The 56174-nt window shown below is 65.8% G+C and carries 56 protein-coding genes, 1 tRNA gene and 1 riboswitch (2 of these 58 cut by a window edge); of the genes, 26 read left to right on the top strand and 31 right to left on the bottom strand.

Annotation, left to right across the window (positions count from 1 at the left end):
* Both H1S04_RS08600 and H1S04_RS08595 read right to left on the bottom strand, forming a co-directional pair.
* On the bottom strand, positions 1-4 hold the beginning of the coding sequence (locus H1S04_RS08600) for a phospholipase D-like domain-containing protein (RefSeq protein ID WP_181745077.1). The gene continues 1502 nt to the left of window position 1, outside the view; the window shows 4 of its 1506 coding nt (coding positions 1-4); it begins with the start codon at positions 2-4; the stop codon falls past the left edge of the window.
* A gap of 121 nt (positions 5-125) precedes the next feature.
* Positions 126-210 (bottom strand) — tRNA-Leu (locus H1S04_RS08595).
* 181 nt (positions 211-391) lie between these two features.
* Here H1S04_RS08595 and H1S04_RS08590 point away from each other — a divergent pair.
* From H1S04_RS08590 to H1S04_RS08555, 8 genes are all read left to right on the top strand, one after another.
* A complete protein-coding gene (locus H1S04_RS08590) occupies positions 392-1378 on the top strand; it encodes a complex I NDUFA9 subunit family protein (RefSeq protein ID WP_181745076.1) in 987 nt (328 codons plus the stop codon).
* 1 nt (position 1379) lies between these two features.
* Positions 1380-2180, top strand: coding sequence for an undecaprenyl-diphosphate phosphatase (locus tag H1S04_RS08585; protein WP_181745075.1), 801 nt, complete (start codon positions 1380-1382; stop codon positions 2178-2180).
* A 143-nt stretch (positions 2181-2323) separates the two neighbouring features.
* Positions 2324-3805 (top strand): NAD(P)-dependent oxidoreductase, encoded by a 1482-nt coding sequence (locus H1S04_RS08580; protein WP_181745074.1) that lies wholly within the window; start codon positions 2324-2326, stop codon positions 3803-3805.
* Positions 3802-4587 (top strand): hypothetical protein, encoded by a 786-nt coding sequence (locus H1S04_RS08575; RefSeq protein ID WP_255435485.1) that lies wholly within the window; start codon positions 3802-3804, stop codon positions 4585-4587. The genes H1S04_RS08580 and H1S04_RS08575 overlap by 4 nt, the downstream gene beginning before the upstream one ends.
* A complete protein-coding gene (locus H1S04_RS08570; protein ID WP_181745073.1) occupies positions 4577-5254 on the top strand; it encodes a DUF4328 domain-containing protein in 678 nt (225 codons plus the stop codon). Before H1S04_RS08575 ends, H1S04_RS08570 begins: the two co-directional genes overlap by 11 nt.
* Positions 5251-9795: a glutamate synthase large subunit gene (gene gltB / locus H1S04_RS08565; RefSeq protein ID WP_181745072.1), complete on the top strand. Its 4545-nt coding sequence runs from the start codon at positions 5251-5253 to the stop codon at positions 9793-9795. The genes H1S04_RS08570 and gltB overlap by 4 nt, the downstream gene beginning before the upstream one ends.
* Before the next feature lie 93 nt (positions 9796-9888).
* Entirely contained in the window at positions 9889-10239 is a 351-nt protein-coding gene (locus H1S04_RS08560; RefSeq protein ID WP_181745071.1) for a hypothetical protein, read from the top strand.
* A 260-nt stretch (positions 10240-10499) separates the two neighbouring features.
* A complete protein-coding gene (locus tag H1S04_RS08555) occupies positions 10500-10850 on the top strand; it encodes an MliC family protein (protein ID WP_181745070.1) in 351 nt (116 codons plus the stop codon).
* A gap of 39 nt (positions 10851-10889) precedes the next feature.
* Here H1S04_RS08555 and rlmH read toward each other — a convergent pair whose 3' ends face one another.
* The 3 genes from rlmH to H1S04_RS08540 form a co-directional block, all read right to left on the bottom strand.
* Positions 10890-11357, bottom strand: coding sequence for a 23S rRNA (pseudouridine(1915)-N(3))-methyltransferase RlmH (gene rlmH, locus H1S04_RS08550; protein ID WP_181745069.1), 468 nt, complete (start codon positions 11355-11357; stop codon positions 10890-10892).
* Positions 11358-11438: 81 nt separating this feature from the next.
* The gene (gene rsfS, locus H1S04_RS08545) at positions 11439-11822 is read right to left on the bottom strand and encodes a ribosome silencing factor (protein ID WP_181745068.1); all 384 of its coding nucleotides are present in this window, start codon (positions 11820-11822) and stop codon (positions 11439-11441) included.
* A 113-nt stretch (positions 11823-11935) separates the two neighbouring features.
* Positions 11936-13276 (bottom strand): mechanosensitive ion channel family protein, encoded by a 1341-nt coding sequence (locus H1S04_RS08540; RefSeq protein ID WP_181745067.1) that lies wholly within the window; start codon positions 13274-13276, stop codon positions 11936-11938.
* A gap of 100 nt (positions 13277-13376) precedes the next feature.
* Positions 13377-13466: riboswitch (glycine riboswitch) on the top strand.
* A 113-nt stretch (positions 13467-13579) separates the two neighbouring features.
* Between H1S04_RS08540 and gcvT the strand changes: the two genes are divergently transcribed.
* The 3 genes from gcvT to gcvP all read left to right on the top strand — a co-directional run bounded on the left by gcvT (position 13580) and on the right by gcvP (position 18009).
* Positions 13580-14701 (top strand): glycine cleavage system aminomethyltransferase GcvT, encoded by a 1122-nt coding sequence (gcvT, locus tag H1S04_RS08535; protein ID WP_181745066.1) that lies wholly within the window; start codon positions 13580-13582, stop codon positions 14699-14701.
* Positions 14702-14713: 12 nt separating this feature from the next.
* Positions 14714-15073, top strand: a complete 360-nt coding sequence (gcvH, locus tag H1S04_RS08530) for a glycine cleavage system protein GcvH (protein ID WP_181745065.1) — start codon at positions 14714-14716, stop codon at positions 15071-15073.
* 98 nt (positions 15074-15171) lie between these two features.
* The gene (gcvP, locus tag H1S04_RS08525; RefSeq protein WP_181745064.1) at positions 15172-18009 is read left to right on the top strand and encodes an aminomethyl-transferring glycine dehydrogenase; all 2838 of its coding nucleotides are present in this window, start codon (positions 15172-15174) and stop codon (positions 18007-18009) included.
* Between the two features lie 34 nt (positions 18010-18043).
* On the opposite strand, the gene H1S04_RS08520 is transcribed toward gcvP, so the two are convergent.
* Positions 18044-18517, bottom strand: a complete 474-nt coding sequence (locus tag H1S04_RS08520; RefSeq protein WP_181745063.1) for a hypothetical protein — start codon at positions 18515-18517, stop codon at positions 18044-18046.
* 4 nt (positions 18518-18521) lie between these two features.
* The gene (mog, locus tag H1S04_RS08515) at positions 18522-19067 is read right to left on the bottom strand and encodes a molybdopterin adenylyltransferase (protein ID WP_181745062.1); all 546 of its coding nucleotides are present in this window, start codon (positions 19065-19067) and stop codon (positions 18522-18524) included.
* A gap of 238 nt (positions 19068-19305) precedes the next feature.
* Here mog and H1S04_RS08510 point away from each other — a divergent pair, with 238 nt between their 5' ends.
* Both H1S04_RS08510 and H1S04_RS08505 read left to right on the top strand, forming a co-directional pair.
* Positions 19306-19515 carry a DUF2945 domain-containing protein gene (locus H1S04_RS08510; protein ID WP_181745061.1) on the top strand — a complete coding sequence of 70 codons (210 nt, stop codon included), beginning with the start codon at positions 19306-19308 and terminating at the stop codon, positions 19513-19515.
* A gap of 3 nt (positions 19516-19518) precedes the next feature.
* Positions 19519-20076 (top strand): DUF488 family protein, encoded by a 558-nt coding sequence (locus tag H1S04_RS08505; protein WP_181745060.1) that lies wholly within the window; start codon positions 19519-19521, stop codon positions 20074-20076.
* Positions 20077-20114: 38 nt separating this feature from the next.
* Here H1S04_RS08505 and H1S04_RS08500 read toward each other — a convergent pair whose 3' ends face one another.
* Entirely contained in the window at positions 20115-21338 is a 1224-nt protein-coding gene (locus tag H1S04_RS08500; RefSeq protein WP_181745059.1) for an argininosuccinate synthase, read from the bottom strand.
* Positions 21339-21465: 127 nt separating this feature from the next.
* Here H1S04_RS08500 and H1S04_RS08495 point away from each other — a divergent pair, with 127 nt between their 5' ends.
* Positions 21466-21801, top strand: a complete 336-nt coding sequence (locus H1S04_RS08495) for an Hpt domain-containing protein (protein ID WP_181745058.1) — start codon at positions 21466-21468, stop codon at positions 21799-21801.
* Between the two features lie 41 nt (positions 21802-21842).
* On the opposite strand, the gene ilvA is transcribed toward H1S04_RS08495, so the two are convergent.
* The 5 genes from ilvA to H1S04_RS08470 all read right to left on the bottom strand — a co-directional run bounded on the left by ilvA (position 21843) and on the right by H1S04_RS08470 (position 27208).
* Positions 21843-23093: a threonine ammonia-lyase IlvA gene (gene ilvA / locus H1S04_RS08490; protein ID WP_181745057.1), complete on the bottom strand. Its 1251-nt coding sequence runs from the start codon at positions 23091-23093 to the stop codon at positions 21843-21845.
* Between the two features lie 211 nt (positions 23094-23304).
* The gene (locus H1S04_RS08485) at positions 23305-24486 is read right to left on the bottom strand and encodes an acetyl-CoA C-acyltransferase family protein (protein ID WP_181745056.1); all 1182 of its coding nucleotides are present in this window, start codon (positions 24484-24486) and stop codon (positions 23305-23307) included.
* Between the two features lie 60 nt (positions 24487-24546).
* Positions 24547-25350, bottom strand: a complete 804-nt coding sequence (locus H1S04_RS08480) for a crotonase/enoyl-CoA hydratase family protein (protein ID WP_181745055.1) — start codon at positions 25348-25350, stop codon at positions 24547-24549.
* 5 nt (positions 25351-25355) lie between these two features.
* Positions 25356-26282: an AEC family transporter gene (locus H1S04_RS08475; protein WP_181745054.1), complete on the bottom strand. Its 927-nt coding sequence runs from the start codon at positions 26280-26282 to the stop codon at positions 25356-25358.
* The gene (locus tag H1S04_RS08470) at positions 26282-27208 is read right to left on the bottom strand and encodes a rhodanese-related sulfurtransferase (RefSeq protein ID WP_181745053.1); all 927 of its coding nucleotides are present in this window, start codon (positions 27206-27208) and stop codon (positions 26282-26284) included. The genes H1S04_RS08475 and H1S04_RS08470 overlap by 1 nt, the downstream gene beginning before the upstream one ends.
* Before the next feature lie 96 nt (positions 27209-27304).
* Here H1S04_RS08470 and pncA point away from each other — a divergent pair, with 96 nt between their 5' ends.
* Positions 27305-27901: a bifunctional nicotinamidase/pyrazinamidase gene (pncA, locus tag H1S04_RS08465; protein WP_181745052.1), complete on the top strand. Its 597-nt coding sequence runs from the start codon at positions 27305-27307 to the stop codon at positions 27899-27901.
* Complete coding sequence (gene pncB, locus H1S04_RS08460) at positions 27898-29214, top strand: nicotinate phosphoribosyltransferase (protein WP_181745051.1); 1317 nt, start codon at positions 27898-27900, stop codon at positions 29212-29214. Before pncA ends, pncB begins: the two co-directional genes overlap by 4 nt.
* Here pncB and H1S04_RS08455 read toward each other — a convergent pair.
* From H1S04_RS08455 to fliF, 10 genes are all read right to left on the bottom strand, one after another.
* Complete coding sequence (locus H1S04_RS08455; RefSeq protein ID WP_181745050.1) at positions 29187-29639, bottom strand: DUF2267 domain-containing protein; 453 nt, start codon at positions 29637-29639, stop codon at positions 29187-29189. The two genes, pncB and H1S04_RS08455, sit on opposite strands and share 28 nt — an antisense overlap.
* A 27-nt stretch (positions 29640-29666) precedes the next feature.
* Positions 29667-30893: a class I SAM-dependent RNA methyltransferase gene (locus H1S04_RS08450; RefSeq protein WP_181745049.1), complete on the bottom strand. Its 1227-nt coding sequence runs from the start codon at positions 30891-30893 to the stop codon at positions 29667-29669.
* On the bottom strand, positions 30890-32746 hold the full coding sequence (locus H1S04_RS08445) for an ABC transporter ATP-binding protein (protein WP_181745048.1): 1857 nt from the start codon (positions 32744-32746) through the stop codon (positions 30890-30892). Before H1S04_RS08445 ends, H1S04_RS08450 begins: the two co-directional genes overlap by 4 nt.
* A complete protein-coding gene (locus tag H1S04_RS08440; RefSeq protein WP_181745047.1) occupies positions 32743-33903 on the bottom strand; it encodes a CCA tRNA nucleotidyltransferase in 1161 nt (386 codons plus the stop codon). Before H1S04_RS08440 ends, H1S04_RS08445 begins: the two co-directional genes overlap by 4 nt.
* Positions 33900-34478: a CoA pyrophosphatase gene (locus H1S04_RS08435; RefSeq protein WP_181745450.1), complete on the bottom strand. Its 579-nt coding sequence runs from the start codon at positions 34476-34478 to the stop codon at positions 33900-33902. The genes H1S04_RS08440 and H1S04_RS08435 overlap by 4 nt, the downstream gene beginning before the upstream one ends.
* 89 nt (positions 34479-34567) lie before the next feature.
* Positions 34568-35593, bottom strand: a complete 1026-nt coding sequence (locus H1S04_RS08430) for an Hsp33 family molecular chaperone HslO (protein WP_181745046.1) — start codon at positions 35591-35593, stop codon at positions 34568-34570.
* A gap of 166 nt (positions 35594-35759) precedes the next feature.
* A complete protein-coding gene (locus H1S04_RS08425) occupies positions 35760-36416 on the bottom strand; it encodes a flagellar type III secretion system pore protein FliP (RefSeq protein ID WP_255435549.1) in 657 nt (218 codons plus the stop codon).
* Between the two features lie 164 nt (positions 36417-36580).
* Positions 36581-36838, bottom strand: coding sequence for a FliM/FliN family flagellar motor switch protein (locus H1S04_RS08420; RefSeq protein WP_181745045.1), 258 nt, complete (start codon positions 36836-36838; stop codon positions 36581-36583).
* Between the two features lie 3 nt (positions 36839-36841).
* Positions 36842-37387 (bottom strand): hypothetical protein, encoded by a 546-nt coding sequence (locus tag H1S04_RS08415; protein ID WP_181745044.1) that lies wholly within the window; start codon positions 37385-37387, stop codon positions 36842-36844.
* Positions 37384-38982 (bottom strand): flagellar basal-body MS-ring/collar protein FliF, encoded by a 1599-nt coding sequence (gene fliF, locus H1S04_RS08410; RefSeq protein ID WP_181745043.1) that lies wholly within the window; start codon positions 38980-38982, stop codon positions 37384-37386. The genes H1S04_RS08415 and fliF overlap by 4 nt, the downstream gene beginning before the upstream one ends.
* A gap of 110 nt (positions 38983-39092) precedes the next feature.
* On the opposite strand from fliF, the gene H1S04_RS08405 reads away from it, so the two are divergent.
* The 10 genes from H1S04_RS08405 (at position 39093) to H1S04_RS08360 (ending at position 47090) form a co-directional block, all read left to right on the top strand.
* Positions 39093-39569, top strand: a complete 477-nt coding sequence (locus H1S04_RS08405) for a flagellar basal body-associated FliL family protein (RefSeq protein ID WP_181745042.1) — start codon at positions 39093-39095, stop codon at positions 39567-39569.
* Complete coding sequence (locus H1S04_RS08400; RefSeq protein WP_181745041.1) at positions 39566-39910, top strand: hypothetical protein; 345 nt, start codon at positions 39566-39568, stop codon at positions 39908-39910. The genes H1S04_RS08405 and H1S04_RS08400 overlap by 4 nt, the downstream gene beginning before the upstream one ends.
* Positions 39903-40433 carry a MotE family protein gene (locus H1S04_RS08395; protein ID WP_181745040.1) on the top strand — a complete coding sequence of 177 codons (531 nt, stop codon included), beginning with the start codon at positions 39903-39905 and terminating at the stop codon, positions 40431-40433. Before H1S04_RS08400 ends, H1S04_RS08395 begins: the two co-directional genes overlap by 8 nt.
* A 9-nt stretch (positions 40434-40442) precedes the next feature.
* Positions 40443-41309 carry a flagellar motor stator protein MotA gene (motA, locus tag H1S04_RS08390; RefSeq protein WP_181745039.1) on the top strand — a complete coding sequence of 289 codons (867 nt, stop codon included), beginning with the start codon at positions 40443-40445 and terminating at the stop codon, positions 41307-41309.
* Entirely contained in the window at positions 41309-41614 is a 306-nt protein-coding gene (locus H1S04_RS08385) for a hypothetical protein (RefSeq protein WP_181745038.1), read from the top strand. The genes motA and H1S04_RS08385 overlap by 1 nt, the downstream gene beginning before the upstream one ends.
* Entirely contained in the window at positions 41604-43691 is a 2088-nt protein-coding gene (locus H1S04_RS08380; RefSeq protein ID WP_255435484.1) for an FHIPEP family type III secretion protein, read from the top strand. The genes H1S04_RS08385 and H1S04_RS08380 overlap by 11 nt, the downstream gene beginning before the upstream one ends.
* Complete coding sequence (locus tag H1S04_RS08375; protein WP_255435483.1) at positions 43688-44452, top strand: flagellar biosynthetic protein FliR; 765 nt, start codon at positions 43688-43690, stop codon at positions 44450-44452. The genes H1S04_RS08380 and H1S04_RS08375 overlap by 4 nt, the downstream gene beginning before the upstream one ends.
* 15 nt (positions 44453-44467) lie before the next feature.
* The gene (locus H1S04_RS08370) at positions 44468-45556 is read left to right on the top strand and encodes a flagellar biosynthesis protein FlhB (RefSeq protein ID WP_181745037.1); all 1089 of its coding nucleotides are present in this window, start codon (positions 44468-44470) and stop codon (positions 45554-45556) included.
* Positions 45557-45666: 110 nt separating this feature from the next.
* On the top strand, positions 45667-46035 hold the full coding sequence (locus H1S04_RS08365) for a hypothetical protein (protein ID WP_181745036.1): 369 nt from the start codon (positions 45667-45669) through the stop codon (positions 46033-46035).
* Between the two features lie 89 nt (positions 46036-46124).
* Positions 46125-47090: an alpha/beta fold hydrolase gene (locus tag H1S04_RS08360; protein WP_220185109.1), complete on the top strand. Its 966-nt coding sequence runs from the start codon at positions 46125-46127 to the stop codon at positions 47088-47090.
* Between the two features lie 371 nt (positions 47091-47461).
* Here H1S04_RS08360 and H1S04_RS08355 read toward each other — a convergent pair whose 3' ends face one another.
* The 8 genes in view from H1S04_RS08355 to H1S04_RS08320 are tightly spaced (at most 44 nt apart) and all read right to left on the bottom strand, a layout consistent with a single transcriptional unit that may run on beyond the window.
* Positions 47462-48853, bottom strand: coding sequence for a hypothetical protein (locus H1S04_RS08355; protein ID WP_181745034.1), 1392 nt, complete (start codon positions 48851-48853; stop codon positions 47462-47464).
* Positions 48846-50525 carry a beta-1,6-N-acetylglucosaminyltransferase gene (locus H1S04_RS08350; protein ID WP_366521911.1) on the bottom strand — a complete coding sequence of 560 codons (1680 nt, stop codon included), beginning with the start codon at positions 50523-50525 and terminating at the stop codon, positions 48846-48848. The genes H1S04_RS08355 and H1S04_RS08350 overlap by 8 nt, the downstream gene beginning before the upstream one ends.
* A complete protein-coding gene (locus H1S04_RS08345) occupies positions 50522-51547 on the bottom strand; it encodes a glycosyltransferase family 2 protein (RefSeq protein WP_298947028.1) in 1026 nt (341 codons plus the stop codon). The genes H1S04_RS08350 and H1S04_RS08345 overlap by 4 nt, the downstream gene beginning before the upstream one ends.
* 13 nt (positions 51548-51560) lie before the next feature.
* Entirely contained in the window at positions 51561-52802 is a 1242-nt protein-coding gene (locus H1S04_RS08340) for a glycosyltransferase (RefSeq protein WP_181745033.1), read from the bottom strand.
* The gene (galE, locus tag H1S04_RS08335) at positions 52792-53793 is read right to left on the bottom strand and encodes a UDP-glucose 4-epimerase GalE (protein ID WP_181745032.1); all 1002 of its coding nucleotides are present in this window, start codon (positions 53791-53793) and stop codon (positions 52792-52794) included. The genes H1S04_RS08340 and galE overlap by 11 nt, the downstream gene beginning before the upstream one ends.
* Positions 53793-54686, bottom strand: a complete 894-nt coding sequence (locus H1S04_RS08330) for a UTP--glucose-1-phosphate uridylyltransferase (RefSeq protein ID WP_181745031.1) — start codon at positions 54684-54686, stop codon at positions 53793-53795. The genes galE and H1S04_RS08330 overlap by 1 nt, the downstream gene beginning before the upstream one ends.
* 44 nt (positions 54687-54730) lie before the next feature.
* Positions 54731-56011 (bottom strand): glycosyltransferase family 2 protein, encoded by a 1281-nt coding sequence (locus tag H1S04_RS08325; RefSeq protein ID WP_181745030.1) that lies wholly within the window; start codon positions 56009-56011, stop codon positions 54731-54733.
* Positions 56008-56174, bottom strand: partial view of a 3-deoxy-manno-octulosonate cytidylyltransferase gene (locus H1S04_RS08320; protein ID WP_181745029.1) — the end only. 634 nt of this gene lie beyond the right edge of the window; the window shows 167 of its 801 coding nt (coding positions 635-801); its start codon lies beyond the right edge, outside the window; the stop codon is at positions 56008-56010. Before H1S04_RS08320 ends, H1S04_RS08325 begins: the two co-directional genes overlap by 4 nt.

Raw genomic sequence — 56174 nt, 5'->3', positions numbered from 1 at the left:
TCATGATCCTTATCGCGCATTGGAGTTGTGATGCGGGAAAACCCGGCTGGTGCCGATTGGGTTCCGGTCGACGCGAACAGGTTGAAAATGCAAAAAACCCGCAGCGGCGAGCGCTGCGGGTTTTTTGGTGCCCAGGAGAGGACTCGAACCTCCACGCCTTGCGGCACACGGACCTGAACCGTGCGCGTCTACCAATTCCGCCACCTGGGCAGGTGCCGTGAGCGGGGTGATTAAGGGCAGTCGCCGGGGGTGTCAACGGCCATTTTTTGCAAAAAATCGCTTGGGGTGAAAAAACCAGCGACGCTGTCCGGTTCAGTTTCGGGCGCGGTGCTTGCCCGACCCGGCCGCGCGCGTTATCAGCGGAGGCAAAGCCGCGCAAAGGGGGCAGCTCATGTCGAAGATCGTCACGATTTATGGCGGATCCGGGTCGCTCGGGCGTCAGATCGCCCGCCGGATGGCCAAGGAAGGCTGGCGCGTCCGCGTTGCCGTGCGTCGTCCCAGCGAGGCGCTTTTCGTGCGCACCTATGGCGCCGTGGGCCAGGTCGAGCCGGTGCCCTGCAATATCCGCGACGAAGCCTCGGTCCGCGCCGCCATGGCCGATGCTGATGCGGTCATCAACTGCGTGGGCATCCTGGTGAACGAGGGCAAGAACCGCTTCCGCCCGGTTCAGGTCGAGGGCGCCGAGCGCGTCGCCCGTATCGCGGCGGAAAACGGCATCACCAATTTCGTCCATGTCTCGGCCATTGGCGCCGATCCCGATTCCGCCAGCCAATATGCCGCCACCAAGGGCGAGGGTGAGGCCGCCGTGCTGCGCCACCAGCCCGGTGCGGTGATCCTGCGGCCTTCGGTGATCTTCGGGCCGGATCACGGCGTTTACGGGCGGTTCGCCTCGCTGGCCGGGCTGGGGCCGGTCATGCTGATCGCCGGGGGCAAGACGAAGATGCAGCCGGTCTATGTCGAGGATGTGGCCAATGCCGCGGTGAAGGCCGTGCTGGGCAAGGCCGCACCGGGGATTTACGAACTGGGCGGCCCCGAAGTCCTGACCCTTCGTCAGATGGTCGCGCAGACGCTGGAGAAGACCCAGCGCCGCCGTGCCGTTGTCAACCTGCCGTTCTGGGCGGCGGGGCTGCTGGGGGGGGTGTTCGACATCGCCTCGGCGGTGACCGGCGGTCTGCTGACGAACCGGGTGCTGACCCGCGATCAGGTGCGGTCGCTGCGCAAGGACAATATCGTGGCCGATGGCGCGCGCGGGCTATCCGACCTGGACATCCAGCCGACGGCATCCGGGGCGGTGATCGGCGAATATCTGTGGCGCTTCCGGCCCGGCGGTCAATACGCCGACATGACCGCTTCGGCCAAGAACCTGCGCCCGAACTGACATGAACGATACCATCGTCGCCGGGCTTCTCGGACTGCTGGAAGGCCTGACCGAGTTCATCCCCGTTTCCTCGACGGGCCACATTCTTCTGGCCGGGCATTTTCTGGGCTTTGACAGCCCCGGCCGCGCCTTCGAGGTGCTGATTCAACTGGGCGCGATCATGGCGATCCTGGGCGTCTATGCCGGCCGGCTGGTGCAGATCTTCACCGCCGCCCCGCATGATCCGGTGGCGCGCCGCTTCATCCTTTCGGTGCTGCTGGCATTTCTGCCCGCCGTGGTGGTGGGCGTGCTGGCGCATGATTTCATCAAGACGGTGCTGTTCGAGACGCCGATGCTGATCGCCATCATGCTGATCGTGGGCGGCGTCATCCTGCTGTTCGTCGACCGCTATGCGCCGCCCCCGACCGTGACCGAGGTCGAGGACATTCCCCCCTCCACCGCCCTCAAGATCGGGGTGGTGCAGTGTCTGGCGATGGTTCCCGGCGTCTCGCGCTCGGGTGCCACGATCGTGGGTGCGATGCTGATGGGCGTCGGCAAGCGCGCGGCGGCCGAATTTTCCTTTTTCCTGTCGATGCCGACCATGGCCGGCGCCTTCGTCTACGATCTGCTGAAGAATCGTGATATTCTGGACGCGCAGGCGATGGGGAACATCGTCGTGGGCTTTGTCTGTGCCTTCATCGCGGCGGTGTTCGTGGTGAAATGGCTGCTCACCTACGTGTCGAAACATGGCTATGCGCTGTTTGCCTGGTGGCGAATCATCGTGGGCACCCTTGTTTTGCTGGCGCTTTCTGCAGGTATGTAACGCGTATTGACCTATTTTTCCCGGCCACGCGCCAAAAAATGCGACGCGTTGGGCGGAAAATGATAAATAGGTCAACTTTGCTGTCTTTTATTCGAAATTTCCCAGGTATAGTTGGGGATGCGGAATAAGGGGGGCGCAGCGATATGGCCACGCAGAAAATGCTGAAATTCGTCACGCTCGGGCGGCAGATGCCCGAAAAGCGCTCGGCCGAAGAGCGGAGTGAGGATTTCCACGAGATCTATCGCGAATTCGCTGATGCCAAAGCCAAGGAGCAGGCGAGCCGCTGCAGCCAGTGCGGCGTGCCCTATTGCCAGTCGCATTGCCCCCTGCACAACAACATCCCCGACTGGCTGCGCCTGACCGCCGAGGGCCGCACCCGCGAGGCCTATCTCGTCAGTCAGCAGACCAACACCTTCCCCGAGATCTGCGGCCGCATCTGCCCGCAGGACCGCCTGTGCGAAGGCAATTGCGTGATCGAGCAGTCGGGCCACGGCACCGTCACCATCGGCGCGATCGAAAAATACATCACCGACACCGCCTGGGAAGAAGGCTGGGTCGAACCGATCCGCCCGGCGGTCGAGCGCCCCGAATCCATCGGTATCATCGGCGCAGGTCCCGGCGGTCTGGCGGCCGCCGACCGGCTGCGCCGCATGGGATTTCAGGTCACGGTCTACGACCGCCACGACCGCTCGGGCGGCCTGATGATCTATGGCATCCCCGGCTTCAAGCTGGAAAAGGACGTGGTGCAGCGCCGCAACGCCCTGCTGGAGGATGGCGGCGTCGAGTTCGTGCTGAACTGCAATGTCGGCGAGGATCTCAGCTTCGATGCCATTCGCGGCAAGCATGACGCGGTGCTGATCGCCACCGGCGTTTACAAGACCCGCGATCTGGATATCGACAATCCAGACGCCCATGGCGTGATCCGGGCGCTGGATTACCTGACCGCCTCCAACCGCATCGATCTGGGCGATGACATTCCCGATTTCGCCGATGGCGAGCTGGACGCTCGCGGCAAGCGGGTGCTGGTGATCGGCGGCGGCGACACCGCCATGGACTGCGTGCGCACCGCGATCCGTCAGGGCGCGCGCAGCGTCAAATGCCTGTATCGCCGCGACCGTGCGAACATGCCGGGCAGCCAGCGCGAAGTGCAGAACGCCGAGGAGGAGGGCGTCGAATTTGTCTGGCTGTCGGCCCCGGCCCAGTTCATCGGTGCGGCACAGGGCGATGCTGGCCCGGTCACCGCGATCAATGCCGAGCGTCCCCATATCGCCCGCGTCCGCGTCCAGAAGATGCGGTTGGGCAAGCCCGATGTCTCGGGCCGTCAAAGCCCCGAACTGATCGAGGGCGCCGATTACGATGAACCGGCCGAAATGGTCATCAAGGCGCTGGGGTTCGAACCCGAGGAACTGCCGCGCCTGTGGGGTGTCGAGGGGTTGGAGACGACCCGCTGGGGCACCATCCGGGCCGATTTCCGCAGCCATCAGACCAGCCTGTCGGGCGTCTTTGCGGTCGGCGACATCGTGCGCGGGGCCTCGCTGGTGGTCTGGGCGATCCGGGACGGGCGCGAAGCCGCCGACAGCATCGCCGAATATCTGGGCGCAAGCGCCCAGGTGGCAGCGGAATGACCGCGCGGCGCGCACAGGGCGCCCGCGTCGGCGTGGCCCGTGCAGCAGCGCCGCACGGGAATTTCGCCATGCGCCTTGGCGGTGTGGTGCTGGTTGCCGCGACGGTGCTGACCGTCTCGCAGGGGCGGGCGGCCAACTTCGTGCCGCCTGCGGGCTGCGAATTGAAGATGACCGTCCAGAATCGCGGCTGCTCGGTCGGGCAGCACTATGTCTGCGCGGCGGATGCGCCGGGCGACCAGCATGTGGTCTATTTCGACAAGAACGGCCCCAGCTATCACTCCAAGATCGACGTCGAGACGCGCTGGCTGGAATCGGTCGATCTGACGACCGGGTTGACGGACCGGCTGCTGGACGAAGCGGCGGATCCGGCGTCCTTCTCGACGCTGCTGAAAACCGGGCGCGACGATTTCGACTTCTGGACCGAATCGAACAGCGGCGAACGCCTGCGTCATATCGGCGAGGACACGCTGACCGGTGAAAAGGTCGAGGTCGACGGCGTCCAGCTGGAGCTGACCCGCTTTCGGCTGAAGACCTTCGGCGCCGATGGCCAGCTGCTGATCGAAAGCAGCGGCCAGCAATTCATCAATCGCGATCATGGCCGCTTCTATGGCGGAGTCGAGCATTCCGAGGATTGGAGCGGCGAGACCATCGATGACGACGACAGCCCGGTCACCTTTGCATTTCCCGGCGAAGCCGGATTCGGCGCGACCGAACCGCTCTTCGATTGCGAGATGATGATGGCCGGCGCGCCGCTGGCCGAAAGATACGGCGATGGCGGTTGAGCGTTATTACGATCTGACCCGGCTGCGGCTGGTGCTGGGGCTGGCCCTGCTGGTCATGGTCGGGGCCGAACTGGCCTATGGCGTCAGCAGTTGGCAGTATCTCTCGCTGGCCGGCGAGATCGCTGACGGGCTTGACGCTGCTGCCCTCGATGCCCGCTGGAACGCCTATCAGGCGTTCGAGGCGCCGATGCTGCGGGTCTATCAGATCGCGCTCATTGCCTGTTATGTGCTGGGTGCCACCTGGACTTGGTGCGCGGCGTGGAACGCGGCGCGGCTGGTGCCCGATCCCGCCCGTGTCTCGGCCACGGGCGCGGTCGGTTGGTATCTCGTGCCGGTCGCCAACCTGTTCATGCCCTTTCGGGCGATGCGGCAGATCTATAACAGCTCGACCCGGCCGTCGCGCCCGCTGGGTGCCGCCGCGCCGGCTTTGCTGCGCTGGTGGTGGGCGCTGTGGCTGCTGGTTGCCGCACTGGTGCTGCTGGCGCTGTTCCTGCCGGCCGATCCCGACACCGACATGGTCACCAACATGGCGCTGGTGGACGTGCTCAACACGCCGCTGTCGATCCTTGGCATCTGGCTGTGGTGGCAGGTCGTCACCGTCATAACCAATCTGCAGAAGGCCACGCGGCCCGCTGCCCCGACGTTTTCTGAGGAGGTTGTCCCATGACTGATTTCAACCAAAACTGGCAAGCCAAAGAAGAAGCCCGCCGCAACTGGATGGCCGAAAACAGTCTGTATCGCGTCGAGGACGAACATTCCTCCTGCGGGGTGGGCTTCGTCGTCTCGCTGGAAGGCAAGCCCTCGCGCCGGGTGGTGCAGAACGGTATCGACGCGCTGAAGGCGATCTGGCATCGCGGCGCAGTCGATGCGGATGGCAAGACCGGCGACGGCGCGGGCATCCATGTTCAGATCCCGGTCCCCTTCTTCTATGACCAGATCCGCCGCACCGGCCACGAACCCGATCAGGACAAGCTGATCGCGGTCGGCCAGGTCTTCCTGCCGCGCACCGATTTCGGCGCGCAGGAACGCTGCCGGACCATCGTGGAATCCGAAGTGATCCGCATGGGGCATTACATCTATGGCTGGCGGCACGTGCCGGTGAACATCGCCGTGCTGGGCGAGAAGGCGAACGCCACCCGCCCCGAGATCGAACAGATCCTGATCCGCAATGAAAAGGGCCTGTCCCCGGTCGAGTTCGAGCGCGAGTTGTATATTATCCGCCGGCGGATCGAACGCGCCGCGTTGCAGGCGGGTGTTCAGGGCCTGTATTTCTGTTCGCTGTCCTGCCGGTCGATCATCTACAAGGGCATGATGCTGGCCGAACAGGTGGCCGAATTCTACCCGGACCTGAAGGACGAACGCTTCGAATCCGCCTTCGCCATCTATCACCAGCGCTATTCGACCAACACCTTCCCGCAATGGTGGCTGGCCCAGCCCTTCCGCATGCTGGCCCATAACGGCGAAATCAACACGCTGAAAGGCAACCTGAACTGGCTGCGCAGCCATGAAATCCGCATGGCCTCCAGCGCGTTCGGTGAGATGGCCGAGGACATCAAGCCGATCGTGCCCGGTGGCTCGTCGGATTCGGCGGCGCTGGATGCGGTGTTCGAGGTCATGGTGCGCTCGGGCCGCAACGCGCCGATGACCAAGACCATGCTGGTGCCGGAAAGCTGGTCCAAGGCCACCACCGACATGCCGAAGGCATGGGCCGACATGTATGCCTATTGCAACGCCGTGATGGAGCCGTGGGATGGCCCCGCCGCGCTGGCGATGACGGATGGCCGCTGGGTCTGCGGGGGGCTCGACCGCAACGGTCTGCGGCCGATGCGCTATGTGGTGACCGGCGATGGGCTGCTGATCGCGGGCTCCGAGGTCGGCATGGTGCCGGTGGACGAAGCCGCCGTGATCGAAAAGGGCGCGCTCGGCCCCGGCCAGATGATCTGCGTCGATATGGAGGAAGGCAAGCTTTACCACGACGCCGACATCAAGAACCGCCTCGCCTCCAGCCAGCCGTTCGGCGAGTGGATCGAGAAGGTGGCCGAGCTGTCCGAACAGATGCGCGACCTGCCCGAGGATCTGACCTTCAAGGGCGACGACCTGCGCCGCCGTCAGGTCGCCGCCGGCTATACGATGGAAGAACTGGAAAGCGTCCTCGCGCCGATGGCCGAAGATGGCAAGGAAGCGCTGGCGTCGATGGGGGACGACACGCCGCCCGCGGTGCTGTCGAACCAGTATCGCCCGCTGTCGCATTTCTTCCGCCAGAACTTCAGCCAGGTGACCAACCCGCCCATCGACAGCCTGCGCGAAACGCGGGTGATGTCGCTGAAGACGCGCTTCGGCAACCTCAAGAACGTGCTGGATGAAAGCAGCGCCCAGACCGAGATCCTGCTGCTGGAAACCCCCTTCGTGGCCAACCGCGAATTTGCCGAGATGATGGCGATGTTCGGCGAGGCCGCGACCAGGATCGACTGCACCTTCCCGAAGGATGCCGGTCCCGACGCCCTGGGCGAAGCGCTGGCCCGCATCCGCAACGAGGCCGAGGATGCCGTGCGCTCCGGCGCCGGTCATCTGGTGCTGACCGATGAAAACATCGGCCCCGGCCGGGTGGGCATGCCGATGATCCTCGCGACCTCGGCCGTGCACAGCTGGCTGACCCGCAAGGGACTGCGGACGTTCTGTTCGCTGAACATCCGTTCGGCCGAATGCATCGACCCGCATTATTTCGCCGTGTTGATCGGCTGCGGGGCCACGACCGTGAACCCCTATCTGGCGCAGGACAGCATCGCCGACCGGATCGAGCGCGGATTGCTGGAAGGCAGCCTGATCGAGAACATGCGCCGCTATCGCGATGCCATCGACCAGGGTCTGCTGAAGATCATGGCGAAGATGGGGATTTCCGTCCTGTCCTCCTATCGCGGCGGTCTGAACTTCGAGGCGGTGGGCCTTTCCCGTGCGCTGGTGAACGAATACTTCCCCGGTATGCATTCACGCATCTCGGGCATCGGCCTGCACGGCATCCAGCACAAGCTGGAGGAAGTGCACGCCCTCGGCTTCGACGGTGATGCCAGTCTGTTGCCGGTCGGCGGTTTCTACAAGCTGCGCCGCTCGGGCGAGAAGCACGCCTGGGAAGCCAACACCATGCGGCTGCTGCAACTGGCCTGCGAGAAGGCCAGCTATGACATCTGGAAGCAGTATTCCAAAACCATGCGGGCCAATCCGCCTATCCATATCCGCGATCTGCTGGACATCAAGCCGCTGGGCAAGCCGGTCCCGATCGAGGAAGTGGAAAGCATCACCTCGATCCGCAAGCGGTTCGTGACGCCGGGCATGTCCTTAGGGGCATTGTCGCCAGAGGCGCATATGACCCTGAATATCGCCATGAACCGCATCGGCGCGAAATCCGATTCGGGCGAGGGCGGCGAGGACCCGGCGCACAGCCATCCGCTGCCGAATGGCGACAACCCCTGCGCGAAGATCAAGCAGGTGGCCTCGGGCCGGTTCGGGGTGACGGCGGAATATCTGAACGCCTGCGAAGAACTGGAAATCAAGGTCGCGCAGGGCGCCAAGCCCGGCGAGGGCGGCCAGCTTCCGGGCATGAAGGTGACGCAGCTGATCGCGCGCCTGCGCCATTCGACGCCGGGGGTGACGCTGATCTCGCCGCCGCCGCATCACGATATCTACAGTATCGAGGATCTGGCGCAGCTGATCTATGACCTGAAGCAGATCAACCCGCGCGCCAAGATCACCGTGAAGCTGGTGGCGTCCTCGGGCGTCGGCACCATCGCGGCGGGCGTGGCCAAGGCCAAGGCGGATATCATCCTGATCTCGGGCCATAACGGCGGCACCGGGGCCAGCCCCGCGACCAGCATCAAGTTCGCCGGTCTGCCGTGGGAAATGGGTCTGACCGAGGCGCATCAGGTGCTGGCGATGAACAACCTGCGCGAGCGGGTGGCGCTGCGCACCGATGGCGGGTTGCGGACCGGGCGCGACATTGTCATGGCGGCGATGATGGGGGCCGAGGAATATGGCATCGGCACCGCCGCGCTGATCGCCATGGGCTGCATCATGGTGCGCCAGTGCCAGTCGAACACCTGCCCGGTGGGCGTCTGCACGCAGGACGAAAAGCTGCGCGCGATGTTCAACGGCTCGGCCGACAAGGTGGTGAACCTGATCACCTTCTACGCGACCGAGGTGCGCGAGGTGCTGGCCAGCATCGGGGCGCGCAGCATCGACGAGGTGATCGGCCGTGCCGACCTGCTGACCCAGGTCAGCCGTGGGGCCGCGCATCTGGACGATCTCGACCTGAACCCGCTGCTGATCACCGTCGATGGGTCGGACAAGATCGTCTATGACCGCTCGAAGCCGCGCAACGCCGTGCTGGAGACGCTGGACACCGAGATCATCCGCGATGCCGAGCGTTTCTTCAGTGCGGGCGAGAAGATGCAGCTTCACTATGCTGTCAGGAATACGCTGCGCACCATCGGCACCCGCACGTCCAGCATGATCGTGCAGACCTTCGGGATGAAGAACAAGCTTCAGCCCGATCACCTGACGGTGCGTCTGACCGGCAGCGCCGGGCAGTCGCTGGGGGCGTTTGCCGCGCCGGGGCTGAAGATCGAGGTCTCGGGCGATGCCAACGACTATGTCGGCAAGGGCCTGTCGGGCGGCACGATCGTGGTGCGCCCGCCAATGGCCTCGCCGCTGGTTGCCGCCGACAACGTCATCATCGGCAATACCGTGCTTTACGGCGCGACCGATGGTTATCTGTTCGCCGCTGGCCGCGCGGGCGAGCGTTTCGCGGTCCGCAACTCGGGCGCGAAGGTGGTGATCGAGGGCTGCGGCACCAATGGTTGCGAATACATGACCGGCGGCGTGGCGGTGATCCTTGGCCGGATCGGCGCGAATTTCGGCGCCGGCATGACCGGGGGTATGGCATACCTGTATGACCCGGAAGGGGTGGCGGGGAAATACATCAACGCCGAAACCCTCGTCACCGCGCCGGTCACCGTCGCCCATTGGGAGCATGAGCTGAAATCGCTGATCGAGCGTCATGCTGAGGAAACCAACTCGGCCCGCGCGCGCGACATTCTGGCCAATTGGGAAGTGGAGAAGGCCCATTTCCTGCAGATCTGCCCGAAAGAGATGCTGTCGCGCTTGAAATACCCGATTGCGGAAACAGGCGATCTGGCCGCGATCCCGGCCGAATGACATCGGCGGATCACATATCACAAAAGCGGGGGCCATCTGGCCCCCGCTTTCCGTTTCGGTCATCTTGTGGGCATTGGACGCACGGGTGATTGAATGAGGACAGTTGCGGGATGGGCGCTGATCGCCGGCGCGGTCGTGCTGGCCGGCTGCCGGGAGGAGTCCGCCGATGGCCCGATGCGGCCCGGCATCGTCTATCTGGGCAATGCCTTCGGCGACGGCGAGTCGATGGTGATGTTCGCCGCCGACGGCCAGATCCTTGAACTGATCCCCGGCAGCGACGACCCGCAGGTGGCTGGCGAATGGATGCGGCGGGACGGCCGTTTCTGCATCACCGAGGACCCCGAACTGACCACCACATGCCTGCTCGAAACCCCCTTCGGCAATGGTGGTTTCGCCTTAAGTGACAGCGCGCAGCGCATCGAACTGGTGCCCGTCGGGGATTGATCGGCACGGGGCATGCAGGTTAGGGCACCAATCGGCCGCCCCTTCGGCCCCGGCTTGCGTTCCGGCCGCGTCCTTTGTCTGTCGTTTGCGTCGCGCTCGGGGGCAGGAAGCGCTGGCAGATGGTCCCCAAGGATGGTTCAAGGAAAGGCGCTGGCGAAGCTGTGACCATCGGCTTCCAGACATGCCTCACGCGGTTGTGGCTGTCCAAGGCGCGGCGGCCGGGGCTATCACCGGAGGATCAGATAGTAGCGGAGTATGTCATGCGTTTGCCGATCCTTGCCCTTGCCCTGTCGTTGCCCGCCGCCGCCATGGCGCAGGACGCGATGATGAGCGTCACCTATGCCTGCGCCAATGATCGCGTGCTGCAGGCCAGCTTCATCAATGCCGGCGATCAAAGCTTCGCGGTGATCTTTGAAGCGGGCGCGCTGGTGCCGATGCAGATCGCGGAATCGGCTTCGGGCGCGCGCTACCTGTCGGCGGACGAGGGGCTGGAGCTGTGGACCAAGGGCCCCGAGGCCACCCTGACGCTGCTGGGCGAGAACGAGACGGTGCTTTATCGCGACTGCGCCGAAGTGCCGGTCGAGGCGAGCGAGGAAACCTCGGCCGGTTGACCCGTTGCCGCGCCGCCCAGACAGGCGGCGCTTGACCCTTCAGACCCGGTGATAGGGCATCCCCGCCAAAATCGAGGCCGCGCGATACAACTGCTCGGCCAGCATGGCCCGCACCAGCATATGCGGCCAGACCATGCGGCCAAGGCTGATCTGCCAATCGGCGCGGGCGCGCAAGCTGGGATCCAGCCCGTCCGCGCCGCCGATCACGAAACAGATGTCGCGTCCCTGATCGCGCAGGGCACCGATACGGGCGGCGAATTCGGGCGAGGTCGGCTGGTCGCCGCGTTCATCCATCATCACCACATAGGCGCCCGCGGGGATGGCGCGTTCGATCAGCGGGGCCTCGGCGCTCATGCCGCCGCCGCGCTTGTCCTCGACCTCAACCAGTTGAACAGGCGGCAGGCCCAGGCCGCGCCCGGTCTTGGCGAAGCGGTCGAGATAGTCGTCTATCAGCGCCAGTTCCGGTGATTTCCGCAGCCGGCCGATGGCAAGAAGGGTAATGCGCATGGTCAGGGATCAGCCGTCAAGGGCAAGCCCCGCCCGGCGATGACGCTGTCGTCGGGCGTGGTGCAGACGGGCGTCGTGCGGTCAGTGCGGCGTAGCCTCGGCGCGCAGGGCCTTCAGCTGATCGGTGGGCATCCACATCTTTTCCAGCTGATAGAACTCGCGCACTTCCGGCCGGAAGACGTGGACGACAACGTCATCCGTGTCGATCAGCACCCAGTCGCCGGTGTCCTTGCCCTCGATCCGGGCGGTCCGGCCGGTGGCGTCTTTCAGACGCTGGGCCAGTTTTTCGGCGATGGTGGCGACCTGCCGGGCATTGCGGCCCGAGGCGATGACCATGTAATCGGCCATGGCCGAACGACCGCGGAGGTCGATCGTCACGACATCCTCGGCTTTGTCATCGTCCAGAGAGGTCAGGATACGCTGCAGGATCTCGTCGCTGCTCAGATCACGCGGCGCGGCGGTCACATTCGGCTGTGCAGCCGATTGGACGTCGTGGGACAGGGGTTCATCCTCCGGTCATCGCGCCTGATCGCCCCGGCGCCGGGATATCCCCAATATAGCAACGCGGAAGTGCATTCTCAATCGCCGCCGATGAATTTCGCGGCGTCCTGTGCTGGCGTATCGGCCAGAATCCGCACCTCGCGCTGCGGGTAGGGCACGGATATGTCGTTTTCCTTGAACGCATCCCACAGCGCCAGAAGCACCTGACCGCGCACATTGGTCAGCCCGCCCTGCGCGTCCGAGATCCAGAAGCGCAGCACATATTTGATCGAACTGTCGCCGAATTCGGTGATCCAGCAGACCGGCGTGCGCTGCGCCAGCACCCGCTTGACGGTCATCGCCGCATTGATCGCGATCTTGCTGACCTTGTGCGGATCGTCCCGGTAGGAGGTGCCGAAATTCACGTCGAGCCGCACGAAATCATTGGTATGGGACCAGTTGACGACCTGATTGGTGACCAGATCCTCGTTCGGGATCAGGTATTCCTTGCCGTCGCGCGTCACCACGCTGACATAGCGCGCCCCAAGCGCATCGATCCAGCCGAAGGTATCGCCGAGGCTGATGACGTCGCCGGGCTTCACCGACTTGTCCAGCAGGATGATGACCCCGGACACCAGATTCGACACCACCTTCTGCAGGCCAAAGCCGATGCCGACGCCGACCGCGCCGGAAAACACCGCCAGGCCGGTCAGGTCCAACCCGATGGCGCGCAGCCCGATCATCACCGCCAGCGTGAACAGCGTGATCTGCAACAGCTTGGCGACCAGCACCCGCATCGTCGGCGACAGATCGGCGCTTTCCGACAGCTTGCGCGTCACCGCCGCCGTGATCAGCCGCGCCCCGGCGATCAGCGCCGTGATGACCGCCAGCGCCTGGATTACCGTAAGCATCGACAGCCGGACCTGCCCGATGCTCAGCGCCAGACTGTCCAGCAGCCGCGCCGCATTGTCCGACATGTCCAGCAGATACAGCACCGCCCAGATCCAGGCCGCCCATTTGGCGATCCGCCGCATCAGCGAATTGGCGATCAGCCGCGACAGGAATGCGATGGCCAGCACGGCGGTGGCGATGGAGGCGGCCTCGGCGATCACCTGACTGCGCGAGGGCCAGGTGATCTGACGCATCACCAGCACCACGGCCCAGGCCATCAGCGTGAACAGGATCAGTCGCAGCCGGTGGTCGATCATCAGCCCCAGACGCAGCCGCCATTTCGGCCAGCCCGTGCGGGTGCGCAGCCAGACGCGCAGGCGCGGCGACAGCGCACGCGCCAGCAGATGCGCGACCAGCACCAGCAGCAGCACCGCCCCCACCTGATTGAGCCGCGACGGCAGCAGCATCACATTGATGAACAGCTCGACCTGCTTCCAGAAGCTGTCGGCGGCAGTGATGATCTGTTCGGGCGTGGCGTCTTGCTGCATGGCGATGATTAGACAGGCGGCATTCCTGCCCCGCAAGGGTTTCGCGGGCTGCACCGTGCAAATTTCGCTTGCCAGAAATTCCCGGCCCCGCTAGGCGTGGCGGCGGAATTCGGGAGACGCTGGCAATCGCCAGGGCCGAAGGAGCAACCGCCCCGGTAAACTCTCAGGCACCAAGGACCGGTTCCGCACAAACTCTGAAGAGAGGCCGTTTGGCCCGCCGAAGGATAACGATCTCAGGCGCCCGTAGCCGGGCAGGGACAGAGGGGGCAGCCAAACCGCGCCTCGGGCGCAAGGAGGATGCCCATGTCTGACCTGAAACGGACCCCGCTCTACGATCTGCATGTCGCGCTCGGCGGCAAGATGGTGCCCTTCGCCGGCTGGGAAATGCCGGTGCAATATCCGATGGGCGTGATGGGCGAGCATCTGCATACGCGCGCCAAAGCCGGGCTGTTCGATGTCAGCCATATGGGGCAGGTGCTGTTGCGCGCGCCCTCGGGTCTTGGCGCCGATGCGGCGGTGGCGCTGGAAACGCTGGTGCCGGCGAATATCGTGGGGCTGCCGGAGATGCGGCAGCGTTATGGTCTGTTCACCGCCCCGAATGGCGGCGTGCTGGACGACCTGATGATCGCCAATCGCGGCGACCATCTGTTCCTGGTTGTGAATGCGGCCTGCGCCGAACAGGACATTGCCCATCTGCAGACGCTGGACGGCGTGCAGGTCGAGCCGGTGACCGACCGCGCCTTGCTGGCCCTGCAGGGTCCGGCGGCGCAGGACGCGCTGTCGCGCATCCTGCCCGACGCGGCGGCGATGAAATTCATGGATGTGGCGATCCTGCCCTGGGACGGGGCGGAGCTGTGGGTCTCGCGCTCGGGCTATACCGGCGAGGACGGTTATGAGATCTCGGTCCCCGCTGCCCGTGCGCGTGAGTTTGCGGAATTGCTGCTGGCGGATGAGGCCGTGGCGCCCATCGGCCTTGGCGCCCGCGATTCGCTGCGGCTGGAGGCCGGGATGCCGCTTTATGGCCATGACATGTCGGTGGATGTGACTCCTGCCGAGGCTGCGCTCGGCTGGTCGATCCCCAAGCTGCGCCGTGCGGAAGGCGAGCGTGCTGGCGGTTTCCCCGGTGCGGATGCAATTCTGCCGGAACTGGCCGCAGGGGCAGCGCGTGTCCGCGTGGGTCTGCGGCCGGAAGGCCGCGCCCCCATCCGCGAAGGTGTTGCGATCTGGGACGCCGAAAGCGATGGTGCCCGGATCGGGCAGGTCTGCTCGGGCGGGTTCGGTCCCTCGGTCGGTGCCCCGGTCGCGATGGCGATCCTGCCGGCGGGGCTGGCGGCCGGCGATACCGTCTGGGCCGAGCTGCGCGGCAAACGCATTCCCGTCACCGTGGCGGACATGCCCTTCATCAAACCCGATTACAAACGCTGAGGAGCGCGACCCATGCTGAAATACACCGAAGATCACGAATGGCTGCAACAGGATGGTGACGAGATCGTCGTCGGCATCACCGCCCATGCCAGCGAGCAACTGGGCGACGTGGTATTCGTCGAACTGCCGGAGATCGGCCGCGAGGTCGCCAAGGGCGAGGAAATCGTGGTGATCGAATCGGTGAAGGCCGCCTCTGACATCGTGGCCCCCATCGCCGGGGTGATCACCGCCGTGAACGAGGCGCTGCCCGACAGTCCCGGTATGGTGAATGACGACGCGATGAGCGCCTGGTTCTTCCGCATCAAGCCTGCGGCCGGCGAAAACATCGACGGCTTCATGGACGAAGCCGCCTATAACGCGCTGATCGGCTGAAGCTGACCGGGGGCTGTCGGCCCCCGGTCCCCCGAAGATATTTCGGCCAGAATGAAACGGCGGGCCTTGGCGCGCCGAACCTGCCAAGGATGGAACCCATGAGCCGCTGGACCCCCACCGACTATAATCCCGACGATTTCGCCAACCGCCGCCATATCGGCCCGTCGCCCGCCGAAATGGCGGAGATGCTGAAGGCGGTGGGGGTGTCGAGCCTCGATCAGCTGATCGAGCAGACGGTTCCGGCCTCGATCCGGCAGGCATCGGCGCTGGAATGGGCGCCTTTGTCCGAGGCCGCGCTGCTGGAGCGGATGCGCGGCGTCGCGGCGAAGAACAAGGTCATGACCAGCCTGATCGGGCAGGGCTATTACGGCACGGTGACGCCGCCGGCGATCCAGCGCAACATTCTGGAAAATCCGGCCTGGTATACGGCTTACACCCCCTATCAGCCCGAGATCGCTCAAGGGCGGCTGGAAGCGCTGCTGAACTATCAGACCATGGTGTCGGACCTGACCGGGCTGCCGGTGGCGAATGCGTCCCTGCTGGACGAGGCGACGGCGGCGGCCGAGGCGATGGCCATGGCGCAGCGGGTGGCGAAGTCGAAGTCGAAGTCGTTTTTCGTCAGCGAGAACCTGCATCCGCAGACCATTTCGGTCATTGAAACCCGCGCCCAGCCGCTGGGGATCGAGATCATCAAGGGCGCGCCCGAGGATCTGGACCCCGCGACGGTGTTCGGGGCGATTTTCCAGTATCCGGGCACCTTCGGCCATATCCGCGATCTGACGGACGAGTGTGCGGCGTTGCACGCGGCGGGGGCGGTCGCCGTGGTGGCCAGCGATCTGCTGGCGCTGTGCCTGCTGAAGGAACCCGGCGTGATGGGGGCGGATATCTGCGTCGGCTCCTCGCAGCGGTTCGGAGTGCCGATGGGTTACGGCGGCCCGCATGCTGCCTTCATGTCCTGCCGGGACGAGTTCAAGCGCGCCATGCCGGGGCGGATTGTCGGCGTTTCCGTCGATGCCAATGGCAACCAGGCCTACCGGCTGGCGCTGCAGACGCGCGAGCAGCATATCCGGCGCGAGAAGGCCACCTCCAACGTCTGCACGGCGCAGGCGCTGCTGGCGGTGATGGCGTCTTTCTATGCCGTGTTCCACGGGCCGGTTGGCCTGCGCGCCATTGCCGAGCGGGTGCATCTGAACGCGGTCACGGTGGCGAATGCTTTGCGCGCCGCCGGGGCTGATGTGCAGCCGGAGGCCTTCTTCGACACCATCACCGTGCGCGTCGGCGTGGGGCAGGCCGGCATTCTGGCCGCCGCCGAGCAGCGCGGCATCAACCTGCGCAAGGTCGGCCGTGATCGCGTGGGCATCAGCGTCGATGAGACCACCGATGCCGGCGTCATCGCCCGGCTGCTGGATGCGTTCGGCATCACCGAGGAAGCGGTACCGGCCGACTTGCCCGCCATCCCCGACGCGCTGCTGCGCGACAGCGCCTATCTGACCCATCCGATCTTCCACATGAACCGGGCGGAATCCGAGATGATGCGCTATATGCGCCGCCTCTCGGACCGGGATCTGGCGCTGGATCGGGCGATGATTCCGCTCGGGTCCTGCACGATGAAGCTGAATGCCGCGGCCGAGATGATGCCGATCACCTGGCCGGAATTCGGCGCGCTGCATCCCTTTGCCCCGGCCGATCAGGCGGCGGGTTATGCCGAGATGCTGGCCGATCTGACCGCGAAGCTGTGCGAGATCACCGGCTATGATGCGTTCTCCATGCAGCCGAACAGCGGCGCGCAGGGCGAATATGCGGGGCTTCTGACCATTCAGGCCTATCACCGCGCGAATGGCGACGATCAGCGCGACATCTGCCTGATCCCGGTTTCGGCCCATGGCACCAACCCGGCCTCGGCCCAGATGTGCGGGATGAAGGTCGTGGTGGTGAAGTCGGCGCCGAACGGCGATATCGACCTCGAGGATTTCGCCGACAAGGCGAAGGCTGCCGGCGACAAGCTGGCGGCGGTGATGATCACCTATCCCTCGACGCATGGCGTGTTCGAGGACACCGTGCGCGAGGTCTGCCGCATCGCCCATGACCATGGCGGGCAGGTCTATATCGACGGCGCCAATATGAACGCGCTTGTCGGGCTGGTGAAACCCGGCGAGATCGGCGGCGATGTCAGCCACCTGAACCTGCACAAGACCTTTGCCATCCCCCATGGCGGTGGCGGTCCGGGCATGGGTCCGATCGGCGTCAAGGCGCATCTGGCCCCGCATCTGCCCGGCGATCCCCGCACAGGCGAAGGGGCAGTCAGCGCCGCACCCTTCGGGTCGGCATCTATCCTGCTGATTTCATGGGCCTATATCCTGATGATGGGCGGTGCCGGGCTGACCCAGGCAACGCGGGTGGCGATTCTCAACGCCAACTATATCGCCAGCCGGTTAAGCGCCGGTTACCCGATCCTGTTCATGGGCAATCGCGGTCGTGTCGCGCATGAATGCATCATCGACACCCGCCCCTTCGCCGAGCATGGCGTGACCGTCGACGATATCGCCAAGCGCCTGATCGACAACGGTTTTCATGCCCCCACGATGAGCTGGCCGGTCTCTGGCACGCTGATGGTGGAACCCACGGAATCCGAAACCAAGGCCGAGATCGACCGCTTCATCACCGCGATGATGGCGATCCGCGCCGAGATCCAGGCCGTGGCCGATGGCGAAATCGCCGCCGAAGACAGCCCGCTGCGCCACGCGCCGCACACGGTCGAGGATCTGGTCGCGGAATGGGACCGCGCCTATGGCCGCGAGCAGGGCTGCTTCCCCCCCGGCGCCTTCCGGGTCGACAAATACTGGCCTCCGGTCGGGCGGGTCGACAACGTCCATGGCGACCGCAACCTGATCTGCACCTGCCCGCCGCTGGAAGACTACGCCGAAGCGGCAGAATGATCGAAAGGCCCCGGCTGCTCTGGCCGGGGCTTTTTCAATCCGCCGCGATCAACTGGCCCTTGCGATAGCGACGGAAGATCGAATGCGCAGCATTGGCGGTGTGACGCATCTCGCCGATCTGATCGAACGGGGGCGCATCGTGAAAGCCCCAGCCGAGAATTGCGCCTAAACGCTTTGCAGCGGACAATAATTTAGCGTCGTTCAGCAATTCGTAAGGAATCCCGAGTACATGATGGTCCTCGGGACGATGGCAGAACAGGAAACTCTGCGCTCGCGAGTCCTGAAGATACAGATTGAAATGCGAATCGGGGCTGGCGTCCAGGAAGGACGTCAGCTCTGCTAGATGGGAGTTTGAGAATAGGATCTCTTGGTGTGCATCGTCCATGACCTCGAAGGTTGTGGGGGTGATGGTCAGGCCGAAGCGATCCTCGAAATGCGGCAAGTTGTTGGAATGGCGTTTGCGAAGGAAGAAGAAATAGCAGCCATCATGAGAACCGCCCGCTGACATTGCGCTATTTTCCTTTGGGCCGGAACGCCTTGATCCGGGCCGGGTCGGTGTCGATCCACGCCGCGCCCAGGAGATCTAGGCAGTAAGGCACGGCGGCGAAAACCGCGTTCAGGCAGGTCGCGATGGCCGAGGGCTTGCCGGGGATGGTGATGATCAGCGTTTTGCCCCGGCTGACGGCGGTCTGGCGCGACAGGATGGCCGTGGGCACCTCCAGAAGCGAGGCGCGGCGCATTTCCTCGCCGAAGCCGGGATATTCGCGATGGGCGATGTCGGCGACCGCCTCGGGCGTCAGGTCGCGCGGCGCGGGGCCGGTGCCGCCGGTCACCAGGATCAGGTCGGTGCCCTGATCGTCGCAGAGCGCGATCAGCGTTTCGGCGACGCTTTCACGGCCGTCGGGGATGATGATGCGCGTGATTTCCATCGGTGAGGTGACGGTATCGCGCAGCCACGCCTCGGCGCCGGGGCCGCCCTTATCCTCGTATTCGCCCGATGCGGCGCGGTCGGAAACGGTAACGATGGCGATGCGGGCGGGCGCGTTCTGTTCGGTCATGAGAGAGCCTTCGGTGATCCTTGCCCATTCTGTGCGGGCGCAGCGCCGATGAAAAGGGGCTGCGGAAACCGGCCGAGCATGGAAAACGCTGCTTGGCTTGCGGCAGCGTGCCGGCTTAGGCTTCCGGGCGGATGCCCCTGCGGCGCGCTGCCATGACCGGCAGGTCTCGCTGCGATTGACCCTTTCGCGAGCGGCGCTTCGGGCGCGGGGCACTGCTGCCAGAATGATGGAGGCGCAGATGACGGAGAGATTCAAGATCGGCGATCACGTCAGTTGGAACTCCGAGGCGGGGCGCGTCTTTGGCACGATCATCGCGGTGCATACCAGTGATTTCGACTATAAAGGCTATACCCATCACGCTAGCCCGGATGATCCGCAATACGAGATCAAAAGCGACAGGACCGACCATGTCGCCGCTCATAAAGGCGGGGCATTGCGTCTTGAGTGATCCGTGACGACCCCCTTCTTCACCGTCGGCCATTCCGACCGCAGCCTTCAGGATTTCATCGCGCTGATCCGGGATGCGGGTGTCGGTTGCGTCGCAGATATCCGCAAAATGCCGATGTCGCGCGCCAATCCCCAGTTCAATCAGGATGTGCTGTCTGCCGCTCTGGCAGCCGAGGGGATTGGGTATGAACATGTCGCCCATCTTGGCGGCTTGCGCGGCAAGGCGCGCGATGTGCCGTTCGAGGTGAATGCGCTGTGGCGCAACCGCAGCTTTCACAATTACGCCGATTACGCGTTGTCACCAGAGTTTCGCAGCGGTCTCGACCATATCCTGCGGCAGGGTGCCGAACAGCCGCTGACCGTGATGTGTTCCGAAGCGGTGTGGTGGCGGTGTCATCGCCGGATCGTCGCCGATTACCTGATCGCGCAGGGACGGCAGGTCTTGCATGTCATGGGCGAAGGACGGCTTGAGCCCGCGGTGTTGACGCCGGGCGCGGTGATCCAACACGCCGGCCGCATCGTCTATCCGCCAGAAACGGAAGGGCCGCGCGACCAGCTGTAAGCGTAGTCGCACGGCCTGTGGCTGGCAGTCGGTGCGCCTTACTTGAACTTGGCGTTCCGGTTGCCGATCAGCTTCAGGCGCAGCGCGTTCAGCTTGATGAAACCCGCCGCGTCTTTCTGATCGTAGGCGCCGGCGTCATCTTCGAAGGTCACGTGCTTTTCGCTGTAAAGCGAATGATCCGACCAACGGCCAACCGTGTTCACATTGCCCTTGTACAGCTTCAGCCGCACGGTGCCGGTGACATGTTCCTGCGACTTGTCGATCAGAGCCTGCAGCATCTCGCGTTCGGGGCTGAACCAGAAACCGTTATAGATCAGCTCGGCATAGCGCGGCATGATCGAGTCCTTCAGATGGCCCGCGCCCGCGTCCAGCGTGATCTGTTCGATGCCGCGATGGGCCTCCAGCAGGATGGTGCCGCCGGGGGTTTCATAGATGCCGCGGGACTTCATGCCGACAAAGCGGTTTTCGACGAAATCCAGCCGACCGATGCCATGCTTGCGACCATAGTCGTTCAGCACGGTCAGCACGGTCGCGGGCGACATCGCCTCGCCATTGATCGCCACCGCATCGCCCTTTTCGAAGGTGATTTCGATATATTCGGGCGTATCGGGCGCATCCTCGGGCGAAACCGTGCGCTGATAGACGTAATCGGGCGCTTCCTCGGCCGGGTTTTCCAGCGCCTTGCCTTCGGAGGAGGTGTGCAGCAGGTTCGCATCGACGCTGAACGGCGCCTCGCCGCGCTTGTCCTTGGCGATCGGGATCTGGTTCGCCTCGGCGAATTCCAGAAGCTTGGTGCGGCTGGTCAGATCCCATTCCCGCCACGGCGCGATGACCCGGATCGAGGGGTCGAGCGCATAGGCCGAAAGTTCGAACCGGACCTGATCGTTGCCCTTACCGGTCGCGCCATGGGCCACGGCATCGGCGCCGTGCTGATGGGCGATCTCGACCAGATGCTTGGAAATCAGCGGCCGCGCGATCGAGGTGCCGAGCAGATAGAGCCCCTCGTAGACCGCGTTGGCGCGGAACATCGGGAAGACGAAATCGCGGACGAATTCCTCGCGCACGTCGACGATGTGGATGTTCTCGGGCTTGATGCCCAGCAGTTCGGCCTTGGCGCGCGCCGGCTCCAGCTCCTCGCCCTGACCCAGATCGGCGGTGAAGGTGATGACCTCGCAGCCATATTCGGTCTGCAGCCATTTCAGGATGATCGAGGTGTCGAGGCCCCCGGAATAGGCGAGCACGACTTTCTTCGGCGCGGTCATGACGAGTCCTTTCTGATTTCGCCTTGCATTATGCGGTTTTGGCGCACCTCACAAGTAGCGGGGGCGTTAAGGGGGCATTAGGACGGCTGCGCTATGGTCAGGCCATCGGGCGATTCGGGGGGCCGGTATGATCGACTGGGAACGGGTAAAAATCCTGCGCGAGGAGTTGGGCGAAGCGGATTTCGCTTCGGTGATCGAACTGTTTCTGGACGAGGTGGAAGGCATCGTCATGCGCATCGAACATGACGATGCCCATCAGCTTGAGAATGATCTGCATTTTCTGAAGGGCAGCGCAGCAAATCTGGGGTTCACCACTTTCGGTCAGCTTTGCCAGCGGGGCGAGGTTCAGGTTCGGCACGGCCAGCAGGCAGAGTTCGACCTGGCCGGGCTGCTGGATTGCTATGCGGCGACCAAGCGGGATTTCGTGGCCGGAACCGGCAAACGGCAGAGTGGCGTGGCCTGAGGGGCGACTGGCGGTATCGGGCGGGTGGTCCCGATGTCGGGTCAGATCAGGAACTGGGCCAGCAGTTCATCGCTGGTGATGTCCTGATAGGTGAAGCCGCTGGTATCCAGACGCGCCATCAGCGCCGTCAGATTGGCCGGGTCCGAGGTTTCGATCCCGATCAGGACCGAGCCGAAGTTCCGGGCCGATTTCTTCAGATATTCAAACCGGGCAATATCGTCATTCGGGCCCAGCATTTCCAGAAAATCGCGCAGCGCGCCGGGGCGCTGGGGCAAGCGCAGGATGAAGTATTTCTTCAACCCGGCGTAGCGTTGGGCGCGTTCCTTGACCTCGGGCAGGCGCTCGAAATCGAAATTGCCGCCCGAGCAGATGCAGACGACGCGGCGGCCGCTCAGTTCACCCGCCGCGCCCAGATCGCGCAACACATCGACGGCAAGCGCGCCTGCGGGTTCCAGCACGATGCCCTCGACGTTCAGCATTTCGAGGATGGTGATGCTGAGCCGGTCCTCAGGGGCGGTCAGGACCTGATCGGGGGAAAAGCCGCGCAGATGGGCGAAGGGCAGATCGCCGATGCGGGCGACGGCGGCCCCGTCGACGAAACTGTCCACGCCGGGCAGGGTGACCTGTTCGCCTGCCGCCAATGCGCCTTTCAGGCTGGCGCCGCCCAGAGGCTCGGCGAAGAAGAACCGGGTTGGCGCGCCCGCGGTCGACAGATAGCGGGTGACCCCCGCCGCCAGACCACCGCCGCCGACCGGCAGTACCACCAGATCGGGCGCACCCGGCAGCTGCTCCACCATCTCGCGCGCGACGGTGGCCTGGCCTTCGATAACGTCGGCGGAATCGAAGGGGGACAGGAAGGCCGCACCCCGGTCGGCGGCGAATTTCTGTGCGGCGGCCAGCGTCTGGTCGAAATAATCGCCGGTCAGCACGATCTCGATGCTGTCGCCACCGAAGATGCGGGTCTTGTCGATCTTCTGCTTGGGCGTGGTGACCGGCATGAAGATCGTGCCCTTCGCGCCGAAATGACGGCAGGCGAAGGCCACGCCCTGCGCGTGATTGCCGGCGCTGGCGCAGACAAAATGCCGGGTGCTCCCCGCGGCAAGCGCCTTGCGCATGGCGTTGAAGGCCCCGCGCAGCTTGTAACTGCGCACCGGCGTCAGATCCTCGCGCTTCAGCCAGATCTCCGCCCCGTAGCGGGCAGACAGATGCTCGTTCAGTTGCAGCGGCGTGGCCGGGAACAGATCGCGCAGGGCGGCTTCGGCTTGTGCCACATCGGCAAGAAAATCAGCCATCCCGGCCCCCATCAAAGCGGCCTCAGGGTTCGCATGGCTGAGGGCGGGCGTCAATGCAGAGGACGGGGCGGGCGCCGGCGCCGCACGGGCCCGAGGCCGGCCGGCAGACGCGGCCCACCTGCTCGGGCGGGGCGCGTTCCGGGGCCCTGCGGAGCCATGTCATGAAAATGCCGGCGCAGGATGGTGCGCCGGCTGTTGTCGGAAGGACGGATCAGATCCGTTCGATCGCCAGCGCGATGCCCTGGCCGCCGCCGATGCACATGGTGATCAGCGCGCGCTTGCCGTCGATACGGTCCAGTTCATACATCGCCTTCACGGTGATCAGCGCACCGGTCGCGCCCACCGGGTGGCCGAGTGCGATGGCGCCGCCGTTCGGGTTCACCTTGGCCGGGTCGAGGCCCAGTTCCTTGTTCACGGCAAGTGCCTGCGCGGCGAAAGCCTCGTTCGATTCGATCACGTCGAAATCAGCCACGGTCAGGCCGGTTTCTTCCAGCAGCTTCTGGACGGCGGGCACCGGGCCGATGCCCATGACCTCGGGGCGGACACCCGCCACGGCGTAATCCAGAACGCGGAAACGCGGGGTCAGCCCGGCGGCCTTCGCGGCATCGGCGCGGGCCAGCACAACCGCCGCTGCGCCGTCATTGATGCCCGAGGCATTGCCCGCCGTCACCGTCCCGTCCTTCTTGAACACCGTGCGCAGCCCCGCCAGCGCCTCGGCCGAGGTCTGCTTCGGATGCTCGTCGGTGTCGAAGGCCACGACGCCCTTGCGGGTCTTCACCTCGACCGGGACGATCTGGTCCTTGAAGCGGCCCTCGGCGATGGCGCGGGCGGCGCGGTTCTGCGATTCCAGCGCAAACGCGTCCTGCGCCTCGCGGGTGATGTCGTTTTCGGCCGCGACGTTTTCCGCCGTCACGCCCATATGGCCGGTGCCCATCGGACAGGTCAGCGCGCCGGTCATCATGTCCAGCATCTGCACGTCGCCCATCTTGGCGCCGAACCGGGCCGAGGGCACCGCATAAGGCGCGCGCGACATCGATTCGGCCCCGCCCGCGACGGCGAAATCGGCATCGCCGAGGGCCAGCGACTGCACCGCCGACACGATCGCTTGCGCGCCCGATCCGCACAGCCGGTTGACGTTCATCGCCGGCGTGGTGTCGGGGACGCCGGCGTCCAGCATGGCGACGCGGGACAGATACATGTCGCGCGGCTCGGTGTTGATGACATGGCCGAAGACCACGGTGCCGATCTGCTCGGGCGCGACGCCTGCGCGCTCCATCGCGGCTTTGGTGACGGTTGCGGCGAGCTGGATCGGCGGAATCGCGGCGAGGCTGCCGCCAAAGGTGCCGATGGCAGTGCGTGCGCCGGACAGAATGACGATATCGGAATCGGACATGAAGGTTCCCCCTTTAAATGCTGGTCCCAATCTAGGGAGACGGGGCGCCAATGTGTAGCATCAACCCTGCGTCGGTTTGATGCGCGGCCCGCTGCCGTCGCGGAACGCCGCCAGTCTTTCGCGCGCGGCGGGTTGCGTGTTCACCACGCCTGCCACCACCGATTCGGCATAGGACGCATCGAGCGGTGACATGTTCTGCATGTGGCTGATGGCCGAGCAGATGGCGAAATTCGTCAGCGGCAGGTTCTCGGCGCAGCGCCGCGCGATCTCGTAGGCTTTGGCGAGGCTGTCCTCGGCCATGTAATTCGCGAGGCCCACCGTCACTGCTTCCTCGCCCTTATACAGCCGGCCGGTCAGCATCATGTCGATCATCCGCGACTTGCCGATCAGATCGGCCACGCGGATGGTGGCGCCGCCGCCGGTGAACAGGCCCCGCTGCCCTTCCGGCAGCCCGAAATAGGCGCTGTGATCGATCACGCGGATATGCGCGGCCGAGGCGAGCTCCAGGCCCCCGCCGACCACTGCGCCCTTCAGCGCCGCGATGATCGGCACACCGCCATATTCCATCTTGTTGAAGGCCTCGTGCCAGTGCAGGCAGACATGCATGAAATCCGCGGGCGAGCGGTCGGCGGCGTGGTGTTCGACCAGATCCAGCCCGGCGCTGAAATGGTCACCCGCGCCGCGCAGCACACAGGCGCGCACGCCGTCGCGGGGCAGGGTGCGGAAGATCTCGATCAACTCGTCGATGGTCGCCTCGTTCAGCGCGTTGCGCTTGGCCGGGCGGTTCAGGGTGACGGTGGCGATGCCGAGATCGTCGACCTCCAGCAGGATGTTGTCCAGTTTCAGATCCGCGATACGGGGCATGGGGATCAGCCTTTCTCGATCAGGTGCATGACGATTGGAATGGTGAGCACGCTGGCGGCGGTGGAAATCAGGATCGCCGAGGAAACGCGCTGCACGGCGATGCCGAAATATTGCGCGAGCATATAGACATTGCCCGCCACGGGAAGGGCGGCGGCGGCGATCATGACGCCCGCTGCGAAGGGGTCAACCGCCAGCAGAATCGCGGCGATCCCGACCGAGGCCGGGTGCAGCACCAGCTTGGCCGTTGACAGCCAGATCGCGGTGGCGGGGCGGTCGGCGCGGCGTCCGGCAAGGCTGGCGCCGATGGCGAACAGCGCGCCGGGGGTTGCGGCGGCGGACAGGATGGTCAGGAATTCCAGCACCGGGCCGGGCAGCGGCAGGCCCGCGCCGGACCAGATCAGCCCGGCCAGAAGCGAGACGATCATCGGGTTCGCGATCAGTCCGCGCAGCAGCGACCAGATCATCGCAAGGCTCATCCGGCCTTGGCGGGCGGCGGTGATGATCAGGGTGATCAGCGTCGAGAAGACGACCAGATCGACGATCAGCACCAGCAGGACCGGCCCGGCGGCGGCGTCCCCCATCAGGGCCACCAGCATGGGGACGCCCAGAAAACCGGTATTGCCGATAACGCAGCAATGCGCCTCCATCGCGGCTTCGGACCAGTTCAGCTTGCGGGCGCGGGCGACGGCAAGGCCGATCCCCCAGACCAAAAGCGAGCCCGCCAGATAGGCCGCCGCGAAGGCCGGGTCCCAGATCTGGCTGATTTCCAGCGTGGCGGCGAAGCGGAACAGCATGGCCGACAGCGCGAAATAGAAGACGAAGCGGGTCAGCCAGGCGGCGGCCTCGGGCGGGAAGAAACGGGTGCGTGCGGCGGCCCAACCGAGCCCGATCAACATGAAAAATGGAAGCGTTTTCAGGAAGATCGCCAGCATCAGCCTGCCTCGTCGCGGTCCAGAACCGCGCCGATATGGCCGGTGCCGCGTTGCCGGGCGAGGTCGACCTGATGCTGGCGTTCGCGGAAGCGCGCGCGGTCGGTGTCGCTGTATTCGGCGGCGCAGCGGTGGCAGCTGACGCCTTCCTCATATTCCGGGCGGCCCTTGTCGGCGGCGGCCAAGGGCCTGCGGCAGGCATGGCACAGCTCATAGCTGCCGTGCCGCAGCCCGTGGCCAAGGCTGACGCGTTGGTCAAAGACGAAGCATTCGCCCTGCCACAGGCTGTCGGCTTCCGGCACATCTTCCAGATATTTCAGGATGCCGCCCTGCAGGTGGAAGACGTCCTCAACCCCTTGCGAAATCAGGTAATTCGTTGATTTTTCGCAGCGAATTCCGCCGGTGCAGAACATGGCGATGCGCTTGCCCTTGAAGCGTTCGGCATTTTGCTGCCACCAGGCCGGGAAATCCCGGAAGGTCCGCGTGGCCGGGTCCACGGCGCCGGCAAAACTGCCGATCTCGACCTCGTAATCGTTGCGGGTGTCGATCACCGCCACATCGGGGGCCGAAATCAGCGCATTCCAATCGCCCGGCGCGACATAATGGCCGACGCGGGCGGTCGGGTCGATGTCGGGCTGGCCCATGGTGACGATCTCGCGCTTGATGCGGACCTTCATGCGGCCGAAGGGCATCGTCTGGGCCGGGCTTTCCTTCCAGAGCAGATCTTCGCAACCAGGCACGCTGCGGATATGGGCCAGAACCGCGTCAATACCTTCTCGGGTGCCCGCAATGGTGCCGTTGATGCCTTCGGACGCCAGCAGCAACGTGCCGCGAACCCCGTTCGCGCAGGCGATGCGGGCGAGGGGCGCTTTCAGCGCCTCGGGGTCGGGAAAGCGGGTGAAGTGATACAACGCGGCGACGGTCAGCATATTCCGGCGATACGTCCGCTGCCCGCCCATGTCCAGAGGGCCGCCATTGACGCCCGCCCCCTAGCTGCTACCAAATACTTGACGAAGGAGGCCAGGATGCCGACAGCCCTGATCGTGATCGACGCGCAGGTCGATTTCTGCCCTGGCGGCCGCCTTGCGGTCACCGGCGGGGACGAAATCATTGCCCCCATCAACGACCTGATGGCCGATTACGACGCCGTCATCCTGACGCAGGACTGGCACCCCGCCGACCATTCCAGTTTCGTCGACAACCATCCCGGTGCCGAACCCTTCAGCACGGTCCAGATGGATTATGGCCCGCAGGTGCTGTGGCCGCAGCATTGCGTGATCGGATCGCCCGGCGCCGCCTTTCATCCCGCCTTGGCCGTCGATGTGGCGGACATGATCATCCGCAAGGGATATCATCCCGCGATCGACAGCTATTCCGCGTTTTTCGAGAACGACCACCACACCCGCACCGGGTTGGAGGGATATCTTCGCGAGCGTGGCCTGATGCGGGTGGATTTTGTCGGCCTCGCCCATGATTTCTGCGTCGCCTGGTCGGCCATCGATGCGGCAAGGCTGGGCTTCACCGCCCGCGTGATCGAAGACGCCACGCGGGCCATCGACCTGAACGGCTCGCGCGCGGCGGCGCGCGCGGCGATGCGCGCAGCAGGAGTGACGCTGACATGATGATGCCCAATGTCGATATCGCGGCGCGGGTCTATAACCACCGCTGGAAAATCGACCCGATCGTGCGTTCGCTTCTGGACACGGATTTTTACAAGCTGTTGATGTGTCAGTCGGTTTTTCGCAACAAGCCCGACACCAGCGTCACCTTTCAGCTGATCAACCGCACCACATCCGTGCGTCTGGCCGACATCGTGGACGAGGTCGAACTGCGCGAGCAGCTGGATCAGGTCCGCGCACTGCGGTTGACGCGTGGCGAATCGACCTGGCTGCGTGGGAACACCTTTTACGGCAAGCGGCAGATGTTCCGCCCTGATTTCATGGAATGGCTGGAGAACGTCCAGCTGCCCGAATACGAACTGACCAAACGCGACGGCCAGTATGAACTGCGCTTCGAAGGCAAATGGCCCGAGGTGATGCTGTGGGAAATTCCCGCGCTCGCCATCATCATGGAACTGCGCTCGCGCGCGGTCACCAAGGATATGGGCCGGTTCGAACTGCAGGTTCTGTATGCCCGCGCGATGACCCGGATCTGGGAGAAAATCACCGAGCTCGACACCCTGCCGCATCTGAAGATCGCCGATTTCGGCACCCGGCGGCGTCACAGCTATCTGTGGCAGGACTGGTGCGTGCAGGCGATGGGCGAGGGGCTGGGCAATGCGCCGGACGGCAAGTTCATCGGCACCTCGAACTGCCTGATCGCCATGCGCCGCGATCTGGAAGCCATCGGCACCAACGCCCATGAACTGCCTATGGTCTATGCCGCGCTGGCGAATGACGACGAGGAGCTGCGGCAGGCCCCCTACCGCGTGCTGGCCGACTGGCAGGAGGAACATGACGGCAACCTGCGCGTCATCCTGCCCGACACCTATGGCACCGAGGGTTTTCTGAAGGGCGCGCCCGACTGGCTGGCGGGGTGGACCGGCATCCGTGTCGACAGCGGCGATCCGGTGAAGGTCACGGAAATCGCCATCGAATGGTGGAAGCAGAAGGGCGAAGACCCCCGCGAAAAGCTGGTGATCTTCTCGGACGGGCTGGACGTTGCGGATATCAAGGATCTGTATCACCGTTTCAACGGACGGGTGAAAGCCAGCTTTGGTTGGGGGACGCTTCTGACCAATGATTTCCGCGGTTTGGTCAAAGGTGACGGGCTGGACCCGCTCAGCCTCGTCTGCAAGGCGGTCGAGGCCGACGGCCGCCCGACGGTCAAGCTGTCGGACAACCCGGCAAAGGCAATGGGTCCGAAGGACGAGATCGAGCGATACAAGCGTATCTTCGGTGTCGGTGCTCAGGAACGCGTCGAACTGTTCGTCTGATCCGCGACGGGCGCCCAGAGCGCCTGCGCCTCTGGCCCCATCCGCATCAGCACGCGGTCCAGGTCGATCTGGCGCGTTTCCTGCCGGATGGCCCAGACCAGATCATCGATGATCCCTGCCGGCGCGAAATTGTGATCCGGCCGCAGGGCCCGGATTTCGGCGTCTATCCCGGCGCGCGGGCACCATGGCCGCAGCGGCGCCGCGATATCCCACCGCCAGACCAGAATGGCCCTCAGCACAGCGGGCAGTTCGTCGCCGAAGGCGAGCACCTGATCGGGCGGAACGCGGGCGCGGAAGGCGCGAAACAGACCTTCGGTCGCGGTATAGAGGACATTGTCGCTGTCAATCAGCGTCCGCTCGCGCAGGTTTTTCAGATAGCGCCGCCATTCCTCGCTGGCGTGGCGATAGGTGAAGGGCATCGGCATGGGGTCTCCCTTCCTCTTGGTCGCGGGTCAGTCCCTGACGAAGCTGGTCACCGTCTCGACATGGGGCGACCAGCGGAACTGGTCCACGACGAAGATGGGGCCCATGCGATAGCCGCCCTCGATCATGGTTTTCGCGTCGCGGGCGAAGGTGACCGGATCGCAGCTGACCCAGGCCACGCGGGGCAGGTCCGATGCCGCCAGCTGCGCGGCCTGGGCGGCAGCGCCTGTGCGCGGCGGGTCGATCAGCGCGCCGTCGAAGCGGTTCAGCTCGTCCGGCAGAAGCGGCCGGCCGGCAAGGTCGCGGGTCTCGGTGGTGATGCGGTGCAGGCCGGTCGCGGCGCGCCATCCGGCATCCAGCGCCTCCAGCGGGGCGGCCAGCCCCTCGACCGCGTGGACATCAGCGTTGGCGGCCAGCGGCAGGCTGAAGGTCCCGCAACCGGCGAACAGGTCAACGATCCGCGTCGCCCCGACGAGGGATTTTCGCACCACGCTCAGCAATGCGGCCTCGCCTTCGGCGGTTGCCTGCAGGAAGGCGCCGGGCGGCGGGACGACCCGCGCCCGACCCATCACCTGCACCGGCGCGCGGCGGGTGAGGCTTTCATCGCCCCAATGCAGCCGCGCCAGATCGGCGCGTTCCATCAACGCGGTCAACTGCGCCGACAGCGCGGGATCCAGTGGCTTGGCCCCGGTCACGGCGACATCCAGCCCATTGGGCCCATCGGTCACGGTCAGGCCGATTTCACCCCCGCGCGAGCCGCCGGCCGCCACCATCTCGCGCAGCACGGGCAGGGCCGCGGTGATCCTTGGGCGCAGCACATGGCAGTCGGTAATATCGACGATCTGGTCCGAGGCGCGGCCATGAAACCCCAGCGTCACGCCCTTTTTCGTCCGCCGACCCGACAGCACCGCCCGACGCCGCGACCGCGCGGGCGAAGTGGCAAGCCCGCCGATCGTCGCCGCGATCCCATGCGCGGCGAGCGCGGTTTCGACCATCTGCGCCTTCCAGCGCGCGACGAACCTGTCGGCGCCGTGCATCAGCGAGCAGCCTCCGCAACTGGCATAATGGGGGCAGTCTGGCACCACCCGTGCAGCCGAGGGCGTCACGATTTTCGGAGCCGCTATCCGGCCATCGACCGGCTCGCCCGCGACGACCTCGCCCGGCAGGACGCGCGCCGCCAGCGCCTGCTGACCTTCGGGCCCGCGCAGGACACCGTCGCCCCTGCGGCCCAGCCGTTCCACCACCCATTCGGTCATTCTGCCGCTTCCGCTTCATCCGTGCCCAGAAAGCCGCCCGATTGGCGGTTCCAGTAGCGGGCATAGGTGCCGCCCTGGGCCAGCAGCGCCGCGTGGGTGCCTTCCTCGACGATGCGGCCCTCGTCCATCACCACGATCCGGTCCATTTCGGCGATGGTGGACAGCCGGTGTGCGATCGCCAGCACTGTTTTGCCGGCCATCACCCTGTCCAGCGAGGTCTGGATCGCCGCCTCGACCTCGCTATCCAGCGCCGAGGTCGCCTCGTCCAGGATCAGGATCGGCGCGTCTTTCAGAAATGCGCGGGCGAGGGCGATGCGCTGGCGCTGGCCGCCCGACAGTTTTACGCCGCGCTCGCCCAGATGGGCGTCGTAGCCCAGGCGGCCGGCATGGTCCTGCATGGCGGCGATGAAGCCGTCCGCCTCGGCAGCCGCCGCCGCCGCTTCGATCTCGGCCTCGGTCGCATCTGGGCGGCCATAGCGGATATTCTCGCGCGCCGAGCGGTTGAACATCGCGGTTTCCTGCGTGACCATGCCGATCTGCTGGCGCAGGCTTTCCTGCGTCACATCGCGAATATCGCGGCCATCGATGCGGATCGCGCCCTTCTCAACATCGTAAAGCCGCAGCAGCAGCCCCACGAGCGTGGACTTCCCTGCGCCCGAGGCCCCCACCAGCCCCACCCGTTCGCCGGGCCGGATAGTCAGATTGATATCGCGCACGCCCCCGCGCCCGTCCTTGCGCCCATAGGTGAAGCTGACCCGGTCGAACTCGATCAGCCCTTCGGCGCGGGGCAGAGGCTGTGCATCCGGCAGATCGGTCAGGCCGTGCGGCGGCGACAGGGTCTTCATCCCGTCTTCGATCTCGCCCACCGAGCCCCAGATGCTCATCAGCGACATGCTGACCCAGCCGGTCATCTGCGACAGCCGCAGCGCGATGGCGCCTGCGGCCGCGATATCGCCCGCCGTGGCCTGTCCCTGCTGATAAAGCAGCACCGCGCCGCCGATCAGGATGACCGGCAGCAGGCCCGCCAGCGTCATCAGCGACAGCCGGAACCAGGTCGAAACCACGCCGAAATCCAGCGCCTTCTCGCGGAAACCGGCCATGGCGGTCAGGGCGGCGCGGTCCTCGTGCTCGGCATGGGCGAACAGCTTGACGGTCTTGATATTGGTGATGGTATCGACGACCTGCCCTGTAATCATCGCGCGGGCCGAGGCACGCGCCGCCGAATGGCTGCGGATGCGCGGCAGGAAAAAGCGGATAAGGCCCAGATAGGCGCCCAACCAGATCAGCAGCGCGATCGCCCCCCAGCCGTCGACCGACAGCAGGAAGAAGGCCGATCCCAGCACCGTCGCCAGGGCAAAGGCGACCACGTTCACCATCTCCGCTGCGACATCGGTGACGGCGCGGGCGGTCTGCATCTGTTTCTGCGCCAGCCGGCCCGCGAAATCATTGTCGAAGAAGCTGACCGCATGTCCCATCGTCCAGCGATGCAGCCGCGACAGCACCAGGGGCAGAATGTTCGGCCCGACGATCATGTTGGACGACGCCGTCGACAGCCCGACCACAACCGGCCGCAGCATCAGGAAGAACAGCACGAAACCCAGCAGAACCGGCCAGCTCGCCGACCAGACCTGACCGGGCGGCGCGCTGGTGACGCCGTCGATTACCGCCCCCAGCAGCGTGGCGGACGCGACATCGACCACGCCTGCTGCGACCGATGCCAGCGCAGCCACGCCCAGGCCCCGCCCGGCCCCGGACAGCGCCCAGCCGATGAAACGGGTCAAGGTCTGGGGGGGCGGGCCCTCGGCGGGGCGGAAAGCGTCGATCAGCCTGGTAAAGGGAGCGTGCAGGTTCATGCCGGCGCCCCCCCGCCTTCCTGTGCGGCGGCGATCAGCGCCGCCCGCGGCGCGCGGAAGCCCGAGGCAATCCACGCCCGCTCGGCCGCTTTCAGGCCGCGGCCAACGGCGGGGCCGGTCAGTTCCGGCATCAGGTCGGCCGCTGCGATCGGCAGCGGGGCCGAAGCCGCGCGACTGATCCGTTCCGGCCAGTCGGGCGGCAGAACATCGCCCCGCGCCAGCCGGATCAGCGCGGCGTCGCGGGCGATGTCGCGGCCGTGGCGAAACCCCGCCTCGTCGATATCAAGCGTCTGCGCCTGTTCCAGCGCCGCCAGCCGAGTGCTGTCGGCGCGGGACAGCCGCAGGGTTTCGGTCGCATCTGCCGGGGCGATGGCGGTCAGCCGCCGCCGCCAGTCGGGCGCCTCGCCATGGGCCGCTTCGGCTGCGATCAGTGCGGGCAGCGGGGTCGGGTCCGCCTGGGGCAGGATCTGCGAAAGCACCCCGGTCTCGGCCATCAGCGCGACTGCCGGGGCGGGGTCCGGGGCGGCCAGAAGCTTGCGCATCTCGGCCCCGATCCGCTCGGCCGAGACGCGCGGCAGGCCACCCCGTTCGGCGGTAATCGCCTCGACCGTCCCCGGTGCGGGTTGATCGGCATACCAGGCGAGGAAACGGAAGAAACGCAGGATGCGCAGATAATCCTCGCGGATACGATCCGCGGGTGTGCCGACAAAGCGCAGGGTTCGCGATTGCAGGTCGGACTGGCCGCCGACCGGGTCCAGAACCACGCCCGAGGCATCCGCATAAAGCGCATTCATGGTGAAATCGCGGCGCGCGGCATCGTCGCCGATGCGATCGGAAAAAGCCACGGTGGCGTTGCGGCCGTCGGTTTCCACGTCGCGGCGGAAGGTGGTGACCTCGAACGGGGTGCCAAGCGCCACGACGGTGATGGTGCCGTGCTCGATGCCGGTCGGCACGGGTTTGAGGCCCGCCGCGCGGGCCAGTTCAGCCACGCGTTCCGGCCGCGCATCGGTGGCGATATCGACATCGCCGACCGGTTGATCCAGCAGCGCGTTGCGCACTGCGCCGCCGACGATCAGCGCCCGGTGGCCGCCGGATTCCAGCATGGACAGCACAGATTGCAGCGCCGGGTCGGTCAGGAAAGCGGCTTCGATCCTCATGCCGACAGCCTTTCGGCCAGCCCGAGCAGAATGCGCGCCGTCGCCCCCCACAGATAATAGGGCCCGTAAGGCGCGACGCTATAAGCGCGCCACTCGCCGCGCCAGATCCGGCCCTCCAGACGGTAATTGGCCGGGCTGGCGATATGGTCGAAGGGCAGCGCGAAGACCTCGGCCACCTCGCCGGGCTCGGCGATCGGCGTGAACGGCCCGCGGATCACCGCCACCACCGGGGTGATGCGAAAGCGGGTCACGGTCAGATGCGGCGGCAGCGTGCCGATCAGGGTCAACTGGCGCGGGTCCAGACCGATTTCCTCCTGCGCCTCGCGCAGGGCGGCGGCGATGGCATCGGCATCGCCGGGGTCCACCTTGCCGCCAGGCAACGCGATCTGGCCAGGGTGGTGGCGCATGGTCGCGGCGCGCGTGGTCAGAAAAAGGCGCCCATCGTCTTCATGAAAGGCGGCGAGGACGCCCGCGTCACGCAAAGGCGGTTCGGGCGAGAGGCGCGGATTGGCGTCGAAATCCGAACTCGGCGCGGTTTCGGCGGCAAGCGCTGCCTGCAATCGGGCGATCAGCATTTCGCCCGCTGGGGGGGCTGAAGCGCGCATGGGCGCCGCGTGGTCACGCGGCGCCCCCATTCCGGCCGGAGAGGTTCCGGCGCGCGATGTCATTGCCGGGCGTCGTCCTGGCCGGTTTCGGCCAGCGGCTTGCCATCGGCATCAACGGTCGCTTCGAAGCCCAGCGATTTCGGGTCGAATTCGTAATGCGCGCCGCAGAACTGGCAATCGGCGGTGACGCGGCCATCTTCGGTGGTCATGTGCGCGATGTCCTTCTGCGAATAGATCGACAGTGTGCCGCGCACCCGGTCCTCGGTGCAGGTGCAACCGAACTCGACCCGCTGCGGATCGAAGACGCGGGGCATTTCTTCGTGGAACAGCCGGACGAGCAGCTCGGTCGGGGCGAGCGTCGGGCCGATCAGTTCCATCTCCTCAACCGTGGCGAGCAGGTGGTTGGCACGGTTCCAATCCTCGGATTCGGCACCCTGCAGGATGTCGGCAGCCTCGATCAGGCCACCCTCGCCGCTGCCGCCTTCGCCGGACATGGGTTGTGTCGGCAGCGTCTGCAGCATGATCCCGCCAGCCCGCCAGCCCTCGCGCTGACCCGGCAGGGTCGAGCGGCCGTAGGACAGCGCGAAACTGGTCGGCAGCTGTTCTGATTGCGCAAAATATGTCCCCGCGCAGGCCGAAAGCGACCCACCGGCCAGCGGCGTGATCCCCTGATAGGGCAGATTGCCCGCGCCCTGGTCGATGAGAATGGCGAAATAGCCCTCGCCGATCTGATCGAAATGGGGGGCATCGGTCAGCCGCGTCTCGTCGAAGCTGGCCCAGGCACGCAGGCGGGCGGGCCCGCCCTCGGTTTCCGGCGCGTAATAGTCGGCGGCGATGGTGCGCAGCGCCCCATTGCCGCGCACTTGCAGCGACAGTTTCCAGCGCAGCTTCACGGTCTGGCCGATCAGTGCGGTCAGCAGCGCAAGCTCGGCCACGGCGTTGGCGACCGGGGCCGGGTAGTCGTGGCGGCTGAGGATATGGTCCAGCACCCCGTCAAGCCGCGCGATCCGGCCACGGATCGAGGAGCGGTCGAGCTGGAACGGCAACACGGTATCGTCCCAGGCGATCTGATTGATATTGGTCATGGTATCCTTCGGCATGGCTGGCGCCCGCAGGGCGCGCGTCAGCTCCAATATAGGACACGGATCGGCGATCCCAAGGGCAAAGGCGCAGGCTTTGCGCGATGGCGCCTGCCCGGCCCGGACGCGCGGCCGCGCGCCATCTCACCGGGGCCGTGCCGAGGCGCCGCGCCTATTGATAGCCGCGCACCAGCGCGGCCGACAGAAGCGCCCAACCGTCCACAACCACGAAGAAGGCCAGCTTGAACGGCAGCGCCACGATGGCGGGCGGCACCATCATCATCCCCATCGCCATCAGCACCGCCGAGACCACCAGATCAATGACCAGAAAGGGCAGCGCGATCAGAAAGCCGATCTCGAAGGCGCGCTGAAGCTCGGTCAGCATGAAGGACGGGATGAGCAGTCGCAGCCCATCGCCGCCGGGATCGGGCGGCGCGAGCGAGCGCATCTCGTCGAGGATCGCGGGATCGGTTCGGATCGCCATGAAGTGTTCGAACGGCCCGATCGCGCGCGACAGCGCCTCGATGATGCCGATCTGGCCCGATTGCAGGGGCGGCCCTGCCTGCGCCCATGCCTCCTTCAGCACCGGGTCCATGACGAACCAGGTCAGGAACAGCGCCAGGCTGACGATCAGCATGTTGGGCGGCGACTGTTGCAGCCCCAGCGACTGGCGCAGGATCGACAGTACCGTCACCATGAACGGAAAGCAGGTCACGGTAATCGCAATCGCAGGCGCCAGCGACAGAACGGTCAGGCCGAGAAACAGCAGGATCGAGCTTTGCCCCACGCCGCCCGAGGCGCCGTCGAGGGCGCCGCTGGCCGCAGACAGGGCGGACGAGACGGCCGCATCCAGCCCTTGCGACGTGGTGCCGTTTTCAGTCGTCTCGGCCGGGGGCGCGTCGGGGACGGTTTGCGAGAGTGCTGCCAGCGGCGCCAGCACCAGCAGCAGTCCGACCAGCAATCCCCGCAGCCGCGCAACCGGGCGGACGGAAATCACGCCGCCTCTCCGGCAGCGCGGACGATGCGCAGCATCAGGCGGCCGCCATCATCGTCGTCCGCGACCAACTCGCCATAGGCGATCACATGATCGCCGACGCAGATCTCGACATGATCGCCGACGCCCTGATCCAGCGGCAGCACATCGTCTTCCTTCAGGCCGGACAGCTCGGCGACCGTCATCCGGCGGCGGCCGATACGGACCGAGATTTCGACCGGGATATTGTCGGTCACAACGGTTTGATGCAGGTCCATTCGTCACTCCTCGGAAGGCGACAGCTCGGCCAGCAGGGCGGCTATCTGATCGGTGATCTCGGTGGGATCGATGGCGATGCGACCACCGTTGAAGGTGATCTCGGTGCGGGGGCCGGGCAGAAGGGTGACATGGCTGAGACCAAGCTGCTCGACACGCCTGGACAGGCGCTGGATCAGCCGCGTATCGGCGGCAATACGGCAGGTCGGGTCGAGACCGGCCAGGCACAGCCGTTCGAGTTCGGCCGTAATCGTCCGCGTCAGCCGGTCTTCCATATCCGCAGCAAGCTGACGGCTGATTGCCTGAAGGACCGGCGCCACCGCCCCCAGAACTTCCGCAATGACCTCGGCGCGAGCATCCTGCAGACATGCGGCCTTCTCCGCCGCTTGCCGTAGCGCTGCGGTCACGGCTTCCATGTCGGCATCTCGTGCCGCCGCTTCCCCTGCGGTGTGTCCGCGGGCATATTCCGCAGCCATATCCGCAGCCGAAAAGACGGGCGCGCGCGGCGCGGCTGGCCGGGCGAAATCTTCGAGTCTCAGCGCGGCGCTCATGTCGCGGACCTCTCGTCATCGCCGATCCATCCGTTCAGCAGGCGAACGGTTTCGTCCTGACGCTCCTTCATCAGCTGTTTCAGACGGGCCACCGGGTCCGCGCCGGGCAGAAGCGAGCCGCCGGGGCGGTCGAAATCGAAATCGGCGGCGGCCATCGTCAGCATCGGCATGTCGGCCGTTCCCGCCACGGGCGTGGCGATCTGCAGGTCGGGTAAGGCAGGCGCGGACGGCGGCGCCGAATTGTCCAGCTGCGCAGTCCCCCGCGCGCCGCTGCCTTTGTGCAGCGCCCGCAGCGTCAGCGCGAGCGCCAACAGCGCGAAGATACCGACCACTGCAAGCCAGGCCAATGAATCCAGCGCCAGACGGTCGATCAGGCCGCTTTCATGCCCAACCTGGGTGCCCTCGGGTGCGGTCGCGACGAAGGGCATCGACTTCACCGTCAATTCGTCGCCGCGCGCTTCGTCAAATCCCATGGCGGCTGCCACAAGCTCGCGGATCGCCTCCAGTTCCGGCTCGGTCCGGGGCACGTTCAGGGTTTCGCCGTTCGCGCCCTCGCTGGGAACGCCATTCACAAGAACCGCCACGCTTTGGCGCCGTATCGCGCCGGGGCGGCGATCGATCTGTCGGGTCACACTGCCGACCTCGTAATTCGCGCGCTGACGCGTCTCGGCCCGCTGGGACTGCTGCTTGTCGCCGGCCTGACCGGGTTGTTCCGGCAGATTCGACGCCGCCGTGACCGCGCCGTTTTCCGCCATGCTGCTTTCGTCAGTCATTTCCTCGGTTTCCTGCGAGATCATCGCCCGCTGGGTCGGATCGAAACTCCGCTCGGTCAGTTGCTCGGCCTCGGTGACCAGATCGATGCTGACCTCGACGATGGCGTTGCCGGCACCGACATGCGGGGTCAGGATCCGCTCGACGTTTTCCTTGATGCGGGTCTCGCGGTCGCTCGCAGCTTCGTTTTTCGCCGGCTGGACGATACCGCGCGCCGAATCGATGACCGAGACGGCGTCGGGCGTCAGCTTCGGCACCGCAGAGGCAACCAGAAATCGCATGGAATTCGCCTGCGCCTGGGTCAGCGGCGTGCCGTCCGTGACCACCGTGACCGACCCCGAACCGGGCTGCTGGTCGCGGTAACCCCGCGACTGCGGCGCAGTCAGGTGAACGCGCGCCGACCGCACCGAGGGAATGGAGAGGATGGTTCGGGCAAGCTCGCCTTCCTTGGCGCGCCAATAGGCGGCGTCGAACATCTGCGAGGTGGTGCTGAATCCCGACATCTGGTCGAGAATTTCGTAACCCGCACCACCCTGCTGCGGCAGATTCTGCGCGGCGAGGTCCATGCGCAGCCGGTCCCGCTGTGATTCGTCGACCCAGATCGTGCCGGCGCGCAACTCATAGGCGACACCGCTCTGGTCGAAATGGGCCACCACGGGGCCGGCCTGCGCATCGTCCAGCCCGGAATAGAGCAGCGCCATCTGCGTTCGGCCAGCCAGCGCGACAAAGGCCAATACCAGCAGAAAGCTAACGACAAATCCCCCAAGGATCGCCATGCGTTGGCGAGCGGTCCGCTCCGCCCAGAATTTCTGCAGTTCCTGCAAGACCGTCCCCTTCGATTCGACTTCTTCGATCGAGACCTTCTTGCACGGGCGGCGTTAATTATTGGTTAGTCGCCGGGTGGTAATCCTCAACTCGAACGAGGAGAATCACCATGTCCGAAACACTCGCCATCGACGAAACCCCGGCGGGATCGGCGCGATCGGGGCGCCGAAAGCCGGTCCTGGCAGCCGCTGTGCTGGTGGCCGGTATTGGCGGATCCGCGGCCAGCTATCTGGGCGTCGTCAGCCCCTCGGCCCTGCTTTCGGGCGGCGAACATACCCAGGAAGCGCAGCCTGCCATCGGCTTCGTCGATGTCCCCCGGATCATGGTTCCGATGGCCGGCCGCAGTCGCCAACTGGTTCTGAGCATCAAGATCGAATGCGCGCCCGAGAAGGTCGCGCAGGTGCAAATGCTGATGCCCCGGATTTCGGACAGCTTCACCCGCTTTCTCAGCGACATCGACCCGGCCGCCATCGACCGCCGCGGGGTGCTGGAAATCATCCGTGCCGAATTGCGTGCCCGTGCCGATATGGTGCTGGGCAGCGGCGTCATTGACAACATCCTGATCACGGAGTTCGCGATCCAATGAGCCTGACCATGATCCTGCCGATGATCAGTGCCCTGACGGCCCTGCCGCTGGCCATTTACTGCTTTCTGCTTTCGCGTCGGTTGCGGCGGCTGAACGACCTTGAAACCGGCCTTGGCGGCGCGATTGCCGTGATGACCTCGGAAATTTCGCGCCTCGATCACGCGATTCGGCGCGCGCGTGCCGAGGCGGAGGCCGCTTCGGGTGATCTGGCCCGCGCCATCGAGGCGTCGCGCAACGAGAAAGCCTATTGGGCGCTGCAATCCGAACTGGCGCGTGCGGTGGTGCCCGGTCCCCGGCGGCTGCGCCCGCGCGCACCCCTGCTGGAGGGCGCGGATGGCTAGGCTGACCCTGCCGATTCTGGCGGCCACGCTTCTGCCCATCGCGGCGCTGCCCTGGTCGCCCTCGGCGACCGAAGCGGCGCCACCGGCCGCTGCCGACCTTCTGGCCGGTTGCGGCGACATCCCCGAGGTGGTGGCCCTGGTCGAGGAACTGCGGATACGCGAAGACCGTATCAGGAAGGCCCTGGCGGAACTCGACGGCAAGAAGGCCGAGATCGCCGCCGCCCGCGCCAGCATCACCGCAGAATTGAGGCGCCTGAAGGATGCCGGGCCGTCGATCGGCAAATCGCGAACCAGCGACCAGCGTGCGGTCGATGCCGACGTGGCGCGTCTGGTCGCGGTCTATGAGGCGATGAAGCCGAAAGAAGCCGCCGCGGTGCTGTCCAGCCTGCCGGCGAATTTCTCGGCCGAGATCCTGATGCGGGTCAATCCCGAAACCGGCGCCCGGATCATCGCCGCGATTGCGCCGGACAAGGCCGCCATTCTGACAACCTATATGGGCGCCCGAAGCGCCCCCGCGCGATAGGAGAGAACCGTGTTCGGAGCGCTTGGCATCGTCCTGACCATCGCCATGGTATTCGGCGGCTATGCCCTCGCCGGTGGCAAGATGGGCGTCATTCTGCACGCCTTGCCCTTTGAGATGATGATCATCGGCGGCGCTGCCGTCGGGTCATACGTGCTGTCCAACAGCGGCGATGTGTTGAAACACACGATGCCTGCGGTCATGCGCGCCTTCAAGGGACCGGTCTGGCAGGGCAAGGATCACGAGGACCTGCTGTGCCTGCTGTTCCAGCTTCTGCGCCTCGCCCGCAGCAGCCCGGTCGAGCTGGAGGAGCATATAGAGAACCCGGAGAACAGCGCGATCTTTCAGGCCTATCCACGTATCCTGGCGGATCACGAGGCGGTCTCGATCATCACCGACACGCTGCGCTCGGCGAGTCTGAACTACGACGATCCCTATCAGGTCGAGGACATGCTGGCCAAGCGCATCGCGCTCATCAAGGAGGAGCAGATGCATGTCGCCCATGCCTTGCAATCCATGGCCGATGCGCTGCCGGCGCTGGGGATCGTGGCGGCGGTGCTCGGCGTCATCAAGACCATGAGTTCGATCGACCAGCCGCCCGAGATCCTCGGCAAGATGATCGGCTCGGCGCTGGTGGGGACGTTTCTGGGGGTGTTCCTGGCTTACGGTCTGGTGGCGCCGCTGGCGCAGCGTCTGGGGGCGGTGAAGAAGCACGACATGTCGTTCTACGACGTCATCAAGTCGGTTCTCGTGGCCGGCCTTCATCAGCACGCCACCAACCTTTGCGTCGAAGTGGGCCGCCAATCCGCGCCCGAACAGGTCAGACCCAGCTTCGTGTCGTTGGAAAACGCGCTGCGCGAAATCAAGAGGGCGTCGTGATGATCCTGGCGGCGTTCCTGACGGCAGGTCTGGCGGCCGCGCCCGGCCTTGATGCGCTGACCACTGAGATTGACCGGCTTGTCTTGGCGGGACGGCCCATGCAGCCAGCCTTGCTGCTGGACCTGCGCCGACTGCCGGATGCGGGCGACCGGATGAAAGCCCTGATCTATCTGCGCCGGTCCGGCCTGATGACCGGCCCCGCCGTGCCGCTGGAGGGGACAGTCTTCCTGCGGCCGGCCGTGACTGCCGCTCCGCCGGACGCCGGGCGCCCTGCGCCGACCGAGGACGCCGCCGATGAAGGTTGACGCGGCCAGGCCGGGCAAATCCGGCGCGATGCGCAGCACGATGATGACGGCGGGGCTGGTGCTGATCGTGCTGACCATGGTCATTCCGATTCCGGCCACCCTGCTGGATATCGGGATCGCCATTTCCATCGCCAGCGCGACGATGATCCTGGTGATGGCCGCGACGGTGGACAAGCCGACCGACTTTCAGGCCTTTCCGGTTCTGCTGCTTATTTCGCTGATCATCAGGCTTTCGCTGAACGTCTCCTCCACCCGTCTGATCCTGACTGAGGGTCATGGCGGAGAGGGGGCGGCCGGCGATGTCATCAGCGGCTTTTCGCAATTCGTCGCCGGCGGGTCGCTGATGATCGGCCTGACGATCTTTGCGGTGATTTCCGCCGTGAACTTCATGGTCATCACCAAGGGCGCGGGCCGCATGGCCGAGGTCTCGGCGCGGTTTGCCCTGGACAGCCTTCCCGGCAAGCAGCTGGCCATCGACGGCGACCTGAACGCCGGTGCCATCGATCACGCCGAGGCCAAGCGCCGGCGTGCGAACGATCAGAGCGAGATCAGCTTCTTCGGCTCGCTGGATGGCGCTTCGAAATTCGTCAAGGGCGATGCCGTCGCCGGGATCGTGATCACGCTGATCAACCTGCTGGTGGGCATCGCCATGGGGGTACTGGTCCATGACCTGCCGATCGGCGCCGCGCTTCAGAACTATTCCCGCCTGACCATCGGCGACGGTCTGGTCAGTCAGGTCCCGTCGCTGATCACCTCGATGGCGGCGGCGCTGCTGCTGTCGCGCGGGGGCGCGACCGAGGATACGTCCAGCCTGATCCTGGGGCAGGCCGCGACCGACTGGCGCGCACCTGCGGTCGTGGCCGCAACCATGGTGCTGATGGCGGTGATCCCCGGCATGCCGAGCCTGCTGTTCCTGCTGCTGGCAGCAGGGCTTGGCTTTGCCGCCTGGCGGATCCGCAAGCGCAAACCGATCCCGGCCGCGGATATGGACGCGCAGCCCGCGGCCGAGCCGCCCCTTCCGCGGCGGATCGGTGACGAGCTGGACATGGACGACATCTGCGTCGAGATCGGCGACGATCTTGTGATGGACGCGCTGGATCCCGGCCGGGGTCTGGCGGCGCGGATCGGCAACCTGCGCACGCATATTGCACGCAATTTCGGCATCATCCTGCCCGAGGTGCGGATCACCGACGACAGCAACTGCGCCGCCAACGAATATCTCATCCGCGTGCACGGGGTCGTCCGCGGGCGCGGCGTGCTGCAATCGGGGCGGCTGATGGCGCTCGGGGGCGAGGAGGTGCTGGACGCGCTTCCGGGCCAGATGATCCGCGAACCCGTCTTCAGCACGCAGGCGAAATGGATCGAGCAGAATGCGCAGGAAGATGCCGCCATGGCGGGCGCGACCGTCGTGACCCCGATGGAGGTCCTGTCGACCCATCTGATGGAGGTCGTGAAGACCTCGCTGTCCGAACTGCTGACCCTGACCGCCCTGCAGCGCCTGATCGGCGAACTGAAAGAGATGTCGGACCCCGCACGCGCCAAGGCCTATCAGAGCTATTTCGACAATATGCTCCCCGAAAAGGTCGCGCCCGAGCTTTTGCTGGCCGTTCTGCGTCAGATGCTGGATGAGGGCCTGTCGATCCGAAACCTGCCCCTCATCGTTGACGCCATCCACGAATGCCGGGCCGCGGGCAGTCCCGAGGCCGTTTTCGAGGCGATCCGGCGCCGGCTGCGCGGGCAGATCACCCAGCGTATGATCGGCCCGACCGGCAGGCTGAATATCGTCCAGCTGCACCCGGCCTGGGAGGCCGAATTCGTCGCCGCCGAGGGCAGCGCGCAACGCGCCCACAGCAACGCCCCGGTCACCGATCTGACCCGCAAGCTGGTGGCGAAGGTGCGCACGCAGATTGCGGGCATCGATCCCCGCGACGACCCGGTGATCGCGGCACCGGACCATCGCCGCCGCCAGTTGCGCGACATTCTTGCGGCCCATGGACTGCCGGTGCCGGTCCTCGGGCTGGCGGATATCGACCCCTCGGCGGACATCAACCTGCTTGGCACGATCGAGGCCGCATGATGGAAGCTCTGGCGGCAGTGCCTGCGGAACTGGTCCTTTGGGTCATCCCTCTGGTGCTGGCCTATCTGCGTTTGCAGGCGGCGGTGCTGGTCTTTCCGGTCCTGTCCGAGCGCGTGCTGTCGGTGCGCCTGCGCACCTGCATCGCCATGATGCTGGCGCCCGTCGCGCTGAGCGTTGCGGGGCCGGCCGACTGGTCTGCCCGGATCGGCTTGGCGGATTTCGCGGTCCTGGCGCTGCGCGAACTGCTGATCGGTTTTCTGATCGCCCTGCCCGCGCGGATCATGGCAAGCGCATTGCATGTGGCGACCTCTGCCATCGGGGCGACCGCGTCGCTGTCGCAGCTGATCGGAACCGGAACCGAAGCCGCGCCCCATCCGATCGGCAATCTGATGCACATGGCCGGCCTTGCGCTGCTGATGGCGATGGGGTTGCCGATCCTGCTGCTCGACCTGCTGGCGCAAAGCTATGCGGCCTTTCCGGCCGGTCAGCTGGCAATCGGGGGCGATCAGGTCGGCGGCATGGTCGGATTGGTCACGCGATCATTCGTGGTGGCATTGGCGCTTGCCGCGCCGTTCATTCTGGGGGGACTTCTTTATCAGGTGCTGACGGGGGTCGTGAACCGGGTGATGCCGGCCCTGCCCGTGGTCTTCATCGGCGCACCGGCGATTATCATGCTGGCGCTTGTCGGGCTGGCGTTGCTGGCGCCGGCCGTTCTGTCTGGTTGGGCGCAGGCCGTGTTCGCCCATGCGATGCCGGGCTGAGGGGCGCAAGCCGGGATGAGCGAAACGGAAAGCGATGACAAGCAATTCGACGCGACCGAGCAGAAGCTGCGAAAGGCGCGCGAGAAAGGCGATTTCCCGCGCTCGCCCGAGGTCAACGCCGCGCTCGCCTATATCGGTGCGATCGGCGCGGGCGCTGCCGCGGTCGGTTGGGCGGTGCCCGCCTGGCTGGCCACCGCAACCCGAAGCTGGAACGAGATGGGGTCACTTCCCGCCGAGATCCTCGGTCAGGGGCGGGGCACCGGCGCCTTGGATGCGGCGCTGCCCGTCTGGGGCCTGGCTGCGGTGATGACCTTGGCGTCGGTGGCGCTGCTGGCGGCCGTGGTCCTGCTGGGTCTGATCGCGCAGCGCGGCATCGTCTTTGTACCCAGCAAGCTGGCCTTTGATTTCAACCGCATCAACCCGGTGAAGAATGCTGGCCAGAAATTCGGCAAAAGCGGCCTGATGACCTTCGCGATCTCGACCGCGAAGGCGGTGGCAGTGGGTGTCGGCGGCTGGCTGATGTTCAAGGCCCTGCTGCCGCGCCTGATCGCCGGTCGCGGGGATGCCGCCTGGGTCGGCGGCCTGGGGGTGGTGATCGGCCGCGGGCTCATGCTGGCGCTTGTGGTGTCGGTGGTTTTCGCCGCCGTCGATCTGGGCTGGAAGCATTTCGATTTCCGCCGGCGCAACCGCATGACGCTGAAGGAAATGAAGGATGAAATGAAGGACAGCGAAGGCGATCCGCACATGAAATCAGCGCGCCGCCAGCGCTCGATGGAGATCGCGCTCAGCTCGATGCTGGCCGAGGTGGAGAAGGCCGACGTGGTCATCGTCAACCCCACCCATTACGCGGTCGCGCTGCAATGGAAGCGGGGCAGCGGCCGGGCGCCGATCTGCGTGGCCAAGGGCGTGGATGAAGCGGCGCTGCGCATCCGCGAACGCGCGCGGGATCACAAGGTGCCGATCTGGCCCGATCCGCCGGCGGCGCGCGCCATCCACGCCGGCGTGAAGATCGGTGCCGAGATCGAGCCCGAGCACTTCGCCGCCGTCGCCGCCGCCATTCGCTTTGCCGAGGCCATGCGGCAGAAAGTGAAGCGCGGCTGGTGATGGCGGATCGCGGCGCAGGGGGTTGAGATGAAGGTGATATCGAGGCGGCAATGTAAATTTACCAACTCGGGTGTCGCTGCATCCGGCGCATGCCTGCACAGGGGAAGGCGATGAAGAAATCGGCCAAGCAGCTGGAACAGCTGGCGCGGCTTGCGCAGATCAGGTCGGATGCCGAGTTGAAGCGCTTCGCCGCATTTCGTGCGCATGTCGACGCCATTTCCACGCAACGCGCCGAGATGCGCGATAAGCTGGGCGCCCTCTATGCGCGGGTCGAGGCCTTTTCCGTCGTCGAGGCGCGGCTGGCCAACCAGACGGCAGGTCAGCTTGCGCGCGGGGCCGCGCAGCTTGATGCCGAGCTGGACCGGCTGCGGCCGGGCTTTGACATCGCGCGTCAGCGCGCCATGCGCGAGTTCGGCCGGGTGCAGGTTCTGAAGCAGCTCGCCGATGAAATTCGCGATGCCGGCAAGGCGCGGGGCTAGCGCGGGCGGTTGACCTTGCCGCCGAAAGCAACGCTCAATCAAGACGTTCCGCTGCGCTGACGGAAAGGGATGTTTTGCGACGCTTGGGTTTGGCTGTTCTGTGGCTGCTGCTGGCGGCGCTGATGATCGGGATCGGGTTTCTCGGGGCGGCCGTCTTGCGCGAGACCGACTCGGTCGAGGCATTGCGCCCCGAGGATGGCCAATTGATCGCGACGGAGCAGGGCGCATTGCACGTGCTGGACCTGGGGCCGCAGGACGGCCCGGTCCTGCTTTTTCTGCATGGCGCCGGGGCCTGGGCGGGGCTTTGGCGACCGGTGCTGCAGGACATGGCGGCGGCCGGCTATCGGGCGATTGCGCTCGACACGCCGCCTTTCGGTTTTTCGGAGCGCGATCCGGCGGGGGATTACAGCCGGACGCGGCAGGCGGAACGGATCCTCGCGCTGCTGAAGGCGCTCGATATCCGGCCGGTGCTGGTCGGCCATTCGTTCGGCGCGGGACCGGGCGTCGAGGCGGTGATGCGCGCGCCAGAGCGGTTCGCCGGTCTCATCGTCGTGGACGGGGCGCTGGGGATCGGTTCTCAGGCGAGCGAGCTGCCAGTGCCGCTGCGTCCGCAGGTTCTGCGCGAAGCGGCGGTGTCGATGACCGCGACCAACCCATTGCTGACCCGGCGCCTGCTGCTGTCGCTGATTCATGTCGAGGCGGCGGCAACGGACGAGGTCGTGGCGGTGCTGCAGTTGCCGATGCGCCTGTCGGGCAGCACGGCCGCCTTCGCGGCCTGGTTGCCGGCCCTGTTGCGTCCGGGCGTCGATGCACGCAGCACCCGCGCGGAAAGCTATCGGGCGCTGTGCCTTCCGACCATGTTCATCTGGGGCGAACAGGATACCGTCACGCCGCTGGATCAGGGGCGTCAGGCGGCGGCGTTGGTGTCCGGGGCCGAACTGATCGCGCTGCCAGGGGTCGGTCACATCCCCCAGATCGAAGCGCCGAAAGCGTTTCAGGACGCGCTGACGGCGGCGCTGGGAAAGCTTCGCGATGCGCAGTCGACTTGTGGATGAGCGGTCGACGTTCATGTGCAGAGCTGCGCGCAGAAGCGCCTTGCCCAGCGATCGGGGCAGGCTGGCCCGAGGGCACGGCATTCCCGAGGGGAAGATTTACACGCGGTGCCACGGATTTCTGGCAACCGGCGGTGGTCGTGGGCCCCGAAAGGGGCTGATTGCGATCTGGTATCGCGGCCGTCACGGCGGCTGCGCGCAATATGGGGCCGAGGGGCAGGCCGAGGTATTGCGCGGATAATGGGGAGTCGGGTCGCGGAAATGACCCGCCGAACGGCCCGCTTGTGGGTCCTGGTCCTGTGAGGCTCGAAGTGGGCGGGGTTCCCGGCTGATGCATGCCCAAATGCGCCCGGCGCCGCAGCGGGGCCGATGTGTCAGGGCTGGTTGGTGAAGCCGAACTGCACATAGTCGCGCAGATAGGCGGCCCGCGCGGCCTGTTGCAGGGATTTTTCGGACAGGAAATCCGGCATCGGCTCGATGTCGGGGGCGGCTGGTGCGGGAAGGCCCGCAGCCTCGGCCAGCCAGCCCATGTCGCGGGCCAGGCTTTCTTCGCGCAGGATCAGATCGGGGCTGAGAAAGCGGGAAAACCCGGCCAGAACCTCGGTCTGGCTGGCCCAGACGGGCAGCACCTGCAATGCGGTCTGGCCATTCAGGTTGCGCTTCAGGAAGGCCAGGAAATCGCCGAAGGCGCGGGCCTGATCCTCGGCCGACATGGCGAAAAGGGCCGCATCCTCGGGCAAGGCAACACGCTGGGTTTCGCGCAACTGCTGGCGCAGTTCGGGCGGGGCGCTGCCGAGCAGATGGGTGAAGGCGGACCACGCCCGGCGCAGCGGGTGCCGCAGCGCGGTAAAGCTGCGATGCTGGGGGTGTTCGCGCAGCCAGCCGCGCAGGCTGGTCTGGGTGAAGTCGCGTTCCAGCCGGGCGGTAATGGTGTTGAGCCAGCCGAGCACCGCATCCTGCGGGCCGCCGCGCACGGGCAGATACAGAAGGCCGCCGCCCGCGTCCGCCGCGATGAAGCTCGGAACCGCAGGTCCCCGGCTGGGCTCGAAGGTCGGAATCCGGGACAGCTGAAAGGGATCCATCGCCGCCAGATCGGCCCGCATCTTGGCGATATTGGTGACCTTCTCGGCCATCTCGCGGGGGTTCTGCGGCACCTGATCCGAGGCGGTCTCGACCCGCTCCAGATCGGTGCGGCCCAGCCAGTGCAGAAGGCCGGTCATCACCTCGGGGTCGCGAAGATCGTCATAGTTCAGCCAGAAGGCGGTCTGCCCGGACAGTTGCAGGCCGCGCAGGATGCGGGCCTGAAAATCCTGAACCTCGGCAAGCTGCTGACGGAAGGCGGGGCCATCATAGGTGATCGCGGCGGGGATCGGGGTTTCGGTCTGGTTCAGCTTCCACTGGTTGGTGGCGCGCGCCAGTTCGGTCGAGACATAGCTGTCGACGGGATTGCGGGTCAGCACGATCTTGGCGCAGCGCCGGTTGGCCATGATCGCGTCCAGCACCCGCGGATCGTGATCGTGGAAATAGCGAAAGCCCGATAGGTGCCCCTCGCGCGTGGTGATCGCATCGAGCAGGCGCGCGGGGTCGGCATCGCGTTCGGCCTGGGTCACGCCGCGAATCTGGTCGGTATCCGGCCACCCCAACATATAGGGGTTGAACGCCTCGCCAAAGCAGGTGACACGCTTGATCTTGTTGAGCGTCGCCTCGAGCAGGTTGGAGCCTGTGCGCATTTCGGCGAAGATGACGAAACTGTTGACCTCAGACATTCCATTCCTGTTCCGACCGCGTGGCCGGGAAATCGCCCATCAGGCGCGGTTGCAGTCCGGCATTGCGTAACCTTTGCAGGAAGCGGCCAAGCTGGTCCAGATCGCGCAGCTGCGGATACTGGTCGTAAAGCGGCCAGGTCCCCGGCGTCAGGTCGCGGACCACGCGCTGCAGTATGGCGGCGGGGCGGGCGACGAAATCGGCCAGCTCCCAGATCTCGACATCGGCCTTGACCCAGACCGAGCGCAGCACCCCGAGTTGGGTCAGTTCGGTGCGCTGAAGTCGGGCAGCGATATGGCGGATGTCGTCGAAGGGCATGCCGGAATGCATCAGCGGCACCACCCACGCCCCGGTGATGACCCGGATCACCGCATTGGGGTCGGTGACCATGAACCAGTTCAGCGCCTGCAGGTCGCGCGGGCCGTACTGGAAGACCTGCGTGCGGTCGGTGATGCGGATCAGGCTGGTCAGGAAGCCATAGGGGTCATAATCGCGGCTTTCGGGATGGGTCGAGAGCGCCCCCGGCCCGATCGCCGGCCGGCCGGAGAACTCGACGCTTTCCCGTGCGAACAGATGACCATGGACATCGGCATCGACACGGGCCTGAAGCCAGGTCTCGAATTCCGGGAACAGGTCGGTGAAGCCTTGCAGCAGCGCATAGCGCCCCGCGGTCTTGCCGTTTTCGCGGTCCTTCTTGGGAAAGCGGCTTTGCATGTAGAGGCCGGGGCGCCCCAGCGTGCGCCGAGTGACGGTGAGGTTGATCAGACGCTCGATCCGGGCGGGATCGGGTTCGTCGCGCAGGGCCCGCGGACCGCGATCCTCGGGGAAGCGCGACAACAGATCGCGTGCGCCCGGCCAGACCTTGCGGGCGACGAAGCAACGCGACAGCGACAGCATTTCGGCGTGGTCGCCGTAGAAGGTATAGGGGCGGCCCCGGAAATCGAACTTCGACAGCGTCAGCGAGCGGCTTTCGATACGGCTGGAATGCCGCCGGGCCAGCGTCTGGAAATAGCATTCGTCGGGAATCCAGGTCCAGCGGAAGAAACGGTCGAATTCGCTGCGCCGCTGATCGGTCAGGATCGCGTCCAGCGTCTGCCGGGTCAGGCACCACCATTGCGAACCCAGATGGGGCGCCAGCCCGCGCGGCATCCGGCGGCGCAGCCGGAACTTGCGTTGCATGTTCACCAGCCAGTCGAACAGCCGCCGTCTTTTGCGCCACGAGACGGGGAAATACCGCTCGAACCGCTCGATGTTCAGGCCGCCTACAGTCCAGCCGACATCCTGCGCGCTGACGCTTTCGATGAAATCCACGCGGGGGTGGCGGCGCAGATAGTCGCACAGCTCGGCCACCGGGCGCAGCGGCAGGCAGCTTCCCGAGGCGGCGAAGACATGGGTGACATTGTCGAACCGGCGCAGCAAGTCGGTAGCGGCGGCCTGCGTGGCCTCGACCATGCTGAACATGCCCCATTCGCACTTCCGCCGCTCGACCCAAACAACGTCCGTCAGGTCGGCGAGGGACTGGCGCATCGTCTGATAACTGACCTCGTCGGCACGGCTGTCGACATGGATGGCCACCCCCGCCCCGCCATCGTGCCAGATCCGCACCATCTGGGCGGCAACGTCCAGTTCGTTATGGCACAGGAAAACCACCCCCAGGCGGATTGTCTCGCTCACGCCCAATTCCCCTGCGAGATCAGGCCGATCTCCTGCAACTGGCGCCAATCCTCATAGAGAAGCGACTCGGGTGTATACAGCACCATGTCATTGTGCAGCACGGCGTTATAGGCACGGTATTCCTGGCTGTTGGCATAGTGTTCGCCGCGCTCCATCTCCTCGCTGGACTTGGCGATGAAGGTGGACAGGAATTTCGCATGCAGCAGCACGCCCGAGATGCGTTCGCCGCCATCTTCGTCATAGACCAGGTTCAGCGACCGCGGCAGCGCCATATGGGTCGAGGAGATATAGGCATAAGGCCGCTCCCAGCGCACCAGCGGCACCTTGTTCAGCGCCGGCGCCAGTTCGGGATTGCGGCCGAAGAAGGTGCGCGCGCGCGGACCGCCCTGAATCCACAGATTGCCGAAGCGGCCGTTCTTGTGGATCATGTAATTCGCCGGGTCGAAATAGCGCGCGATCTCCATCGGGTTCTGGCCCTCGCGATAGGGCTGATCGCCGATGCGGCCTTCGGGATAGACATCCAGCAGCATCGCCGGAAAGGATTTCAGCCCCGTGCCGTCCATCCAATCGACAAGGGCCTGCAACGGCCGGGTATCGCAATGCGGATAGACGAGGAATTCGTCGGGGTCGACCGTCAGGCACCAATGCCCCGTACCATAACGGAACAGCAACCAGTTCAGCCAGTCCATTCCAAAGCGTGCGGCCTTGTAGCTGGTGGTGGCGCGCCATAGCGATACGTCGGGCTGGAGCGAAAGATACTCGGCGCTGCCATCATCGGAATCGTTATCGACGAATAGGAAATGCCCGATCCCGGCCCGGCGATAATAATCGAGGAAATAGGGCAGGCGGATGCGTTCGTTACGCTGGGTCACGAAGCACAGAATGGCGTCCTTGGCGATTGCTTTCAGCCGCAGCTTGAGGGGCCGCACCTGCTTGCGCCGCCGCAGGGCCCGACCCAGATACCATTGCCGGACAGCGCGCAGCCGCAGCGCGTTCCAGCTTGATTTCCAATGTCTCGCCACCAGCCGCCACCATTCACACTGTCGGGTTTTTCTGTTGCGACAAGATTGCCTGCTCAATAAGTCTGAAATGCCCAGCCCATGACGGAATGACAAGGGGTTTCAGACTGATAGCGGGGGATGCTGCCAGTTCTGCAACAGCCTCGGCCCAGGCGGCGGGATTTTCGGCGCCCAGATAGCGGGGATAATCGCCCAGCAATTCGCGGGCTGCGGGCAAGGGGGTGGAGAGGATTGGGATGCCGCGTCCGGCGGCCTCGGTCAGGGGCAGCCCGAAGCCTTCGGCGCGGGACGGCATCAGCAGGCCGTGGCTGCGTTCGATCAGCGCCGCGACGGCCCCGTCGGAAAGGCCGGCCCGTTCGATCACCGCGCCGCCATTCGGCAGCCGGTCGAGCTGGGCAAAAACCTCGGCATTTTCCCAGCCGCGCCGCCCCAGAATCAGCAGGCGTGGCACCTGCGCGGCGGGCAGTTCGCCTGTCAGCAGGGCCCAGGCCTCCAGCAGCAGCGCGTGATTCTTGCGCGGCTCGATGGTGCCAAGGGCGATGAAGAAGGGTCGGTCGAGGGGCAGATCGGCGGGGATCTCCGCTGCGACCGACGGGATCAGCGTGGTGCCGATGGGCGCGGCAATGATTGGCGCGCGGTGGGTGATGGCCAGCCGGCCACGCCACCGCGCAACGTCCTTGGCGGTCGCCCGCGAAACGGTGGCGATCAGGTCGGCAAAGTTCATCGCCGTCATGAAGCGGGTGCGGAATTTCTGCGCCTGGCCTTGACGGGTAAATTCGGGATGGTCCAGCGGGATGGTGTCGTGGATCAGCACCACCCGCATCATGGGGGCGAGGCCGACCAGCAGCCGGCGGTCAAGATTGGCATGGCCGACATTCAGATAGGTTGCGCCGGGCAGCCGGCGCAGCACCTCTGCCGCGAGGCGGCGCGCGTCGCGGTCGGACACCGTCAGCGCCATCTCGCGCAGCGCGGTGCGCGCGCGGGCCGCCGGCCCGGACTGCCGGGCCAGCCGCTCGCGCCAGCCGGGCCGCGCGGGCAGCCCGGCCAGGTCGCCGGCGATCCAGCGCAAAATCAGGGGGCCCGCCGCCGGGGGCAGCAGGGCCTGCCCGCGCGTCACGCGGCACAGCAGCAGATGGGGGCGGTCGGCCATATGGGCCAGCCAGGCGGCTTCGACCCGGTCGATGCCGGTCAGCGGGCCGGTCCCGATGCGCGAAACCAGCCGTGAGACATCCAGCAGGAAGGCCGGCCTAGCGTTCATACCCGCCGTTCTGATGCCAGCGCCACGCGTCGCGGATCATCTGCGGCATGGTGGACCGGTCGGGCCTCCAGCCCAGAACCCGTCCCGCGCGTTCGCTGCCCGAGACCAGCTTGACCGCATCCCCCGCCCGGCGCGGACCGTCCTGCATCGGGACCGCGCGGTTGGTGACGCTGCCAGCAGCGCTGACGACCTCGCGGACCGAGAAACCGTCGCCGGTGCCGAGGCAGAACACCTCGGTGCCGCCTGCGGTCGGGCCTTCGCCGGCGCGCAGCCAGTTCAGCCCTTGCACATGCGCGTCAACCAGATCCATGACGTGAACATAGTCACGAATGCAGGTGCCGTCCTCGGTCGGATAGTCGGTGCCATGGATGGTCAGCGCCGCGCGCCGGCCGTCGATGGCATCGAGGATCAGCGGGATCAGGTGGGTTTCGGGCTGGTGGAACTCGCCCACCTCGCCATCAGGATCGGCGCCCGCGACGTTGAAATAGCGGAAGATCACGCTGTTCAGGCCATCGGAATTGCCGAAATCCTTCAGCATGTCCTCGATCGCGCGTTTCGACGCGCCATAGGCGTTCAGCGGCATCTGCGGGCTGTTTTCGTCCAGCACCACCCCGTCCTGATCGCCGTAAGTGGCGCAGGTGGAGGAGAAGACGAAATCGCGCACGCCCGCGGCCAGCGTCGCCTCGATCAGCGAAAGCGAGGCACTGACATTGCCGCGCCAGTATTTGCCGGGCTGGCTCATCGCCTCGCCGACCTGGCTGAGGGCGGCGAAATGCATCACCGCGACCGGCTTGTGGTTGGCGAAGACCTCGTCCAAGCGGGCGCGGTCCATCAGATCGCCTTCCTCGAAGGGTCCGAATTTCACCGCCTCGCGCCAGCCGGTGACGAGGTTGTCATAGGTCACTGGAACAAAGCCCGCCGCCGCCAGCGCCTTGCAGGCATGCGAGCCGATGTAACCGGCGCCGCCGGTCACCAGAACTTTTTCCGCCATCACTCGGCCGCGCGCTGCATCGAGACGATTTCGTTCAGGTAATCGAGAAATTCCTCGCGCAGCTCGTCGCGTTCCAGACCGAAGGCAACGGTGGCCTGCAGGAAGCCCGCCTTGGAGCCGCAGTCATAGCGCTGACCCCGAAAGCGCAGGCCGAAGACCTCGCGGCCCTCAGTGATCTCGTCGGCGATGGCGTCGGTCAACTGAATTTCCCCACCCGCGCCCTCGCGCAGCTTGTTGAGATTCTGCAGCACCGTCGGAGCAAGGATATAGCGCCCGATCACAGCCAGGTTGGAGGGTGGGTTCTCTTTCGGCTTTTCGACCAGCCCTCTGGCTTTGACGATGGCGCCCATATCCTCGGCCACGTCCAGCACGCCGTAGGACTTGGTCTTTTCCAGCGGCACTTCCATGGTGGCGACCATGGTGCCGCCGGTTTCGGCATGGGCCTCGATCATCTGCTGAAGGCAGGGCGGCTCGCCCATGATGACGTCGTCGGTCAGGATGACCGCGACCGATTCATTGTCGGGCACCAGACGGCGGGCGCACCAGACGGCATGGCCGAGGCCCATGGCCTTGTGCTGGCGCACATAGGCGATGGCGCCCGAATCCATATTGGTGCCGCGCAGGATATCCAGCAGGTCGGTCTTGCCGCCGCGCTTCAGGGTCGATTCCAGCTCGTGCGCGTGGTCGAAATAGTCTTCCAGCGCGCCCTTGCCGCGCGAGGTGACGAAAATGAATTCCTCGATCCCGGCGGCACGGGCTTCGTCAATGGCGTATTGAATCAGCGGTCGATCAACCAGCGTCATGATCTCTTTCGGGATCGACTTGGTGGCTGGCAGGAAGCGGGTGCCAAGACCGGCGACCGGGAAAATAGCTTTGGTGACTTTCCGGCTCATGACGGTATTTCCCTTCAAATAGCGGTCTTCCGCTCATAACTCATTTACCTGCAAGTTCCGTAGCGGAACAAGCTTGGCGCGGGAACGTCCGCCGAGAGCGTTAAGTTCCGGCGCCGGTTCGCCAAATTTGTCTCGCGGGTGATTCTTTCAAGAAGCCGCCAGCTGGCCACGGGCGAATCACCCGGCTCGGAAGGCCCCCAGAGGCCACCGGTCTGCTCGAACCAGCCCTGTTCGGTCAGCCGCACGCGGTGGGGCAGAAAGCTGGGCGTCAACAACAGGATGGTCGGGATATGACCCTCCGCCTTCAGCCGGGCCGCATCGGCACGCAGTGCAGCCGCCCGCCAGTGCCATCCGCCCAACACGGTGCTGTCCCGTGGGGCGCGCAGGGTGCGACAAAACGCCGCAGGCTGATCGGCGCGGGCGGGCGGCGGCGGCGTCAGCACCTGCGCCTGTCCGGCCGCCAGCCCGGCCTTCAGTGTCGCCAGCACCGGGGCGATGCGCGACGGCGCGATCTGGCCGTCCAGCATCGCCCGAATCAACTGGCGGCGGACCCGCGACACCACCGCCTCGGCCGGTGGCGCCCCGCCATGCCGGCGTGCGAACAGTGCCGCCGAGCGGCCTTGCATCTGCAGGTCCAGTGGGATCGCGGCCGCGTCACGCCGGGGACTGCTGGCGCGGCTGTGGATCACCTGCGCATCCGGCACCACCGCTGTCAGCCCGCGTGGAAAGGCGGCGGCGAGCCGCATATTCACGTCGGATTCGTCCAGATGATAGGCGAAGATCGGGTCGAACCCGCCGATCTGGCGCAACGCCGTGGCGCGGAAGGCGCAATTGGTGCCCAGCGTGCCCACCGGCTCGCCCGCCTCGGGGCCGAGCAGGCTGGGACGGGGATCGGCGGGCAGGCTGCGCGGCAGCCCGTCGCGGGTGATCCGCTGGGTCTGGCTTTGCCAGCGAAAGCCGTCGCGATCGCGGGTCCAGCCGGTGGCTGCGATCACTGCGGAATCGGCGAAGGGCGCGGCCAGCCGCGCGAGCCAGGTTGGCTCGGCCACGGAATCATCGTCGATGAAGGCGATGACCGCCCCGGCCGCCTGCGCCAGCCCGAGATTGCGCGCCGCCGAGATGTTCGGCACATCGAATCCCAGCCGCTTGAGTGGCAGGTCGGGGCATTGCCGCAGCCCTTCTGGATCGGCGACCAGAATGATCTCGAAATCGGTGTGGTATTGCTGGTCAAGCGCGGTCAGGCACAGCCGCAAATGCGCGGGCCTGCCGCGGGAGACGACGACGACGCTGGTGGTGGGAAGGGTGCAGGCGGCAGGTCCGCTCACGCCTGACCCATCTCCGCCAGCATGGCTTCGATGCGGGGAATGTCCTCGGGGTTGTTCAGCTCCCAGAACTGGCGGCCGCGGGCTTCGACCTCGACGCAGAGAATGCGGCGGCCGTTTTCCAGGAAGCGCAGCTGCTCCAGCCCCTCCAGCTTTTCCAGACGGC

Source organism: Paracoccus sp. S1E-3, assembly GCF_013868135.1.
GTDB lineage: Bacteria > Pseudomonadota > Alphaproteobacteria > Rhodobacterales > Rhodobacteraceae > Paracoccus.
This window is presented reverse-complemented; position numbering and strand designations above follow the sequence as displayed.

Excerpts from the sequence above, each read along its gene's own strand:
- H1S04_RS08590 (WP_181745076.1), top strand. The coding sequence starts at position 392 with ATGTCGAAGATCGTCACGATTTATGGCGGATCCGGGTCGCTCGGGCGT.
- H1S04_RS08585 (WP_181745075.1), top strand. The coding sequence starts at position 1,380 with ATGAACGATACCATCGTCGCCGGGCTTCTCGGACTGCTGGAAGGCCTG.
- H1S04_RS08580 (WP_181745074.1), top strand. The coding sequence starts at position 2,324 with ATGGCCACGCAGAAAATGCTGAAATTCGTCACGCTCGGGCGGCAGATG.
- H1S04_RS08575 (WP_255435485.1), top strand. The coding sequence starts at position 3,802 with ATGACCGCGCGGCGCGCACAGGGCGCCCGCGTCGGCGTGGCCCGTGCA.
- H1S04_RS08570 (WP_181745073.1), top strand. The coding sequence starts at position 4,577 with ATGGCGGTTGAGCGTTATTACGATCTGACCCGGCTGCGGCTGGTGCTG.
- gltB (WP_181745072.1), top strand. The coding sequence starts at position 5,251 with ATGACTGATTTCAACCAAAACTGGCAAGCCAAAGAAGAAGCCCGCCGC.
- H1S04_RS08560 (WP_181745071.1), top strand. The coding sequence starts at position 9,889 with ATGAGGACAGTTGCGGGATGGGCGCTGATCGCCGGCGCGGTCGTGCTG.
- H1S04_RS08555 (WP_181745070.1), top strand. The coding sequence starts at position 10,500 with ATGCGTTTGCCGATCCTTGCCCTTGCCCTGTCGTTGCCCGCCGCCGCC.
- rlmH (WP_181745069.1), bottom strand. The coding sequence starts at position 11,357 with ATGCGCATTACCCTTCTTGCCATCGGCCGGCTGCGGAAATCACCGGAA.
- H1S04_RS08540 (WP_181745067.1), bottom strand. The coding sequence starts at position 13,276 with ATGCAGCAAGACGCCACGCCCGAACAGATCATCACTGCCGCCGACAGC.
- gcvT (WP_181745066.1), top strand. The coding sequence starts at position 13,580 with ATGTCTGACCTGAAACGGACCCCGCTCTACGATCTGCATGTCGCGCTC.
- gcvH (WP_181745065.1), top strand. The coding sequence starts at position 14,714 with ATGCTGAAATACACCGAAGATCACGAATGGCTGCAACAGGATGGTGAC.
- gcvP (WP_181745064.1), top strand. The coding sequence starts at position 15,172 with ATGAGCCGCTGGACCCCCACCGACTATAATCCCGACGATTTCGCCAAC.
- H1S04_RS08520 (WP_181745063.1), bottom strand. The coding sequence starts at position 18,517 with ATGTCAGCGGGCGGTTCTCATGATGGCTGCTATTTCTTCTTCCTTCGC.
- mog (WP_181745062.1), bottom strand. The coding sequence starts at position 19,067 with ATGACCGAACAGAACGCGCCCGCCCGCATCGCCATCGTTACCGTTTCC.
- H1S04_RS08510 (WP_181745061.1), top strand. The coding sequence starts at position 19,306 with ATGACGGAGAGATTCAAGATCGGCGATCACGTCAGTTGGAACTCCGAG.
- H1S04_RS08500 (WP_181745059.1), bottom strand. The coding sequence starts at position 21,338 with ATGACCGCGCCGAAGAAAGTCGTGCTCGCCTATTCCGGGGGCCTCGAC.
- H1S04_RS08495 (WP_181745058.1), top strand. The coding sequence starts at position 21,466 with ATGATCGACTGGGAACGGGTAAAAATCCTGCGCGAGGAGTTGGGCGAA.
- ilvA (WP_181745057.1), bottom strand. The coding sequence starts at position 23,093 with ATGGCTGATTTTCTTGCCGATGTGGCACAAGCCGAAGCCGCCCTGCGC.
- H1S04_RS08485 (WP_181745056.1), bottom strand. The coding sequence starts at position 24,486 with ATGTCCGATTCCGATATCGTCATTCTGTCCGGCGCACGCACTGCCATC.
- H1S04_RS08480 (WP_181745055.1), bottom strand. The coding sequence starts at position 25,350 with ATGCCCCGTATCGCGGATCTGAAACTGGACAACATCCTGCTGGAGGTC.
- H1S04_RS08475 (WP_181745054.1), bottom strand. The coding sequence starts at position 26,282 with ATGCTGGCGATCTTCCTGAAAACGCTTCCATTTTTCATGTTGATCGGG.
- H1S04_RS08470 (WP_181745053.1), bottom strand. The coding sequence starts at position 27,208 with ATGCTGACCGTCGCCGCGTTGTATCACTTCACCCGCTTTCCCGACCCC.
- pncA (WP_181745052.1), top strand. The coding sequence starts at position 27,305 with ATGCCGACAGCCCTGATCGTGATCGACGCGCAGGTCGATTTCTGCCCT.
- pncB (WP_181745051.1), top strand. The coding sequence starts at position 27,898 with ATGATGATGCCCAATGTCGATATCGCGGCGCGGGTCTATAACCACCGC.
- H1S04_RS08455 (WP_181745050.1), bottom strand. The coding sequence starts at position 29,639 with ATGCCGATGCCCTTCACCTATCGCCACGCCAGCGAGGAATGGCGGCGC.
- H1S04_RS08450 (WP_181745049.1), bottom strand. The coding sequence starts at position 30,893 with ATGACCGAATGGGTGGTGGAACGGCTGGGCCGCAGGGGCGACGGTGTC.
- H1S04_RS08445 (WP_181745048.1), bottom strand. The coding sequence starts at position 32,746 with ATGAACCTGCACGCTCCCTTTACCAGGCTGATCGACGCTTTCCGCCCC.
- H1S04_RS08440 (WP_181745047.1), bottom strand. The coding sequence starts at position 33,903 with ATGAGGATCGAAGCCGCTTTCCTGACCGACCCGGCGCTGCAATCTGTG.
- H1S04_RS08435 (WP_181745450.1), bottom strand. The coding sequence starts at position 34,478 with ATGCTGATCGCCCGATTGCAGGCAGCGCTTGCCGCCGAAACCGCGCCG.
- H1S04_RS08430 (WP_181745046.1), bottom strand. The coding sequence starts at position 35,593 with ATGACCAATATCAATCAGATCGCCTGGGACGATACCGTGTTGCCGTTC.
- H1S04_RS08420 (WP_181745045.1), bottom strand. The coding sequence starts at position 36,838 with ATGGACCTGCATCAAACCGTTGTGACCGACAATATCCCGGTCGAAATC.
- H1S04_RS08415 (WP_181745044.1), bottom strand. The coding sequence starts at position 37,387 with ATGAGCGCCGCGCTGAGACTCGAAGATTTCGCCCGGCCAGCCGCGCCG.
- H1S04_RS08405 (WP_181745042.1), top strand. The coding sequence starts at position 39,093 with ATGTCCGAAACACTCGCCATCGACGAAACCCCGGCGGGATCGGCGCGA.
- H1S04_RS08400 (WP_181745041.1), top strand. The coding sequence starts at position 39,566 with ATGAGCCTGACCATGATCCTGCCGATGATCAGTGCCCTGACGGCCCTG.
- H1S04_RS08395 (WP_181745040.1), top strand. The coding sequence starts at position 39,903 with ATGGCTAGGCTGACCCTGCCGATTCTGGCGGCCACGCTTCTGCCCATC.
- H1S04_RS08385 (WP_181745038.1), top strand. The coding sequence starts at position 41,309 with ATGATCCTGGCGGCGTTCCTGACGGCAGGTCTGGCGGCCGCGCCCGGC.
- H1S04_RS08380 (WP_255435484.1), top strand. The coding sequence starts at position 41,604 with ATGAAGGTTGACGCGGCCAGGCCGGGCAAATCCGGCGCGATGCGCAGC.
- H1S04_RS08375 (WP_255435483.1), top strand. The coding sequence starts at position 43,688 with ATGATGGAAGCTCTGGCGGCAGTGCCTGCGGAACTGGTCCTTTGGGTC.
- H1S04_RS08370 (WP_181745037.1), top strand. The coding sequence starts at position 44,468 with ATGAGCGAAACGGAAAGCGATGACAAGCAATTCGACGCGACCGAGCAG.
- H1S04_RS08365 (WP_181745036.1), top strand. The coding sequence starts at position 45,667 with ATGAAGAAATCGGCCAAGCAGCTGGAACAGCTGGCGCGGCTTGCGCAG.
- H1S04_RS08355 (WP_181745034.1), bottom strand. The coding sequence starts at position 48,853 with ATGTCTGAGGTCAACAGTTTCGTCATCTTCGCCGAAATGCGCACAGGC.
- H1S04_RS08340 (WP_181745033.1), bottom strand. The coding sequence starts at position 52,802 with ATGAACGCTAGGCCGGCCTTCCTGCTGGATGTCTCACGGCTGGTTTCG.
- galE (WP_181745032.1), bottom strand. The coding sequence starts at position 53,793 with ATGGCGGAAAAAGTTCTGGTGACCGGCGGCGCCGGTTACATCGGCTCG.
- H1S04_RS08330 (WP_181745031.1), bottom strand. The coding sequence starts at position 54,686 with ATGAGCCGGAAAGTCACCAAAGCTATTTTCCCGGTCGCCGGTCTTGGC.